The 56,694-nt window shown below is 64.4% G+C and carries 52 protein-coding genes (2 of these 52 cut by a window edge); 20 read left to right on the top strand and 32 right to left on the bottom strand.

What is annotated here, in order from left to right; translation table 11 throughout:
- Positions 1-636 carry the 3' end of a sigma-54-dependent Fis family transcriptional regulator gene (locus tag PTE30175_RS06785; RefSeq protein WP_420819611.1) on the top strand. The gene continues 1,380 nt to the left of window position 1, outside the view, so the window shows 636 of its 2,016 coding nt (coding positions 1,381-2,016); its start codon lies beyond the left edge, outside the window; it ends in the stop codon at positions 634-636.
- On the opposite strand, the gene PTE30175_RS06790 is transcribed toward PTE30175_RS06785, so the two are convergent.
- Positions 588-1,574 carry an alpha/beta fold hydrolase gene (locus PTE30175_RS06790; protein WP_224788628.1) on the bottom strand — a complete coding sequence of 329 codons (987 nt, stop codon included), beginning with the start codon at positions 1,572-1,574 and terminating at the stop codon, positions 588-590. The two genes, PTE30175_RS06785 and PTE30175_RS06790, sit on opposite strands and share 49 nt — an antisense overlap.
- Positions 1,575-1,671: 97 nt before the next feature.
- Between PTE30175_RS06790 and pqqA the strand changes: the two genes are divergently transcribed.
- The 5 genes from pqqA to pqqE all read left to right on the top strand — a co-directional run bounded on the left by pqqA (position 1,672) and on the right by pqqE (position 4,888).
- Complete coding sequence (pqqA, locus tag PTE30175_RS06795) at positions 1,672-1,746, top strand: pyrroloquinoline quinone precursor peptide PqqA (RefSeq protein ID WP_006410019.1); 75 nt, start codon at positions 1,672-1,674, stop codon at positions 1,744-1,746.
- Between the two features lie 67 nt (positions 1,747-1,813).
- Positions 1,814-2,734 (top strand): pyrroloquinoline quinone biosynthesis protein PqqB, encoded by a 921-nt coding sequence (pqqB, locus tag PTE30175_RS06800; protein WP_150696293.1) that lies wholly within the window; start codon positions 1,814-1,816, stop codon positions 2,732-2,734.
- A gap of 14 nt (positions 2,735-2,748) precedes the next feature.
- Complete coding sequence (gene pqqC, locus PTE30175_RS06805; RefSeq protein WP_191628876.1) at positions 2,749-3,468, top strand: pyrroloquinoline-quinone synthase PqqC; 720 nt, start codon at positions 2,749-2,751, stop codon at positions 3,466-3,468.
- Entirely contained in the window at positions 3,465-3,722 is a 258-nt protein-coding gene (pqqD, locus tag PTE30175_RS06810; RefSeq protein WP_150696295.1) for a pyrroloquinoline quinone biosynthesis peptide chaperone PqqD, read from the top strand. The genes pqqC and pqqD overlap by 4 nt, the downstream gene beginning before the upstream one ends.
- A complete protein-coding gene (pqqE, locus tag PTE30175_RS06815) occupies positions 3,722-4,888 on the top strand; it encodes a pyrroloquinoline quinone biosynthesis protein PqqE (protein WP_150696296.1) in 1,167 nt (388 codons plus the stop codon). The genes pqqD and pqqE overlap by 1 nt, the downstream gene beginning before the upstream one ends.
- A 121-nt stretch (positions 4,889-5,009) precedes the next feature.
- On the opposite strand, the gene PTE30175_RS06820 is transcribed toward pqqE, so the two are convergent.
- The 3 genes from PTE30175_RS06820 to PTE30175_RS06830 all read right to left on the bottom strand — a co-directional run bounded on the left by PTE30175_RS06820 (position 5,010) and on the right by PTE30175_RS06830 (position 8,719).
- Positions 5,010-5,450, bottom strand: coding sequence for a c-type cytochrome (locus PTE30175_RS06820; protein ID WP_150696297.1), 441 nt, complete (start codon positions 5,448-5,450; stop codon positions 5,010-5,012).
- Positions 5,451-5,535: 85 nt separating this feature from the next.
- Positions 5,536-7,263 (bottom strand): methanol/ethanol family PQQ-dependent dehydrogenase, encoded by a 1,728-nt coding sequence (locus PTE30175_RS06825; protein WP_150696298.1) that lies wholly within the window; start codon positions 7,261-7,263, stop codon positions 5,536-5,538.
- Positions 7,264-7,585: 322 nt separating this feature from the next.
- Positions 7,586-8,719: a porin gene (locus PTE30175_RS06830; protein ID WP_150696299.1), complete on the bottom strand. Its 1,134-nt coding sequence runs from the start codon at positions 8,717-8,719 to the stop codon at positions 7,586-7,588.
- Positions 8,720-8,984: 265 nt separating this feature from the next.
- Between PTE30175_RS06830 and PTE30175_RS06835 the strand changes: the two genes are divergently transcribed.
- A complete protein-coding gene (locus PTE30175_RS06835) occupies positions 8,985-11,255 on the top strand; it encodes a TonB-dependent receptor (RefSeq protein ID WP_224788629.1) in 2,271 nt (756 codons plus the stop codon).
- A 16-nt stretch (positions 11,256-11,271) separates the two neighbouring features.
- Here the strand turns inward: PTE30175_RS06835 and PTE30175_RS06840 are convergent, their stop codons facing one another.
- The 5 genes from PTE30175_RS06840 to PTE30175_RS06860 form a co-directional block, all read right to left on the bottom strand.
- The gene (locus PTE30175_RS06840) at positions 11,272-12,039 is read right to left on the bottom strand and encodes a fumarylacetoacetate hydrolase family protein (RefSeq protein WP_150696301.1); all 768 of its coding nucleotides are present in this window, start codon (positions 12,037-12,039) and stop codon (positions 11,272-11,274) included.
- Between the two features lie 129 nt (positions 12,040-12,168).
- Positions 12,169-13,608: an MFS transporter gene (locus tag PTE30175_RS06845; protein WP_150696302.1), complete on the bottom strand. Its 1,440-nt coding sequence runs from the start codon at positions 13,606-13,608 to the stop codon at positions 12,169-12,171.
- A gap of 111 nt (positions 13,609-13,719) precedes the next feature.
- Positions 13,720-15,207: an amidase family protein gene (locus tag PTE30175_RS06850; protein ID WP_150696303.1), complete on the bottom strand. Its 1,488-nt coding sequence runs from the start codon at positions 15,205-15,207 to the stop codon at positions 13,720-13,722.
- 107 nt (positions 15,208-15,314) lie between these two features.
- A complete protein-coding gene (locus tag PTE30175_RS06855) occupies positions 15,315-16,616 on the bottom strand; it encodes an MFS transporter (protein ID WP_150696304.1) in 1,302 nt (433 codons plus the stop codon).
- A 167-nt stretch (positions 16,617-16,783) separates the two neighbouring features.
- Positions 16,784-18,004 (bottom strand): pyridoxal-phosphate-dependent aminotransferase family protein, encoded by a 1,221-nt coding sequence (locus tag PTE30175_RS06860; protein WP_150696305.1) that lies wholly within the window; start codon positions 18,002-18,004, stop codon positions 16,784-16,786.
- A 144-nt stretch (positions 18,005-18,148) separates the two neighbouring features.
- On the opposite strand from PTE30175_RS06860, the gene PTE30175_RS06865 reads away from it, so the two are divergent.
- The 3 genes from PTE30175_RS06865 (at position 18,149) to PTE30175_RS06875 (ending at position 19,737) form a co-directional block, all read left to right on the top strand.
- Positions 18,149-18,880, top strand: coding sequence for a GntR family transcriptional regulator (locus PTE30175_RS06865; protein ID WP_150696306.1), 732 nt, complete (start codon positions 18,149-18,151; stop codon positions 18,878-18,880).
- 87 nt (positions 18,881-18,967) lie between these two features.
- Positions 18,968-19,432, top strand: coding sequence for a YaiI/YqxD family protein (locus PTE30175_RS06870; protein WP_150696307.1), 465 nt, complete (start codon positions 18,968-18,970; stop codon positions 19,430-19,432).
- A gap of 107 nt (positions 19,433-19,539) precedes the next feature.
- Complete coding sequence (locus PTE30175_RS06875; RefSeq protein ID WP_150696308.1) at positions 19,540-19,737, top strand: type II toxin-antitoxin system VapB family antitoxin; 198 nt, start codon at positions 19,540-19,542, stop codon at positions 19,735-19,737.
- Between the two features lie 56 nt (positions 19,738-19,793).
- On the opposite strand, the gene PTE30175_RS06880 is transcribed toward PTE30175_RS06875, so the two are convergent.
- The 11 genes from PTE30175_RS06880 to PTE30175_RS06930 form a co-directional block, all read right to left on the bottom strand.
- Positions 19,794-20,975, bottom strand: coding sequence for an alpha/beta hydrolase family protein (locus PTE30175_RS06880; RefSeq protein WP_191628878.1), 1,182 nt, complete (start codon positions 20,973-20,975; stop codon positions 19,794-19,796).
- A 237-nt stretch (positions 20,976-21,212) separates the two neighbouring features.
- Positions 21,213-22,664, bottom strand: a complete 1,452-nt coding sequence (gene gabD / locus PTE30175_RS06885; protein WP_150696310.1) for an NADP-dependent succinate-semialdehyde dehydrogenase — start codon at positions 22,662-22,664, stop codon at positions 21,213-21,215.
- 159 nt (positions 22,665-22,823) lie between these two features.
- Complete coding sequence (locus PTE30175_RS06890; RefSeq protein WP_224788630.1) at positions 22,824-24,269, bottom strand: aldehyde dehydrogenase family protein; 1,446 nt, start codon at positions 24,267-24,269, stop codon at positions 22,824-22,826.
- On the bottom strand, positions 24,263-25,885 hold the full coding sequence (locus tag PTE30175_RS06895; protein ID WP_150696365.1) for a 5-guanidino-2-oxopentanoate decarboxylase: 1,623 nt from the start codon (positions 25,883-25,885) through the stop codon (positions 24,263-24,265). The genes PTE30175_RS06890 and PTE30175_RS06895 overlap by 7 nt, the downstream gene beginning before the upstream one ends.
- A gap of 185 nt (positions 25,886-26,070) precedes the next feature.
- Positions 26,071-26,727, bottom strand: a complete 657-nt coding sequence (locus tag PTE30175_RS06900) for an amino acid ABC transporter permease (RefSeq protein ID WP_150696312.1) — start codon at positions 26,725-26,727, stop codon at positions 26,071-26,073.
- Positions 26,724-27,482, bottom strand: coding sequence for an amino acid ABC transporter permease (locus PTE30175_RS06905; RefSeq protein ID WP_150696313.1), 759 nt, complete (start codon positions 27,480-27,482; stop codon positions 26,724-26,726). Before PTE30175_RS06905 ends, PTE30175_RS06900 begins: the two co-directional genes overlap by 4 nt.
- 63 nt (positions 27,483-27,545) lie before the next feature.
- On the bottom strand, positions 27,546-28,367 hold the full coding sequence (locus tag PTE30175_RS06910) for a transporter substrate-binding domain-containing protein (RefSeq protein WP_150696314.1): 822 nt from the start codon (positions 28,365-28,367) through the stop codon (positions 27,546-27,548).
- Between the two features lie 50 nt (positions 28,368-28,417).
- Positions 28,418-29,491 carry an ABC transporter ATP-binding protein gene (locus PTE30175_RS06915; RefSeq protein WP_150696315.1) on the bottom strand — a complete coding sequence of 358 codons (1,074 nt, stop codon included), beginning with the start codon at positions 29,489-29,491 and terminating at the stop codon, positions 28,418-28,420.
- 35 nt (positions 29,492-29,526) lie between these two features.
- Positions 29,527-30,384 (bottom strand): ABC transporter permease, encoded by an 858-nt coding sequence (locus PTE30175_RS06920; protein WP_150696316.1) that lies wholly within the window; start codon positions 30,382-30,384, stop codon positions 29,527-29,529.
- The gene (locus PTE30175_RS06925; RefSeq protein WP_150696317.1) at positions 30,381-31,310 is read right to left on the bottom strand and encodes an ABC transporter permease; all 930 of its coding nucleotides are present in this window, start codon (positions 31,308-31,310) and stop codon (positions 30,381-30,383) included. Before PTE30175_RS06925 ends, PTE30175_RS06920 begins: the two co-directional genes overlap by 4 nt.
- Positions 31,307-32,401: an ABC transporter substrate-binding protein gene (locus PTE30175_RS06930; protein WP_150696318.1), complete on the bottom strand. Its 1,095-nt coding sequence runs from the start codon at positions 32,399-32,401 to the stop codon at positions 31,307-31,309. Before PTE30175_RS06930 ends, PTE30175_RS06925 begins: the two co-directional genes overlap by 4 nt.
- Positions 32,402-32,830: 429 nt before the next feature.
- On the opposite strand from PTE30175_RS06930, the gene PTE30175_RS06935 reads away from it, so the two are divergent.
- From PTE30175_RS06935 to PTE30175_RS06945, 3 genes are all read left to right on the top strand, one after another.
- Positions 32,831-33,742: a LysR substrate-binding domain-containing protein gene (locus tag PTE30175_RS06935; RefSeq protein WP_150696319.1), complete on the top strand. Its 912-nt coding sequence runs from the start codon at positions 32,831-32,833 to the stop codon at positions 33,740-33,742.
- Between the two features lie 233 nt (positions 33,743-33,975).
- The gene (locus tag PTE30175_RS06940; protein WP_150696320.1) at positions 33,976-34,803 is read left to right on the top strand and encodes an ABC transporter substrate-binding protein; all 828 of its coding nucleotides are present in this window, start codon (positions 33,976-33,978) and stop codon (positions 34,801-34,803) included.
- Positions 34,804-34,849: 46 nt separating this feature from the next.
- Entirely contained in the window at positions 34,850-36,406 is a 1,557-nt protein-coding gene (locus PTE30175_RS06945) for an amino acid ABC transporter permease/ATP-binding protein (protein ID WP_150696321.1), read from the top strand.
- A gap of 19 nt (positions 36,407-36,425) precedes the next feature.
- Here the strand turns inward: PTE30175_RS06945 and PTE30175_RS06950 are convergent, their stop codons facing one another.
- Positions 36,426-37,316, bottom strand: coding sequence for a LysR family transcriptional regulator (locus PTE30175_RS06950; RefSeq protein ID WP_150696322.1), 891 nt, complete (start codon positions 37,314-37,316; stop codon positions 36,426-36,428).
- 182 nt (positions 37,317-37,498) lie between these two features.
- Between PTE30175_RS06950 and speB the strand changes: the two genes are divergently transcribed.
- Positions 37,499-38,449, top strand: a complete 951-nt coding sequence (gene speB, locus PTE30175_RS06955; protein ID WP_150696323.1) for an agmatinase — start codon at positions 37,499-37,501, stop codon at positions 38,447-38,449.
- Between the two features lie 107 nt (positions 38,450-38,556).
- On the opposite strand, the gene gabT is transcribed toward speB, so the two are convergent.
- Entirely contained in the window at positions 38,557-39,819 is a 1,263-nt protein-coding gene (gene gabT, locus PTE30175_RS06960) for a 4-aminobutyrate--2-oxoglutarate transaminase (RefSeq protein WP_150696324.1), read from the bottom strand.
- A 140-nt stretch (positions 39,820-39,959) separates the two neighbouring features.
- Here gabT and pdxR point away from each other — a divergent pair, with 140 nt between their 5' ends.
- Positions 39,960-41,489: a MocR-like pyridoxine biosynthesis transcription factor PdxR gene (pdxR, locus tag PTE30175_RS06965; protein ID WP_150696325.1), complete on the top strand. Its 1,530-nt coding sequence runs from the start codon at positions 39,960-39,962 to the stop codon at positions 41,487-41,489.
- 7 nt (positions 41,490-41,496) lie between these two features.
- On the opposite strand, the gene PTE30175_RS06970 is transcribed toward pdxR, so the two are convergent.
- The 4 genes from PTE30175_RS06970 to PTE30175_RS06985 form a co-directional block, all read right to left on the bottom strand.
- The gene (locus PTE30175_RS06970; RefSeq protein WP_275938951.1) at positions 41,497-42,300 is read right to left on the bottom strand and encodes an amino acid ABC transporter ATP-binding protein; all 804 of its coding nucleotides are present in this window, start codon (positions 42,298-42,300) and stop codon (positions 41,497-41,499) included.
- Entirely contained in the window at positions 42,297-43,022 is a 726-nt protein-coding gene (locus PTE30175_RS06975) for an amino acid ABC transporter permease (RefSeq protein WP_150696326.1), read from the bottom strand. Before PTE30175_RS06975 ends, PTE30175_RS06970 begins: the two co-directional genes overlap by 4 nt.
- 110 nt (positions 43,023-43,132) lie before the next feature.
- Positions 43,133-43,990: a substrate-binding periplasmic protein gene (locus tag PTE30175_RS06980; protein WP_150696327.1), complete on the bottom strand. Its 858-nt coding sequence runs from the start codon at positions 43,988-43,990 to the stop codon at positions 43,133-43,135.
- Positions 43,991-44,039: 49 nt separating this feature from the next.
- Positions 44,040-44,861, bottom strand: a complete 822-nt coding sequence (locus tag PTE30175_RS06985) for a phytanoyl-CoA dioxygenase family protein (protein ID WP_150696328.1) — start codon at positions 44,859-44,861, stop codon at positions 44,040-44,042.
- 401 nt (positions 44,862-45,262) lie between these two features.
- Here PTE30175_RS06985 and hutC point away from each other — a divergent pair, with 401 nt between their 5' ends.
- The 3 genes from hutC (at position 45,263) to PTE30175_RS07000 (ending at position 47,291) form a co-directional block, all read left to right on the top strand.
- Positions 45,263-46,048 (top strand): histidine utilization repressor, encoded by a 786-nt coding sequence (gene hutC, locus PTE30175_RS06990; protein WP_150696329.1) that lies wholly within the window; start codon positions 45,263-45,265, stop codon positions 46,046-46,048.
- Positions 46,049-46,110: 62 nt separating this feature from the next.
- Complete coding sequence (locus PTE30175_RS06995) at positions 46,111-46,575, top strand: CreA family protein (RefSeq protein ID WP_150696330.1); 465 nt, start codon at positions 46,111-46,113, stop codon at positions 46,573-46,575.
- Between the two features lie 101 nt (positions 46,576-46,676).
- Entirely contained in the window at positions 46,677-47,291 is a 615-nt protein-coding gene (locus PTE30175_RS07000; protein WP_150696331.1) for an HAD family hydrolase, read from the top strand.
- Positions 47,292-47,320: 29 nt separating this feature from the next.
- On the opposite strand, the gene yfiB is transcribed toward PTE30175_RS07000, so the two are convergent.
- From yfiB to yfiR, 3 genes are all read right to left on the bottom strand, one after another.
- Positions 47,321-47,830 (bottom strand): outer membrane lipoprotein YfiB, encoded by a 510-nt coding sequence (yfiB, locus tag PTE30175_RS07005; RefSeq protein ID WP_150696367.1) that lies wholly within the window; start codon positions 47,828-47,830, stop codon positions 47,321-47,323.
- A 99-nt stretch (positions 47,831-47,929) separates the two neighbouring features.
- Entirely contained in the window at positions 47,930-49,198 is a 1,269-nt protein-coding gene (gene dgcN, locus PTE30175_RS07010) for a diguanylate cyclase DgcN/YfiN (RefSeq protein ID WP_150696332.1), read from the bottom strand.
- The gene (gene yfiR / locus PTE30175_RS07015; protein WP_150696333.1) at positions 49,195-49,899 is read right to left on the bottom strand and encodes a regulatory sequestration protein YfiR; all 705 of its coding nucleotides are present in this window, start codon (positions 49,897-49,899) and stop codon (positions 49,195-49,197) included. The genes dgcN and yfiR overlap by 4 nt, the downstream gene beginning before the upstream one ends.
- Before the next feature lie 279 nt (positions 49,900-50,178).
- Here yfiR and PTE30175_RS07020 point away from each other — a divergent pair, with 279 nt between their 5' ends.
- The gene (locus tag PTE30175_RS07020; protein ID WP_150696334.1) at positions 50,179-50,982 is read left to right on the top strand and encodes a hypothetical protein; all 804 of its coding nucleotides are present in this window, start codon (positions 50,179-50,181) and stop codon (positions 50,980-50,982) included.
- Positions 50,983-51,041: 59 nt separating this feature from the next.
- On the opposite strand, the gene PTE30175_RS07025 is transcribed toward PTE30175_RS07020, so the two are convergent.
- Positions 51,042-54,458 (bottom strand): adenylate/guanylate cyclase domain-containing protein, encoded by a 3,417-nt coding sequence (locus PTE30175_RS07025; protein WP_150696335.1) that lies wholly within the window; start codon positions 54,456-54,458, stop codon positions 51,042-51,044.
- A 220-nt stretch (positions 54,459-54,678) separates the two neighbouring features.
- On the opposite strand from PTE30175_RS07025, the gene PTE30175_RS07030 reads away from it, so the two are divergent.
- Positions 54,679-55,728: a patatin-like phospholipase family protein gene (locus PTE30175_RS07030; protein ID WP_150696336.1), complete on the top strand. Its 1,050-nt coding sequence runs from the start codon at positions 54,679-54,681 to the stop codon at positions 55,726-55,728.
- Between the two features lie 37 nt (positions 55,729-55,765).
- On the opposite strand, the gene PTE30175_RS07035 is transcribed toward PTE30175_RS07030, so the two are convergent.
- Together PTE30175_RS07035 and PTE30175_RS07040 are read right to left on the bottom strand one after the other, a co-directional pair.
- Complete coding sequence (locus PTE30175_RS07035; RefSeq protein WP_150696337.1) at positions 55,766-56,422, bottom strand: HD domain-containing protein; 657 nt, start codon at positions 56,420-56,422, stop codon at positions 55,766-55,768.
- Positions 56,419-56,694: part of an ATP-binding protein coding region (locus tag PTE30175_RS07040; RefSeq protein WP_476703887.1), annotated on the bottom strand (this coding region is incomplete at its 5' end). Its footprint extends 1,054 nt past the window's final position; the window shows 276 of its 1,330 annotated nt. The genes PTE30175_RS07040 and PTE30175_RS07035, both read right to left, overlap by 4 nt.

Below are 56,694 nucleotides of genomic sequence, written 5' to 3' on the forward strand. Positions count from 1 at the left end.
CGCGTGCTGCAGGAGCGCGTGGTCACGCCGTTGGGCAGTACTCGCTCGATTCCGGTCAACGTCGCCATCATCTGCGCAACCAACCGCAACTTGCGCGAAATGATCGCCGCCAGCGCCTTCCGCGAAGACCTCTACTACAGGCTCAACGGCCTCGTGGTCAAGCTGCCGCCGCTGCGCGAGCGCACCGACCTGGAGATCGTCATCGGCAAGATCCTGCATGACGATCTCGCCACCGAAGGGAACCTGAGTGTCGATCCCGCGGTGATGGCGCTGTTTCGACGCTACCGCTGGCCCGGCAATTTCCGCCAGCTGAGCAACGTGCTGCGCACCGCCGCCGCGATGGTCGACGAAGACGGCGTGATCCGCTCGGAGCACGTGCCCGAGGAGTTTTTCGACGCGCCGGCGGATACGCCCTGCGCGGCCCCCTGCGCTGTGCCGCCGCCGATACCGCTGACATCGCCGACGTCGCCAGAGTGCGGCACGCGCCTCGAGGACGTCGCGGTGTCGGCGATTGCCGCCGCGCTGCGGCAACATCAGGGCAACGTCTCGGCCGCCGCACGCGCGCTGGGAGTGTCGCGCAATACCATCTATCGCAAGATGCCGTTGCTCTCGCCACAAGCCAAAAGCGACGAGTGACACGCGCCCTGCACCGCGCCGGCTGCGATCGCAGCCTCGATGGCGCCGCGCAGCGCCTCGCGCATCGCGGGCTCGTCCGCGCGATGGCCCGCCGCCACCCACCTGACCGACAGCGCCGGCCAGTCCGCCTGTAGCCGGCGCAGCCCGGCCGGCGGGCAGACCCGGTCAGCGCGTCCGTGCACGGCGATGGCAGGCCCTTGCCAGCGCCGCAGACGCGGCAGCAACGCCTTCACGCCACGCGGACCGAAGCCGCCGTATCGGGCCAGCAAATGGGTCTGGATGCGGTACTTGTGCCGCAGCGGCGCAAGCCGGTGCACGGCGCGGGCCGGCACCGGCGGCAGCCCGAGCAGCGCACGTTCGCGCGCCTGCCAGGCGCGCAGCCGCGGCACTGTTGCCCCCGGTGTTCCAGATCGGAACACCCTTGTCCAACGATGCAACACCCGTGACACCGATATATCGCCGAAGACACACGTCGTCGGCACGGATCGGCTCTTCACGCGGCGGCGCGGCGAGAAAAATTGCCGCAACGCCGAGCGCGTTGCCGTGAACGTTCCGCGCAGCACGAGCGCTCGCACGGCGTGCGGGCAATACGCCGCGTAGGCCAGCGCAAGCGCGGCGCCCCACGAGCCGCCGACCACCATCCACGGCGCCGCGCCCAACGCGGCGCGAATACGCTCCAGGTCCGCCACCAATTGCGGCAGTCCATTGCGCCGCGTGCTCCCGCGGGGACGCGAGCGCCCGGCACCGCGCTGGTCGGGCAGTACCAGCCGCACGCGCTCCAGGTCGAACCCTTGCGCCAGCGCGGGCGAAGCGCCGCTGCCCGGGCCGCCATGCAGCACGAGGACGGGCACGCCGTCCGGCGAACCCAGGGTACGCACGAACAGGCGATGTCCGTCGGGCGTGCGCACGATCCGGTGAGAAGCGAAAGCGTTCGGCATGGATTTTGCTCGATCAAATGTGACTGACGGTTCAGCAGGACCGTCAGTCGCAAGTGAAACACATTTCATGCCAAGAGACATTCACAGGAGGAACATCATGCAGTGGACCACGCCGGCGTACACGGATCTTCGTTTCGGGTTCGAGATCACGATGTACATCGCCAATCGTTAATTACCAATCATTAACCAAGGGGAAATTGGCCGCGCCGGCAAGTTGCGCCGCGCGGCCAGCCACGCTCATGCACATTTTGGTCCTGGGTTCCTCGGCCGGCGGCGGCCTGCCGCAGTGGAACTGTCATTGCGCCAACTGCCGGGCCGTGCGCGAGGGCGACCCTGCCGTGTCGGCGCGCACGCAATCGTCGATCGCCGTGAGCGAGAACGGCACCGACTGGGTACTCGTCAACGCCTCGCCCGACATCCTGCAGCAAGTGCGCGGCGCGCCGGAACTGCGTGGGGCGCGCGCGCCGCGCGACAGCGGCATCGCCTGCGTCGTGCTCATCGACGCGCAGATCGACCATTGCGCCGGCCTGCTGCTGTTGCGCGAACGCGATACACCCTTGCCCGTACACGCCACCGAGCCGGTCTGGCAGGATCTGTGCACCGGCTTTCCCGTGGGGCCGATGCTCGCGCACTATTGCGGCGTAACGCATCACCCGATCCCGATTGACGGGTCGTCGTTTCGCATCGACGGCCTCGATCACACGCGCTTCACAGCGATACCGCTGGACAGCGCCGCCCCGCCTTATTCGCCGCACCGGCAAGCCCCCGTGGCGGGCGACAACATCGGCTTGTTGATCCGCAACGAACGCACGGCGCGCCAGTGCTTCTACGCACCGGGCCTGGGCCGCGTCGATGCACGCGTGCGCGAGGCGATGCAGGCGGCAGATTTGCTGCTCGTCGACGGCACCTTCTGGCGCGACGACGAAATGCAGCGGCTCGGCCTGTCGCGCAAGCGGGCCGCCGACATGGGACACCTCGCGCAAAGCGGCTCGCACGGCATGATCGCCGAACTCGATGCGCTGCCGTCGTTCGGCGCGCGCAAGGTACTGATCCACATCAACAACACCAATCCCATCCTGCGCGAGGACGGTCCCGAGCGCGCCGAACTGGCGCGCCGCGGCATCGAAGTCGCTCACGACGGAATGCATTTCACGCTATGACGCATGCCATCGACATGAAAGACACGACGCACGAGGCCAGGCCGTGGAGCCGCGCCGAATTCGAGGCGCGCTTGCGCGCCAAGGGCGCCCGGTATCACATCCATCATCCGTTCAACGTGCGCCTCAATAGCGGCCGCTGCACGCGCGAGCAGGTTCGCTGCTGGATCGCCAACCGCTTTTATTATCAGATCAGCATTCCGCAGAAGGACGCCGCGATCCTGTCGAACTGTCCCGATCGCGAAGTGCGCCGCCGGTGGATGCTTCGCCTGCTCGATCACGACGGCTGGCAGGACAACGAAGGCGGCATCGAAGCGTGGGCCCGCTTGGGCGAAGCGGCCGGGCTCGACCGCGAGACGCTGTGGTCACAGGAATTGCTCGTGCCGGGCGTGCGCTTCGCGGTCGATGCGTATGTCAATTTCGCGCGACGGGCGCCGTGGCAGGAAGCGGTCTGCTCGTCGCTGACCGAAATGTTCGCACCGCAGATCCATCTGGACCGCCTCGCCGGCTGGCCCCGCTTCTATCCGTGGATAGGGGCCGACGGCCTGGCGTACTTCCGCTCGCGCGTGCCGCTGGCGCAACGCGATGTCGAGCACGGCCTGCAAGTCACGCTCGATCACTTCACGACGGCGGCGCAGCAGCAGCGCGCGCTCGACATCCTGCAATTCAAGCTCGACATCCTGTGGAGCATGCTCGACGCGATCGAGCGCGCCGTCCCCGAAGGAAATCCGATATGAGTCTCGACACGCCTCGCCTCGACCGCCGCTTTCGCCTGCAATGGGAGGAGGCACAGCAGCGCTATGTGTTGCTCTACCCGGAAGGCATGGTGCGCCTGAACGACAGCGCCGCCCAGATCCTGACGCGCTGCGACGGGCTGCACTCGTGCGCGCAGATCATCGACGAATTGCGCGTGCTGTTCGGCGGGCACTGCGTGGACGAAGACGTGCGAACCTTCATCAACCATGCCGCGAAGCGCGGCTGGGTGTGCTGATGGACGATCTTCCCGTCGAGGCCACCCCACGCGAGGCTGCGCGGCCGCTATGGCTGCTCGCGGAACTGACCTACCGCTGTCCGCTGCATTGCCCGTTCTGCTATAACCCGACCGATCACACGCGTTATCGCGACGAACTCGACACCGGGCAATGGCTCGAGGTACTGCGCCAGGCGCGCGCGCTCGGCGCGGCGCAGCTCGGCCTGTCGGGCGGCGAACCCCTGCTGCGCGACGATCTCGAAACACTGGTCGGCGAAGCGCGGCGGCTCGGCTTCTATACCAACCTGATCACGTCCGGCGTCGGGCTCACCGATGCGCGCCTCGGCGCGCTCAAGCGCGCCGGGCTCGACCACATCCAGTTGTCGTTCCAGGACGCGACGCGCGAACTCAACGATTTCCTCAGCAGCACCCGGACCTTCGACGTGAAGAAAAAGGTCGCGCGCCTGATCAAGGCCCATGACTATCCGATGGTGCTCAATTGCGTCCTGCACCGTCACAACCTGCCCCACGTGGCGCAGATCATCGAGATGGCGCTCGAGATGGGAGCCGAATATCTCGAACTGGCCAACACGCAGTATTACGGCTGGGCCCTGCTCAATCGTGCGCATTTGATGCCCGACGCGGCACAATTGCGCGAGGCGGAAGCGATCGTAGACGACTACCGGGCGCGCATCGGCGAGCGCTGCCGCATTCTGTTTGTCGTGCCGGATTATTTCGAACGGCGGCCGAAACCGTGCATGAGCGGCTGGGGCAATGTGTTCCTCGCCGTCGCGCCCGACGGCACGGCCCTGCCCTGTCACGCGGCCCGCATCATTCCGGACCTGTCGTTTCCCAACGTGAAGTCGACGTCGCTGGCCGACATCTGGTATCGCAGCGACGCCTTCAACGCGTTTCGCGGCGAGGACTGGATGAAGGAGCCTTGTCGCAGTTGCGACGAACGCGCGCACGATCACGGCGGCTGCCGTTGCCAGGCCTTGCAGCTGACTGGCGATGCGCGCGCGGCCGATCCCGTGTGCGACAAATCACCTCGGCACGAGGTCGTGACGCAAGCGGTACGCTTCGCCCCGCTGCTGCGCCGCGAGTCGGCACCGTTGCTGTTCCGCAGCGACGCAAACTCGGTGCGACTGCATCCTCGCGAATCTGACTCGGGCGCCAGCGGCGAATAGGCGTCCACTGCGCGGCGCGAACGTTTGACAGCCGGCACAAAAAAGCCGATCCCACGGTCAAGGGATCGGCAAACCGCACACCACAGGGTCGATTCTTGCGATTTTTGTTTTGCGTCGGCAACTACCGGACAGGACGCGACATCGCAAAGGACGTGTCGTTCTGCGCTTTGTCTGCCGTCAGCGCCGCCTGCGATGGCTTGTACCCATTCTTGAGCAACAGGAAGGCCATCACGTCGGCGTATTCCTCGGGCTTCATCTGGCCGGGCCGGTCAGCCGGCATGTTCGTTCGCATATAGGTAAATATGCCGCCAACGGTCAGCGACGTATTGTGTGGCGGCGCGAATGCCGCCCCCTGCAGCGCAGGCGCGTTCATGCCCTGCAACTTGTCGCCGTGGCACTTGGCGCAGTTTTCCGTGTAGAGGGTCTGCCCGTGCAGTGCCTGCTCCTTGTTGAAGGCGGGCCCCGCGCCCTTGGCGCCGGCGGAATTCGCGGTGCCGGCGGCGCCTGCCGTCAACGCGCAGACGAGCAGGCACGCTGCCCGATGCAAAAGAGATGTCTTCATGGCTATCACTTCCCGTTTCAAAGTCTCGGTGGTGCGGCGTTCAGGGGGCCGCCGGACGGCAGCCCCCGTGACGACGTCGTTCTTGTCAGTTTTGCGGCAACGCGAACACGTACAGGGTGCCGCCGCGCGGCACGTTCTCCGCAGCCTTGGCCATCGGGCCGCCCCAGATCGGGTTGGCGCCGCCGTAGCCCGCCAGAATAGCTACGTATTCCTTACCGTCTACCTCGAACACCGACGGCTGGGCGATCACGCCGCTTGCCAGCTGCGGGCTTTCCCACAACACCTTGCCGGTCTTCTGGTCAAAGGCGTAGAGGTGTCCGTCGAGCGAGCCGCTGAACGCCAGGCCGCCGGCCGTGCTGGCGACGCCGCCGTTCCATGGCAACTTGCTCCAGTGGCTCCACACCTTCTCGCCGGTGTCGACGTTGATGGCCTGCAGTTCGCCAAAGCCCTGGCTGCCGGGCTCAGGCTGGATCTCGAAACCTTCGCCGAGATACGGCAGGCCCTGCATGTAGCTGACCGTCTTGCCGGACAAGCTCATGCAGGCATGCAGCGCCGGCACGAAGGCCAGACGCGTCTGCGGGTCGTAGGACATCGACCACCAGTTCTTGCCCCCCAGGAAACTCGGGCACGTTTGAATCGTCGTGCCGGTCTTCGGGTACTTGCTGGCGTCCTGGATCGGTGCGCCATCGGCGTCGTAACCGGTGACCGAGGTCGCCTTGACGAACGGCTTGGCGTAGATCAGCTTGCCGGTGTTGCGCTCGATTGCGATGAAGTAGCCATTGCGATCGGCGTGAATGACGGCTTCGTAATCCTTGCCCTCGTACTTGACGTTAGCCACCACCGCCGTATTGACGCCGTCATAGTCCCAGGTGTCATTCGTGGTGTATTGGTAGTGCCACTTGAGATCGCCGTTGCGCGGATCGAGCGCGAGCAGCGAATCCGAGTACAGGTTCTTGCCCGGCCGCGCGTCGGCCAGCCACGGACCGGGATTACCCACGCCCCAGAACAGCGTGTTGGTCTTGACGTCGAACGTGCCGGTCAGCCACGCCGGCGCCCCCGCGTGTTTGTACATTCCGTCTGGCCAGGTATCGCCGCCCTTTTCCGTCGGCGCCGGCACGGTCCAGCGTTTCCACAACTGCTTGCCGTCGGCCGGGCTCAATGCCGCGATGAAGCCGCGTCCGCCAAACTCGCCGCCCGCGCTGCCCACCACGAGCGCATCCTTCAAGGCCAGCGGCGCCGACGAGAAGGCATTGCCCATGCCCGGCTCGAACATTCGCTTGCGCCACTGGATCTTGCCGGTCTTCGCATCGAGCGCGACCACTTGGCCGTCAAGCATGGCCACGTAGGCGCTCTTGCCATACAGCGCTACCCCGCGGTTGATCACGTCGCAACAGGCGGTCTTGAATGACACCGCGTCGAGCTTCGGGTCGAAGTTCCAGAGCGCCTTGCCGGTTTTCACGTCGAAGGCGTAGACGCGGTCCTTGGGGGTCGTCACGAACATATAGTTGCCGTTGACGATCGGCGTCGCTTCGAAACCCTGCTGCAGTTCGGCGGGAAACTTGTAGTGCCAGACCTCGGCGAGCTGCTTGACCGTGTCGGTATTGATCTGTTTGAGCGGCGAATGACTCTGGCCGCCGTATGAGCGGTAATAGGTCAGCCAGCCCGGATCGTCCTGGGCGGCGGTCAAGCGCTCGTAGGTGACCGGCGGATAATCGCGTTGCGCCGCAGTCGCGACGCCGGACATGCCGCCGCCGAGCAGGATGCCGCTCAGTATCAGCGTCGAGACGGTAGACCGACTTCGAATTTGTTTCATGAATGTCTCCTGGTTTTCATCGAATGGCACGGGTTTCCGTGCTTGGGCTCAACTAGGCAAATCTCATGCCACTATCTGTGCCGCCGCCATGCACGTGTCACGGAGCGAGTCACGCTGATGAGGTGCGCGACTGCGTTCGCGATGCCGAGGACTTTGGCGCGCGACTGACACAGCCGCTGTTCCGTCATGGCGCAACGCGCGTTTGGATCTGTTTCGCAACGGAGCAATCCGGGACGACCGGAATTACGGGCGGTGGTGGTAGCTCACACGTTTCATGCACTCGGCGTGCTGCCGCGAAGGCATCGCCGTACTGCCGTGCGGCTCAGAAGAACAGAAATGCGCCGACCGACGCGCCGTTCATCCGGGCCGAATTGCCGGCGACGTCGACCGAGCGCGTCTGGCCCAACTCGCCGACCAGCGTGACGCTTTTGGTCAGCGCGTAATAGGCGCCCAGCGTGACGTTGCTGTTGTAGCGGATCAGCCCGGGCATGTCGGTACGATTACGGCTCGCGCCGTAATTCAGGCCAAGCTTGAGCTTGTCCGAGGCCTGGTAGCTCGCCTGCAGCAGATAGTTGATGCCGGTGACGTTGCCTTGGTCGCCGTCCGACAGGATGCCCAGGCCGCGCCCCGTCTGCACGTTGGCGAGCAACCCCAACGGCCCGAGCGCCACCGAGCCGCCGAGTTCAACTGCCGTCTCGGTGAAGCTCTCGCCGCTCGCGTCGGCATAGAATTTCTGCGTTTTTCCGCCCAGCCAGCCCTTCCAGGTGCCTTGGCGATACGCCACTTGTGCCTGCACCTGCGGCGCGCTCCTGGAACTGAAGCCGGTGCCGTTGTCGACCGGGCTGACCAGTGCGAACTGTCCCTGGAAACCATTGGCGCTCGGCGACGTGTAGGCGAATTGACCGTAGGTGCCCAGATACGTGTAGCCGGCGCCGATGTGGCCCAGCGTCACGCGTCCGCGCTGCGTCGCCTGCACGGGAGCGCCCGCGCCGAGCAGCGTCATGTCGCCCAGAATCGCGTTCGCCCCAAAAATGCCGTAATCGCGGCCGAGCTTGAAGGTGCCAATGTCGGCATTGCCGATCGACAGGAAGCCTTGCCGCACGTCGACCGTGCTATTGGGCGCGATCGCGCTGCCGGTGGCGACGGCCGCCATCAAGCCGATGGTGCCCTGCACGTCATAGTCCCCCTGGCGCGACTTGACCGTGGTCACCAGCGCGTTGGGCAGCAGGCCGTTACCGATCGACGTGCGGCTGTTCTGGCCGCCGCATCCGAGGGCCTTGCCCGCGAGCGCAGTGCCGGCAACGCTCGCCCCCGAACACGCTACCGATGTGTAGTACGCGTTGACGTCGCCGCTGATCGCGACGTCCCAGTCTCCCGCGTGAATGTCAACCGCATGCGCGCTTTGCATGCCTTGCAGTGCGCACACCGCCATGGTTGCCTTAACGATACGTCTCATCGAAATCCCCTCCACGTTTTGATTGATTGACCGGTTTTTCCGGCGCAGGGGGATCGCAATAACCGTGCCGTGGCGCGCCTGCGCCAAAAGCCGCACCAACACTGGTTTTGCGGGACACGGGGAGCTTCGCTCGGAGGGATGGCGCCCGAGTCGTTGCGTTTCACCACAGACGGGCGTGCCGTTTCTGAGCAGGCGAAACAACATCGCCGTGGCACCGTTCTTGCGTGTTTGGCCGCGACACAAGATGTTGACCGCGAGGAGACACATGATGTACCGCCTGACACCGGCCGCCCGCGCCGCATTGACGTTTGTCGGCCTGCTGGCCGCGCTGCATGGCCGCGAAGCGCGCGCGCAGGACGCGGCGCCAGCCGTGGAACTGCCGGCTACGGTGGTGATCGGCACAACGCCGCTGCCCGGGCTGGGCACACCGCTCGAGAACGTGCCCGCCAACGTGCAATGGATCCGCGGCAAGACGATTGACGCGCAACATCCGCTCAACCTCACCGACTATTTCGAAGCCAACCTGGACAGCGTCAGTCTCAATTCGAGTCAGGGCAACCCTTACCAACCCGACGTCAACTACCGCGGCTTCACCGCGTCACCGCTGCTCGGCACGCCGCAGGGCTTGTCGGTATTCCAGGATGGCGTGCGTATCAACGAGTCGTTCGGGGATGTCGTCAACTGGGACCTGCTGCCGCCCTCGGCCATTCGCAGCGTTCTGGTCGTGCCCGGCTCGAATCCGTTGTTCGGCCTCAACACGCTCGGCGGCGCGCTAGCCATCACCACACGCAGCGGGCGCGACAGCCCCGGTGGCTCGGTCGCCGTGTCAGGCGGCTCGTTCGGGCGCCGCACGCTCGAGTTCACGCAAGGCGGCCGGCTCGACAAGGTCGACTATTTCGTGACCCTCAACGACACGGCGGACAACGGCTGGGCCGACCATAACGCCAGCCGTGTCAAGCAGGCGTTCGGCAAGCTCGGCTATGCGGATGCCGACACCACGGCGAATCTTTCAGTGACTGCGGCGGACAACGCCTTGCACGGCGCGCAGACGATCCCGCGCTCGTTCCTGGACAACTTCCGCCAGGCCTATACCTTCCCGGACAGGAACCTGAATCGCGCGACGTTCTTCAATCTGAACGGCAGTCACTTCTTCAACGAGCAAGTCGAGTTGTCGGTCAACGCGTATTACCGCAAGTTCTTCAACGAGAACGTCAGCAGCAACGTCAACGGCGAGTTTGGCAGCGTCGATCCGGATACCGGTTCGGTCAACCAGGTCCAGGCCAACAACGCACGCTCGATCGTCGAGCAGGACAGCTATGGCCTCGGTCTGCAATTGACGCTGCTTGGACATGTGGCCAGCATGGACAATCAATTCGTGGTCGGCGCGAGCGGCGATTTCGCTAATGCCCGCTTCTCGCAGTACGGGCAGGATGCCCTGTTCACGCCGCAGCGCGATGCCGTTGGCCTGGGCGGCTTTGCCCTGCGCACCGATGCGAAGACGCACAACAGCAATGCCGGCGTATTCGTGACAGACACGCTGTCGCTGACCGACCAGCTCGCCGTCACGGCATCGGCACGCTATCACCACGCGCAAACCACGCTTGCGGACCAGACCGGCAATCAACCGCTGCTCAACGGCTCGCACACGTTCTCGCGACTCAATCCCGCGCTCGGCATCACCTACAACCCGTCGCCCGGAGTGACCGCGTACGCCAACTACAGCGAAGGCATGCGCGCCCCGACCGCGATCGAGCTGGCTTGCGCGGACCCGGCCGCACCGTGCTCGCTGCCCAACGATTTCATCGCCGATCCGGCGCTGCGGCCCGTGCTCTCGAAAACGGTCGAGGCCGGTGTGCGCGGCCAGTTCGGCACGGCGTCGAGCTGGCGCGCAGCCGTTTTCCGCACGGATCTCGACAACGATATCGCCTTCATCAGCAGCAACACCGCGACGGCCGCGACCGGCTTTTTCCAGAATGTCGGCAAGACACGCCGGCAAGGGATCGAGCTCAGTCTCGCGACCCACGCCGGGCCGGTGGGCGTAACGGCGAGCTACAGCTATATCGATGCGACCTACCGGACGAGCTTCATCGAAAGCAGCCGGAGCAACTCGAGCGCGGATGCCAACGGCAACATCACCGTACGCCCGGGCAACCGTATCCCCGGCGTTGCGCGCCATACCGTCAAAATGCGCCTCGACTACAACGTCACGCCCCAATGGGAAATCGGCACCAATCTCGTGTATCACAGCGCCGTTTTCGCGCGCGGCGACGAGAACAACCAGGATGCCCACGGCCAGATCGGCGCCTACGCGATGCTGGACGTCGACACGACCTGGCATGTGACGAAACGGCTGGACGTATTCGCACGCGTGAACAATGTGTTCGACCGGCGCTACGCCAACTTCGGCACGCTCGCGCGAAACGTCTTCACCGGACCGGGCCATACCTTCGGCGGCGGCAATGCCGTAAGCGAGCAGTTCGTCGGCGTCGGCGCGCCGCGCGGGATTTGGGTGGGCTTACGCTACGCGTGGCGCTGACGGCGGGTCATCGTCACTACAGTTGCACCGAGGCCCGCCCGATGCCCTCGAAATCCACCGTGACAAGTTCGCCGGCGGCCGCGTCGAGGATACCCGCCCACGTTCCCGTCGTCACCACGCTGCCTGCCGGCACGACACGGCCATCGCGTGTCGCGTGGCGCAGCCAGGCCGTCAGGCAGAACGCCGGATCGCCGAGGGGATGCGTGCCTCGGCGTTCCGTCACCGTTTCGCCGATTTGCACCCGGCATGTCTGTGCAGCCCAATCCCGCCGCTCGAACGGACGCCATTCCCCCAGCACAAGCGCGCCATGCGACTGCAGGTCCGCAAGCTTCAACCGCGCCGGTGCATCGAGGTATTGATCCCACCGGGAATCCACAATCTCGATGGAAACCGCCATCGCATCGACCAGTGCCGTCGCCGCATTGCCGACGAGCGCCGCCGCCATGACGGCATCGACGTCCCGACCGATTCGCAGTGCGATCTCGGCCTCAATGCCCCGATGCGTAAAATGCCAGTCGCCCGCATTCGCCGGGCTCTGCCACACGCCAACCGCAGGCAATTCCGCTTGAGTCAGTACCGAGTCCCGCGTCGGCCCACCGGATTTCCAATACTGGCCGGCGCGCCCCGATTCCCAGCCCATCAGTCGCGCGACCTCGGCCTGCACGGCGTAGGCTTCGGCCTCGCTTTCGAGCGCCGCTGCGAAATGGGACGTGTCAAGCGTTCGGCGCTCTCGCCGGGCCACCGCCAGTGCTGCGGCCACGGTGGAAATATTTGCTGCGTTCATGATTTGCAAGTGCTGTAGAAACTACGAAAGGGTTAAATTCGCCGCTCACCGAGCGCCGCCGTCATCCGCATGGTGACCACGGACGACTCGGAATCGTTGAGCGGCATTCACTTCATTCACTGATCACGCTTAGCTCGCCGTCGCCGCTTGTGCCGTCGCGGCGCGCTCCGCATCGTCATCCGCAGATTCGCCCATCGGCCGACCAAACGTTTCCGGCGCAAACTGCACAGCCAGCGCGAACACCCCGTACATCGCGGCCAGCATGGAGAACATGCCGCCCACACCGAACTCCTGGAACACGCGCCCGCTCAGCAGTGGCGTCAACGCACCGGCCAACGTGCCCAGCGCGAGAATCACCGAAGTGCCGAAGGCGCGCACACGCGTCGGATATTGCTCCGGCGCGAAGATCCAGATTGAGGTATTGAGAAGCACCACGCAGAACGTGAACGAGGCGCCAAACAGCAACACCAGCGGGATGTTGAAGGTCAAGAACCCGAAGCACAGGCCCGCCGTGCAGGCCAATCCAGCCCCGATAGTCAGGACCCGCTTACGCGGAAAATGATAACCGCAGAACGACGCCGCAAGCGCGCCGAACAAACTGCCGCTTTGCATCACCATCGTGAACAACAGGCTCTTGGAGATGGTGTAGCCCTGCGAGGTCAGGATCGTCGGCATGAGCGTGAGCACCGAAATCTGCGCCCCGTACGTCATCGACACCGCGATACCCAGCGCAATCGTGCGACGTGCCAGCTTGCCCGAGAAGATTTCGCCAAGACGCACTTTCTCACGCGGCGCGTCGCTATGCGGCTCTGCATGGACGTACGCTTTCGGCTTACCCACAAGCTTGCCGAGACGTCCGGATGCCAGAATCGACAGCACGCGGTTGGCTTCCTCCACACGCCCCTTGGACAGCAGGAAGCGCGGCGTCTCCGGAATGAAGCGGCGATAGAAGATCACGAAAAACGCCGGCACGACCAAACAGCCGAACAGCCAACGCCAGGCATCCGCGCCCGGAAACATGGCGAACACCGCCAAGCCGAAGGCTGGCGCCAGCATATTGCCGAAGCCGCCGCTGCCCACGCTGACAAGACCCACCGCCGTGCCGCGAAAACGCGTCGAGCACAGTTCGGCCAGCATCGTCACGGCAATCGAAATCTCACCGCCCAAGCCGATGCCCACGACGAAACGCCCCGCCGCCAGCACGCCATAGTTCGGCGCCAATGCGCAGATGATCGCGCCCAACGTAAACAGCAACAGATTGGCGCTCAGCATCGTGCGGCGGCCGTAGCGGTCCGCGATGATGCCCGAGCCGATGCGGCCGAGCGCGGCAGCACTGAACGTCAGGGTATTGAGCAAGGCGATCTGCGGCACCGAAATGCCCCATTGCTCGCGCAGCATGGGGCCGATAAGGCCCACAGCGTTCTGTTCGAAGACGTCGAACATCACGCCCAACATGATCATGAAGATGATTTTCTTGTGTGACGCGGTAACACCAATATCGTCCATCGCCCGATCCAGCGCTTGCTGCTGGGGGGAGTTGGACGTCTGAACCGTGACTTCTGCACCCATGGTTGTCTCCTCCATCTCTGACGTCTGCCGCGGTGGTCCGCGGACTCTGCGCCACCGGAATCGGTGGAAATGTTGCGTCTTGCGGGGGTGAAATCTCCTTGCTTGTTGTTCTTACAGGGGTGGTGTGGCCTCCGGAGCGCGGCGCGCCTTCAATGTCTGTTCGGCCGCATACGCCAGACGAATCAACAGCGCCTCGGCGAACGGGCGGCCAAAGAGCTCCATGCCGACGGGCACGCCGAGCGGCGCACTGGCCGTCGGCGCGGAAAAGCCTGCCGGGATCGCGATCGACGGGAAACCGGTCGCAGAGGCCAGCACGCCATTTCGCTCCACCTGCGTCTGACCGATCGGTACAACCAGCCGACGCTGATGCGGAAACGCCAGCACGTCGAGTGCATGCTTGCCCATCAAGTCGAGCAACCGCTGCCGCAGCGCCGCCTGGCAATCCAGGTGTTCGTGATATTCGTCAGTCCGGGTGGCCATCGTCATGGCTGTGGCAAGCGTGCCCTGAACGCTCCGGTGAACTTGCCCCGAGGCCGCGAGGTCGGCGAGCGTTGACACGCCGAATCCGGGCGGCAGCCTGGTCAGATAAGCATCGAGGTCCCGCACCATCTCGTAGTGGTGCACCATCGCTGTCGACAGCAGCGTGTCGGGGTCGATGTGGTCATTGACGACAACCAGCGTTGCGCCCCGCTGCGCCATCGCCTCGAGCGCCCACTCGATCACGGCGTTCACCTCCTGATGCTCGGCTTCCCGGCCGAAGAACGATTTCAGCACGCCGATGCGCGCCCCTTGCAATCCGTCCGGATCGAGGAAGGCCGTGTAGGTCGGGGGCTGATGAGCGCCGGCCACGTGCGTGGACGGATCATCGGGATCGGCGCCGGCAATGACGTCGAGCACGATCGCGGCATCGGTCACGGTACGCGTGATCGGACCGAGCATGTCCTGGCTCAAACCGCTGGGAATGAGCCCCGTGCGGCTGACCAGCCCCAGTGTCGGACGCAAGCCGACGAGATTGTTGGCCGAAGCAGGCGAACGGATCGAGTTGACGCCGTCGGTGCCGATGCCGACGAGACCGAAGTTCGCCGCGATACCCGCCGCGGTGCCGCCCGACGACCCGCCCGGCGTGCGGTTCAGATCATAGGGATTGCGCGTCTGGCCGAGCAGCGTGCTGACGGTTTCGCCGCCGGAGGCCAATTCATGCAAATTGGTTTTGGCGAGCACGATCGCGCCGGCTTCGCGCAGCTTGCGCACGATGAACGCGTCGTCACGCGGGACATGGTCCTTGAGCAACGTCGATCCGGCGGTCGTGGGCAGCCCGTGTGTCTCGATGTTGTCCTTGATCAGCACCGGCACGCCGTGCAACGGTCCTCGCTTGTCCGGCGCCGCATCGGCAAGATCGGCTTCGGCCAGCGCCGCCGGATTGATTTCGAGAATGCTGTTGATGCACGGCCCTTGCCGGTCATAAGCCTCGATGCGATCCAGATAACCCTGCACGAGCTGGCGTGCCGTCAACACGCGCTCACGCATCGCGGCGTGAACGTCCGCAATGGTGGCCTCCTCCAGCGCGAACGGCGTCTGCATCTCCTGCGACATCTTCATAACGTCTTCCCATGGCTGCAAATCGAAAGCGGAAAGCATAATGCGTCGGCCGTGCCTGTCATCCGGCCGCTGGCTGGCGAGACCCTGCGGCATCGCCAGCCGGGGACTCATTTATTGACCAGTTTGGCCGGAATGGTCCAGATGGCGAACGCGCCAAGCATGAGCATGCCCGCGATCATGAAGTACGCGCTGTTGCCGCTTTGGGTGAGATCGCGCAAGTACCCGATCATGTAGCCGCTGGTGAAGCCAGCCAGGTTGCCGATCGAATTGCTCATGGCGATTGCCGTGGCCGCCGCCGCGCCGCTCAGGAATGCCGTCGGCAGTGACCAGAACAACGGCGTGCAGGTCAGGATGCCGGCTGCCGCGATCGACAGGAACACCAGCGACAGGGACGTGCTGTGAATCACCCAGGGCAGCGCGAGGAAGCCGACGGCGCCCATCATGCACGGAATGATCAAATGCCAGCGGCGCTCGCGGTGCTTGTCTGCGCTGCGTCCAAACGCATACATGGTAAAGATCGCCGCGATGTACGGAATGGCGCTCAGCAGGCCGATATGCAACGGGCTGGTCACACCGGTGGACTTGATGAAGGTCGGCATCCACAGCGTGATGCCGTACTGGCCCGTCACATAGCAGAAACAGATCAGGCTGATCAGCCACACGCGCGGATCGGTAAACACCTTGCCGGCACGCACTTCCGGTCCCGCGGCCTTGGCTTCCTCGCGCTTGGCCGTCTGCAGTACGCGCTTCTCGTCGCTGCTGAGCCACTTGGCCTTGTCGATCGAACTGTCCAGGTAGAAGAAGCAGAACAGGCCGAGCAGGATCGCCGGCACAGCCTCGATCAGGAACATCCACTGCCAGCCCGACCAGCCCGCGACGCCCGCCATGCCGCCCATCAGGAAACCGGACAGCGGGTTGCCGATGATGCCCGACAGAGGCGAACCCATGCAGTAAATCGCCATGATCTTGGCGCGGCGGTGCGCCGGATACCAGCACGTCAGGTAGTACACGATCCCCGGTGTGAACCCGGCTTCGGCCAAGCCGAGCAGGAACCGCAGGGTATAGAACATGGTGGGCGTCTTGACGAACACGAAGCACGCCGAGATGATGCCCCAGGTGATCATGATCCGGCCGATCCAGAGCTTCGCGCCGAAGCGGTGAAGCGCAAGATTGCTTGGGACTTCGAATAGGAAATAGCCGATGAAGAAGATGCCGGCGCCGAGGCCGTAAATGGTTTCGCTAAAGCCCAACTCCTGCGACATCTGCAGTTTGGCGAAACCGACGTTGACACGATCGAGGTAGGCGATCAGGAAGCAGACCATCAAAAATGGCACCAGACGCCAGCTTACCTTTCGGTAGACCGCGTCCTCAAAGCTCCTGACCGCTCCCGTCTGCAGGGTAGATTCCAAGGCGTCTCCTGTTTCTATTGTGTTTTCAATGCATCAGTCATGCTGCACGGAACCTGCTGCCTTCCGGCCGGTACGCGGTGGCTCTGGCGGCCGCCGGCGCACCCTCCGGTCGGGTCCGGCCCGGTGCAATGCCCTCCACTGCATTGCGGGCCGGTTTGCCACGCCGATCAGGCGGCGGCTTTGACGGGCACAGGCACCGTGTGCGACGCGAGATAGTCCATCGCCGCTGTCACGCCGCTCGCCGCCACCGGCACACCCGCAAGCTTCAAGCCCATTTCACAGCCGGCGAGCGTGCCCATCAGGGTCAGGTCGTTGCAGTCGCCAAGGTGACCGATACGGAACATGCGGCCCTTGAGCTTGCCGAGTCCGGCGCCCAGCGACATGTTGAAGCGCTCGTAGATAGTCTTGCGCACCGCATCGGCATCGATACCGTCGGGCATCATCACGCCCGTCAGCACGGGGCTGTAGACGGCCGCGTCGGCGCACTGGATCTCAAGGCCCCATGCGCGCACGGCACGGCGGCAGGCTTCGGCCAAACGCCGATGGCGCGCGAACACGTTGTCCAGGCCCTCTTCGAACAGCATGTCCAGCGCCTCGGACAGGCCATAAAGCAGGTTGGTGTTGGGCGTGTACGGCCAGTAGCCCGTTTTGTTCATCTCGATGATTTCCGTCCAGCCCCAGAAGCTGCGCGGCAATTTGGCAGAGCGGCTGGCTTCGATCGCCTTGGGCGACAGGGCGTTGAAGCTGATGCCCGGCGGCAGCATCAAGCCTTTCTGGGAGCCCGAGACGGTGACGTCCACGCCCCATTCATCGTGACGGTAGTCTGCCGAGGCGAGACCGGAAATGGTGTCGACAAGCAGCAGCGCCGGATGGCCCGCCGCATCGATCGCGCGGCGCACCGCAGCGATGTTCGAGGTCACGCCGGTCGACGTCTCGTTGTGAACGACGCAGACCGCCTTGATCACATGGCCGGTGTCAGCGCGCAGGCGCGCTTCGATCATGTCGGCCTGCACACCGCGGCGCCAGCCTTCAACGCCGGGCAGCCCGAGAAACTCCGGTTTGAGCCCGAGGCTCTCGGCCATCTTTTTCCAGAGCGTGGAGAAATGCCCGGTTTCGAACATCAGCACGGTGTCGCCGGGGCTCATCGTGTTCGACAGCGCCGCCTCCCAAGCCCCGGTCCCGGACGCCGGGTAGATGATCACCGGGTGCTCGGTCTTGAAAATCTGCTGGATACCCGCGAGAACTTTCCGGCCCAGCGCACCGAATTCCGGTCCGCGGTGGTCGATGGTCGGATAGCTCACAGCGCGCAAGATGCGGTCCGGCACCGGGCTCGGCCCCGGAATCGACAAAAAGTGACGCCCCGACGGGTGGAAATCAAGCTGCAGCATTCTTTCGGCTCCTTTTGAATTTTGGATGCAAAATTATATTACCAGCGCAGACGGAAATACCCACATCGGCGTTTACCCTTTCATTTCGCGTATCTACGGGAGTTTGGTAGAATGCTATCCATCCCCATCCGTTGATTTTTTTGTATGCAAAATACGGAAACATCAGTTGCACCGCCAGCTTCGCCGTCCTTTCCGAAGATCGGACGGCAGCGGCTTCACGACGCTGTTGTCGAGCACATGCGGGCCCTCATCATCGAAGGCGTGCTTGCGCCGGGCGTGAAGCTCAATGAGCGCATGTTGTGTGAAACGCTTGGCGTTTCGCGTACGCCGCTGCGCGAGGCCTTCAAGGTGCTGTGCGCGGAAGGGCTCATCGACATTGCGCCCAACCGGGGGGCCACGGTCACGCGGATGTCCGAGACGGAGATCCGGGAGACGTTCGAGTTGATGGGGGGTTTGGAGGCGCTGTCCGGCGAGTTGGCTTGTGAGCGCATCACATCGGCCGAGGTGGCGGAGATCAAGGCGATTCACTACGCCATGGTGGCATGCCGCCTGCGCAACGATTTGCCGGGTTACTACGCCCACAACCGTGAGATCCATGACCGCATCAGCCTGGCGGCGCGCAATTCGGCGTTGCGGGAAATGTATGTGCTGGTGAATCGGCGGCTTCAGGCACTGCGGTTCCGGTCGAATCACCGGAAACAGAAATGGGATACGGCCCTCGCCGATCACGAGGAAATGATCAAGGCCCTGGAGTTGCGCGATGGCGCAATGATGGGGGCGATCCTGCGTAAACATTTGCTCGACAAGCGCGATGCCGTCATGGCGATCTTGCAAGCCGAGGCCGCGGCTTCCGATGTTTCGATGGCTTCGGAATAGGGTGCTGTTTTACGGCCTGAGGGGAAATGGGTGAGTGGGCGTGGGTCGGCGTATGATGCGAGCCAACGTTAAAGCAAACCAATCGCCATGCAAATCTGGGTCGACGCCGACGCTTGCCCCGCTGTCATCAAGGACATCCTGTTTCGCGCAGCCGAGCGCGCGCAGGTCACAGTTACACTGGTTGCCAACCAATACCTGCGCACGCCGCCGTCGCGCTTCATCAAGTCCCTACAAGTCCCCTCCGGCGCGGACGTGGCCGATGCACGCATCATCGAGCTGGCCGAAGCCGGCGATGTGGTGATCACGGCCGATATTCCGTTGGCGGCGGGTGTGCTCAAGAAGGGCGCATTTGCGCTGGACCCGCGCGGCGGATGGTTCTCCGAGGGAACGATCGAAGAGCGCCTGTCGATGCGCGCCATGCTCGATCAGCTTCGCGGCAGCGGCGTCGAAACCGGCGGCCCCGCGCCGTTCAGTCCGCGCGATGGCAAGGCGTTTGCCGGCGAGCTCGACCGGATGCTGGCACGGCATCGCAGCGGGTTGAGCGCGCGTTAGTTCGCGAGTCTGAACGCCGTAGACATTCGCTCCTGCCGCAGGTCCGAGATTCGAAGCACTGCGGCAACCTTTGGCAACCACAATCCAACTTTGTGGAGGTCTCAAAAATGCGCACTACATTAGCTCTTGATGACGACCTTCTCGTGAAGGCACAGGCACTCACCGGTCTGCATGACAAATCGGCTTTGGTACGAGAAGCGCTCAAGGCTTTGATCGAGCGGGAGAGCGCTCGTCGCTTGGCTCGTTTGGGCGGTACAGAGCGTAATCTGGTGAATATTTCGCGACATCAGACCAAGTCAGCATGATCCTGCACTAGTCTATCGAAAACCTTATTGATGCCCCTCGTGCAGGGGCGTCCAAGTCACGTGGGGCAGTTATTCGCAGGTGCCTGCGTGCGTCCCGGCCGCAGCAACTTGTCGAGATAATCGGCAACGTCCTGCTCGGCAGCCTTGAGCACACCGCGATGATCGGTGCCGGGGTACCGGCGATAGTTCACCGGCACCTTCTTTTGACGACACGTCATCTCGACGATCTTGTCTGTGTTCGCGAGCGGCACCAGCGCATCGGTCTCGCCTTGCGCGAACATGACCGGCACGACGGGCCGGGTATTGACGATGTCCTGTGTCTGCAAATAGGTCTTCAACGCGGTGACATCGGCATTGACGAAGATCTGCGAACCCTCCATCGACGATGCAACCTCTCGCAGGTCGGACAGGCATTGCACGCGGCCGGCGTTGATCAACCTGGTGCCGGCAGGGGTGAGCATCGATTCGATATTTAGGCTCGGCTCCGCCGCCTGAGCCCCAAGCAGGATGACCGGCAGGAACGCGATCGCCGCCTTGTCTTCCGGATGCGCCACGATATATTCCATCGTTTGCGCCAGGCCGTACCCGCCCGGCGCCATGGCCACTGCGGCGACCAGTTTCAACTTGGACGTCCTGCGCCCGGCCTGCGTCGCCGTGAACAGCGCCGCCGCGCCGCCCTGGCTGTGGCCGACCACCGCCCAGCGCGTACCAATGTCATGGTTCCACTGCCGAGCCGCCGTCACGATGTCCTCGACGGTATTCGCTTCGCTGCGGCCGTTCATATAGGGGTGGATACCCGGCGTTCCGAGACCTTCATAGTCGGTCGCGGCAATGGCGTAACCTCGCGCGACCCAAGAATCGAGCATCGCCGAAGCCAGATCGACATAGTCGGACACCGGACCGCCGGGAAAACTGGCAGAAGGCGCGCACGCATCCGCCACGCCAGTCGTGCCATGCGCCCAGCTGATTACCGGCCAGCCGCCGGCGGGCGCCGTTCCCTTCGGTACCGAGACGGTCCCGGAAACAACGATTTTGCGTCCGTGGGCATCTTCGGACAGATAGGTGATCAGCGACGTACGCGCCGCGTGGGGGAGTTCGAGAACACGATTGACAGGCGCTACGGTCAGTAACGTACCGGCGCGCTCACCCGCGCCGCTGGCCGAGTGCGCCCCGGCAGCGAGCGCTGCGCCGGCTAACATGCCGGCGGCAATACCAATCGACGCCAACACTCCAGGCACTCGCTGCTTCCTCGTTTGACACGTGTTCGTCGACAAAATGATCCCCCGTTGAACCCATTGATAGTGAATGATGACCGCAGTCAAGCGGCGCTGCGACATCCTTTTACGATGGGGACGCGCACTCACATACCCCTATTCGGACGATTCGTCTCTTCGCGCAGGCAAGTTTTACCGGCCCTGAAACGCAAAACGCCCGACAAACTCGCCGGGCGTTCTGACACAACGACAGCAAAGACCTCAAATGCCCATGCAAAGGTATTTGATCACAAGGTAGTCGTCGATGCCGTAGTGCGACCCCTCGCGGCCCAAGCCCGATTGCTTGACGCCGCCGAACGGCGCCACTTCGTTCGAGATGATCCCGGTGTTGATGCCGACGATGCCGTATTCGAGCCCCTCGGCCACGCGCCAGATGCGTCCGATGTCGCGGCTGTAGAAGTAGCTCGCCAGACCGAACTCGGTGTCGTTGGCCATCGCCACCACCTCGTCGTCCGTCTTGAACCGGAACAGCGGCGCGAGCGGTCCGAACGTCTCTTCGCGCGCGACCTTCATGTCGCTGGTCGCGCCCGTTAGCACCGTCGGCTCGAAGAAGGTGTGTCCAAGCGCGTGCCGTTTGCCGCCGGTCACGACCTTGCCACCCTTCGCCACTGCGTCGGCGATATGCGCCTCGACCTTCTCGACAGCGGCCATGTCAATCAACGGCCCTTGCTCGACCCCTGGTTCGATGCCGTTGCCGACCTTGAGCCCGCGCGCGGCGGCGGCGAGCTTCTCGGCGAATGCGTCATACACGCCGTCCTGCACGTACAAGCGATTCGCGCACACGCAGGTCTGGCCGGCGTTGCGGTATTTCGACGCCATCGCACCGGCGACCGCGGCGTCGAGATCGGCATCGTCGAATACGATGAACGGCGCGTTCCCGCCCAACTCGAGCGACAACTTCTTGATCGTCGGCGCGCACTGTTGCATGAGCAAACGGCCCACTTCAGTGGAGCCGGTGAACGTCAGCTTGCGCACGATCGGGTTGCCAGTCATCTCGCCGCCAATGGCGCGCGCGTCGCCCGTCACCACGCTGAACACACCCGCTGGCACACCTGCGCGCTCCGCCAGCACGGCCAGCGCCAGCGCAGAGAACGGCGTGCTTTCCGCTGGCTTGAGCACCATCGGGCACCCTGCCGCCAGCGCGGGCCCCACCTTGCGCGTGATCATCGCAGCCGGGAAGTTCCACGGTGTGATCGCGGCGCAAACGCCAATCGGCTCCTTCACGACCAGCAGACGCTTGTCGGCGAGCGGCGTTTGCAGCGTGTCGCCAGCCACGCGCTTGCCCTCTTCCGCGAACCACTCGATGAACGACGCCGCGTACCCGATTTCGCCCTTCGCCTCGGCCAGCGGCTTACCCTGTTCGAGCGTCATGATCGTCGCGAGATCGTCGGCATTGGCGAGCATCAGCTCGTACCAGCGACGCAGGATGGCGCTTCGCTCCTTGGCGGTCTTGCGACGCCAGGCGCCCCATGCGGCATTGGCCGCCTCGATGGCGCGGCGTGTCTCGGCCGCCCCCATCTCGGGCACTCGCCCCAGCACCTCGCCGGTCGCGGGGTTGCGCACCTCAAACGTCGCGCCGTTGTCGGCGTCGCACCATCGTCCGGCGACGAACGCCTGCTGGCGCAGCAAATCGGTATCTTTCAAAGAAAACATAATCGCTCCTTCAGGGGATGGCGGGCCCGGGTGTCACGGTTGCCCGGCGGGCGCGTCGCAATAACGGACTATAACGATCATTGGATCCACCTTGTAGAGCCATTTCATTAAAATTCATGGGACCACTTTGACCATCATCGTCCAATCCGCCTTGACGCCCTAACCGCGCGCCGACACCACGCTCTTGATCTCCTGGAACGCATGCATGCCCCAGGGTCCAAGCTCCCGCCCCAGACTGCTTTGTTTGAAACCGCCCCACGATGTTTGCGGGAAAATCACCTGCGGCGCATTCACCCACACCACGCCCGCATCGAGGCGTTGCGCGACGCGCCGCGCCCGTTGCGTGTCCGATGTCACCACCGTGGCAGCCAGTCCGTAGGGACTGTCGTTGGCCAGTTCGATGGCATCGGCCTCGGTGTCGAAGGCCCGCACGCACAGCACCGGCCCGAAGATTTCCTCGCGCCACAACGCGCTGTTCGCCGGCACATCGGTGAATATCGTCGGTGAGATATAGTACCCCTGCGGGCCACATCGTTCCGGTCTCGCGCCGCCGGCCAACAGGCGTGCGCCGTCCTCGACGCCCTGACGTACATAGCGCAGCACGCGCTCATACTGCGCACGATTGATGAGCGGCCCCATCTGCACGTCTTGCGCAAACGGATCGCCGACAACGATGCGGTGCGCCCGATCGACCAGCCGGTCCAGCAACGCCCGCTCGAGTTCGCGCGCGACCAGCAGGCGCGACGTCGCGGAGCACATTTGCCCCGCGTTGAAAAAGATGCCTCCGGTGACCAGGTCGACCGCCTGATCGATGTCGGCGTCTTCGAACACGAGGATCGCGGATTTGCCGCCAAGCTCCAGGCTCACGCCCTTGACGGTTTCCGCCGCCGCCTTCATGACGATGCGTCCGACGGCGTTGCTGCCGGTGAACGAGACTTTCGAAACGCCGGGATGCGTCGTCAGCACGCCGCCGATTTCCGCGCCCGGTCCGTTGACGACATTGACCACCCCGGCCGGAAGCCCGACGTCGGCGATGATGCCCATTAGCGCCAACTCGGGCAGCGGCGTAACCTCGGACGGCTTGAGCACCACCGTGCATCCCGCCGCCAGCGCCGGCGCGAGCTTCCAGGCCGTCGTCACCATCGGAAAATTCCACGGCACGATCAACGCGGCGACACCCGCCGGCTCGCGCCGTACCCGGGCGTCGAAGTCCTGCACGGGCAAATCCACCGCTTGCTCGGACGATTCATCCAGCCCCTCAGCAAGCGTCGCGTAGTACGCAAACGTACTCGCCACGTCAGCGACGTCGATGCGCGCTTCCGCCAGCGGTTTGCCGTTGTTGAGCGACTGCAGGCGCGCCAGCGCTTCGGCTTGCGCTTCGACGGCCTTTGCAACGGCGCGCAAGTAGCGCCCGCGATCGGCGCCGGAGGTATGACGCCACGTCTTGAAGGCACGCGCGGCGGCATCGACTGCGCGCTCGACGTCGTCGGCATCCGCCACGGCGACGTGCGCCAACACCGCCTCGTTCGCCGGATTGTGGACCGGCATCGTGCGGCCACGTGCGCCGTCTTGCCAGACGCCGTCGATGTACAGTCGGGTCAGCATGCGCGGACCTCCTCGAACCATTGCGATTCATCGATCTCGATGAGCGTCGGCACGCGTTGCGTCATGGCTTCGCGCAGCGCGTCAGCCAGCGCGGCAGGATTGTTGATGCGGCGCGCCTCGCAACCGAAGCCTCGGGCGATGGTCACGAAGTCGGGCGTGTAAATGTCGACGCCGACCGGCGTGATGTCGCGCTCGACCATGTACTTCTTGATTTCGGCGTAGCCTCGGTTATTCCAGACCACGACGGCAACCGGCACGCCTGCTTCCACCGCGGCGCCGAGTTCCGGCAGCGTGAATTGCAAGCCGCCGTCGCCGATCAGACAGACCACGGGACGCTGCGGCGCACCGATCCGGGCGCCGATCGCCGCCGGCAAGCCATAGCCGAGCGTGCCATAGCCCGTTGACGCGTTGAACCACGAGCGCGGCTGCGCGGCGTCGTAGACGACATTGCCGGTGTAGACCGGCTGTGTCGAATCGCCGACCATGATGACGTCGGGCAGCGTCGCCGCCGCCGTCTCGATCAAACGCTGATGCGCCAGTGCGGCAGCATCGAACGTTTGACTCACGGCATGGCGCGTCTGCACCACGCGTGCCGCGCCCCAGTCTGCCGCCGGCAACGCTACGTCTTTGCGGACCAGCGCCGCCACCAGCGCGTGCAGGGCCTGTTGGGCATCTGCATGGATCGCGATGTCCGCCGGGAAATTACGCGTCAGTTGCGCGCGGTCGATATCGATGCGAATCAACGTGCCATCAATCGCAAAGCCGCCGTCGAACACCACGTCGTAGTCCGTTTCGCCCAATTCCGTGCCGACGGCAAGCACGACGTCCGCTTCGCGCACGAGTTCGCGCGTCGGGCGGGTCGATTGGGTCGAGCCGAGCAACAGCGGATGATCAGGCGGCAGCACGCCCTTCGCGTTGATCGTCAGCGCGACCGGTGCTTGCAGCCGCGCCGCCAAGGCGCGCACCTCGTCAGTCGCGGCGAGCGCGCCGCCGCCGACAAGCAGCAGCGGCCGGCGCGCTTGCGCGAGACGTTCGGCTGTTTGCTCGATGGCGTTCGCAGCAGCTTTGGGCTTGGCCGGCATCGGCACACGCGCCAACGACAGATGCCCTGCCGGCGCCGTGATCACATCGAGCGGCAGTTCAATGTGCACCGGGCGCGGACGCGCGCTTTCGAACACCGCGAACGCCCGGGCCAGTACGTCGGGCAATTCGTCAGGCGACATCAGCGTGTGCGAGAACGCGGTGAAGCCGGCAACAGTGTCGCGCTGCGACGGCAGTTCGTGCAGGTGCCCATTGCCGTTGCCCAGTTGATGGCGCGCGTTGACGCTGGAAATGACCAGCATGGGGATGGAATCGGCGTAGGCCTGTGCCATCGCCGTCGCAATGTTGGTCATGCCGGGGCCGGTGATGATGAAGCACACGCCCGGCTTGCCGGTCACGCGCGCGTAGCCGTCGGCCATGAAGCCCGCACCCTGCTCGTGCCGCGGCGTGACATGCCGCAGCCGCGCGTCGGCAAGCCCCCGGTACAGCTCGATCGTGTGCGCGCCCGGAATGCCGAAGATCCATTCCACGCCGTAGCCTTCAAGCAGTTTGACCAGCATCTCGCCGCAGGTCATCTCGGGCGCCGGTGCGCTCCGCACTTGCGGCGCCTGGGCCGATACGACGGACAAGCGGTCCGTATCCGAAAATTTCATCGCTGCCTCATTCATTTTTCTACCAATTGTCTGGATCAGACGGAAACGGGAATCTGGGGCCGATGCCTTTGCATCGGCCGGGGGGTTTGATGCGGCCAACGCGCCTGTCATCGATGCATGCCGGCGCGCTGCCGCTTCTCCAGCCGGCGTGCGTACCATGTCAGCGGGAAACACATCGCGAAATAGATCAGTGCGACGAGGCCGTAGATCACGAACGGCCGAAACGCCGCGTTGGTGATCACCGTGCCGACCTTGGTCAACTCGCTCAAGCCGATGATCGACACGAGCGCCGTGCTCTTGACCACCTGCACCAGAAAACCGACGGTCGGGGCGAGCGCGATCTTGCGCGCCTGGGGCCACACGATGAACCGTAGTTGCTGAACGAACGTCATACCGAGACTGGCGCCGGCGGCCCACTGTCCGCGCGGCACTGCCTCGACGCAGCCGCGCCAGATATCGAGCAAATAGGCGCTGGCATACAACGTCAGCGTGACGGACGCCGCAACCCAGGGCGAGACCTCCACGCCCAGCAACGGCAGGCCGAAGAAGGTCAGGAACAACTGCAACAGCAACGGCGTTCCCTGGAAGAGTTCAACGTACAGCGAGGTCACGCGGCGCATCCAGGGCACCTGTGACACGCGCATCGCCAACAGCGGCAGGCCTAGCAGGCCGCCGCCCGCGAAAGCGATCAGCGACAGCACCACAGTCCAGCGGGCAGCCAGCAGCAGATTGGCTGCGATATCCCATACCGAGAATTCGATCATCGCGATGACTCCACAGGCAGCGCGGGCGCGGCATTGCCATCGCGTGCAGCGAAGCGTCCGCGCCATCCGCCCGGCGCGCCGGCGCCTCGGGCGGCTCGGCCGGAGAAAAGGCCGCGGCTTAGCCGGTTGAGCAATTGCCGAAGCGCGATCGACATCAGCAGGTAAATGACCGTAATGATCAGATAGCTCTCGAACGCGCGGAAGTTGCGTGACTGGATGTAATTCGCCACGTAGGTCAGGTCGGCCACGGAGATCTGAGAGACGACCGCTGAGCCGAGCATTACGATCAGCACCTGCCCGAGCAGCGCGGGAAACACGTTGGCGATCGCCTGCGGGAGAACGATGTAGCGGAATGCCTGATGGATCGGCAAGCCCAGCGCCTGCGCAGCCTGCATCTGGCCGCGCGGGATCGAGTCGATGCCGGCACGCACGATCTCGGTGGCGTAGGCGCCGAGATTGATGGTCATTGCCAAGACCGCCGCCTGCATTTCGTCGATATGCAGCCCGAGGCTCGGCAAGCCGAAGAACACAAAAAACAATTGCACGAGGAACGGCGTGTTGCGTATCAATTCGACATACGCGACCACCAGGGCGCGGGCGGCGCGCGGGCCCGCCGCACAGACCACCGCGCCGGCAATGCCAACCAGCCCGCCCAACAGCGTGGAGACGACGGTGAGCCCGAGCGTGACGCCGAGTCCCTGCGCCAGCATGCCCACATAGGGTTCGAAGCCACTGAAATCGAATACGTAACTCATCGCCACTTCCTTATCGTCCGTCCGTGCGGCCGGCCGCCGCCGTCCTCATCGCCCTTGGCAACATCACAGTTCGGCCGGCAGCGGCGCGTGCAGCCACTTCAGCGAAATCACGTTCATCGTGCCGTCCTTGCGGGCGCGTGCGATGACCTCGTCGACCTTCTGCAGCAGGCGCGGCTCGTTCTTGTTCACGCCGACGTGATCGGGGGAACTGAACAGGGCGAACTTCTGCTCGGGATTGTTCGCCGGACGACGCGCGAGAATGGTCGCGCCGACGTCGTTGCCGACCACCATCAGCTGCACCTGGCCGGCCAGGAAAGCGGTGATGGCGCCGTTCGGATCGTCGAACCGCTTGATGACCGCGGACTTGGGCGCGGCCTTGGTGACGCTGAGGTCTTCGAGCGTGCCGCGCGCCACGGAGATCGTCTTGCCTGCCAGGTCGTCGGCGTTCTTCACGGTGAGGGCCTTGGGACCGAACACGGCCAGTTCGTACGGTGCGTACGGCTTCGAGAAGTCGATCACCTTGGCGCGTTCCGGCGTGTGGCCGACCGACAGCAGCATGTCGGTCTTGCGATTGACGAGGTACGCCATGCGGTTGTCACCGGTGACCTGCACCAGCTCGACCTTGACGTTGAGCCCCTTGGCGATCAGGTTCGCAACGTCGATGTCGTAGCCTTGCGGCTTCATGTCGGGGCCGATCGAGCCGAACGGCGGATAGTCCTCGAACACGCCGATGCGGACCACGCCCGCCTTGGCGATCGAATCGAGAACGTCGGCGTGCGCTTGCGGGGCGAACGCGCTGAACGCGGCGGCGCCGGTCAGCGAGAGAACAACGGCCGTGGCCGAGAACAGACGGCGGGCACGCGGTGCGAGTCGGGAAAGCGTCATGATCTGGACTCCTGTTGAACTGTTGAAACGGTAACGGTGGAAGGAACGCGTCAGTGCGCCGCACGCGCGGCAATCAGCTTGCAAGCCTGGGCAGGCAATTCCGCCAAAACCGGCATGCCGAGCGCGAGCCCTGGCGTCTCGCGCGGCGTCGTCGCGGCGGTGAGCGTGAAGCCGGCGCAATCGATCGTGGCCTCCAGCGTCGCGCCCACGTCGCGGATGAACGTAATCTTGCCGGCCAGGCGATTGGGGCCGACGCCGTCGGCGAAGGTCTTTAGGTGAATGTCCTCAGGACGGATCAGCAGACGGATATCGCCGGATTGACTGCCCGTGCTCGCTGCATTCGCCACGGCGACTCGCTGCCCGCCGGGCAGCGTCACCTGCCCCTGTCCGTCGTGACTGACCGGCAGGATGTTGCCCAAGCCGATGAAGTCGGCGACGAACTCGCTGACCGGGTCGCGATAGATGTCGAGCGGCTTGCCGACCTGCGCGATGCGGCCCTTCTCCATGACGACGATTTCATCGGCCATCGTCATCGCCTCGCGCTGATCGTGGGTGACCATGATGGTCGTGATGCCGAGGCGCTGTTGCAGCAGGCGAATCTCGACCTGCATCGCCTCGCGCAGCTTCGCGTCGAGCGCGGAAAGGGGCTCGTCGAGCAACAGCAGCTTGGGCGACGAGGCAATCGCCCGCGCGATCGCAACACGCTGCCGCTGGCCGCCCGACAACTGGGTGACAGGCCGGTCGCGCATGTACGGCAGCTGGATCATCTCAAGCAGTTCGGTGACGCGGCGCGCTTGCTCGGCCGCGCCCGTCTTGCGCAAGCGCAGCGGGTACGCGATGTTTTGCGCGACGGTCATGTGCGGGAACAGCGCGAGCGCCTGGAACACCATGCCGAAATCGCGCCGGTTGGCCGGCGTGTGCGTGATGTCGCGACCGCCGAACGTGATGTTGCCGGCGCTCGGCATTTCCAGGCCGGCGATCATGCGCAACAACGTGGTCTTGCCGCAGCCGGAGGGGCCGAGGAAGCAAACCAGCTTGCCGTCGGGCACGCTCAGGTCGACATGGTCGACGGCGCAAGCCGCGTTGAAGCGCTTGGTGACGGCCTTCAGGGTTAATGGATTCATGAGGGATACCTGCCGGATTCGGGTGCGGTGAGAGATCAGAGCGCAACGCCCTTGTCGCCGACCAGCTTTTCCAGCAGCCAGATCAGCGCGAAGTCGATTGCGACGATGAAAACGGCGAACGAGAACACGGTCGGATCGAGCGACGAGACGGTGCGGCTGTAAAGCCATACCGGCAAGGTCATCGTGTCGATGCCGTAGAGGAAGAACGTCACCGTGAATTCATTGAACGAGATGATGAACGCGAACAGCATGCCGGCCAGGATGCCGGGGCGCATCAGCGGCAGGACGACATCGATCATCGCGCGGCGCGGGCTCGCGCCCATCACCCAGGCGGCCTCCTCGAACTCCGGACCGATCGACGCGACCGATGCCGCGCAGTTTTTCACGGTAAACGGCAGCACCAGGATCACGTGCGCGATGATGAGCCGGAACACGCCGAGTTCGACCGGCAACGCGTTGAAGACCAGCAGCAGCGACAGGCCGAGCATGACCAGCGGATACACGAGCGGCAGCGCCACCAGTTGCTCAACCGCCGGCTTGCCGCGAAACCGGCAACGGCTCAGCGCGTAGGCCGCCGGCGCCGACACGGCGGTGGCGATCAGCATCGTCGATATCGCGACGAGGAGGCTCGTGCGCAGCGCGTCGCCGATCGACATCGCGTCGCCGGCCGCCGGCGCGACGAACGTGTGCCACGCGGCGCGATACCACTGCAGGCTGTATTCGTGCGGCGGAAACTGGAGCGTGCCCGTGGCACCGAACGACATGACGATCATCGTCAGGATCGGCAGCGCCGCGAGAAACAGCACAATCCCCGCGAGCAGCGCGGTGGGCACGCCGAGGCGGCCCGGCATGGCAGCGGGCCAAAGCCGCAGGGTTGACGTAGACGGGCTCATGCGTCGGACTCCTTGAGACGTTGCGTGCGTTGCGCAAGACGCTGGGACAACGTCATCACGAGGAGGGTCGCAGCCATCAGCACGACGCCCGAAGCGGATGCGGCGGGCCAGTTCAGCAACGGCGCGACCTGATCGTGGACGAGCACGGCGAGCATCGGCACACGGCGGCCGCCGAGCAGCAGCGGCACGGCGAAGGCGCTCGCGTTGTAGGCGAACACGAGCAGCGCACCGGAGACAATCCCCGGCATGGCAAGCGGCAACACCACGTGGCGCAGCGTTTGCCAACGCGTGGCGCCGAGCGTGGCGGCAGCCTCTTCGTACGACGCCGAGACGGCGCGCATTGCGCTCGACATCGGCAGCACGGCGAGCGGGAACGCTGTCTGGATCAGGCCCAGCAGCACGCCATGTTCGCGATACAGCCACATCAACGGGCGTTCGATCGCGCCGCTTGCGATGAGCGCGTGATTGAGCAGGCCTGCCGGGCCGAGGATGACCAGCCAGCCGTAGCCCTGCAAAAGCAGGTTGACCAGCAGCGGCAACAGCACGCCGGCGAGCAGCAACCGGCGGGCAAGCCGCGATTCGGTGCGCGTCATCGCGAGCGCGACCGGGATCGCGAGCACTACGGCGCAGACCATGCTCTGCGCGGCGAGCCGCAAGGTCAGCCAGAGCGATTTCAGGAAATAGCTGTCCGCCAGTTCCACGTAGTTCTGCAGCGTGAAACTGCGCCATTCGTTGCCCGACTCGGCGAAACTCATGCGCAGCACGACGAGCGAGGCGGCGGTGAGCACTGCCAGGAACACCAGGATCGGCGCGAGCAGCAGCCACGGCCGCGCGTGCGGCGGGAGCGCGCCCGGCGCCGTGGCACCCTGTCCCCGCGGATCGCCCGCGCGGACGTGTTGCGTCGGAGTAGCGGACATCATGGTCATGCCGAGAAGATCTGCGTATAGCGCTTGATCCAGGCCGCCTGCACCTGGGAGAGCGCCTTGTCGTCATGCAGTACGGCCTTTTCCGCGATTTGCTGCGGGCTCGGCACGAAGGCGCGGCTCTCGGCCGGAATCACGGCGCGGCCGTTGACCGGACCGTTGAGCACGTCGGCGGCCATGCGGCCTTGCACGCCGGCATCGAGCGAGTGGTTGATGAACGCGTGGATCAGGTCGCTGTCGCCGGGATGCGCCTTCGGGATCACCGTGAACATCAATTGCGTGGCGAAGCCCTCCTTCATGCCGTAGGTCACGCCCATCTTGTATTCGGGCTTGCGGATCTGCTCAGGGAAGAAGGCCGGCGAGTAGATGCCGCCGAGGTCGAGCGAGCCGGTGCGGAACAGGTCGGCAATCTGGTTCGGGTTCTCGCCCAGCGTCATGACGCGATCCTTCAACAGCGCCAGTTTCTTGAAGCCCGGTTCGATGTTCTGCTGCGAGCCGCCCGACAGTTTTGCGGCGATGATCGCCAGATCGACTGCCTCGGCCCATTCGGGCGGCGGCAGGAACAGCTTGCCCGCATATTTCGGGTCCCACAGCGCCTCGTACGAGGTCGGCGGCGTCTTGACCGTTGCCGTGTTGTAGATGAGGCCGTCGGACCACAGCAGATAGCCGATGCCGAAGCCGTTGGCGCCGGTCCGGTACTGGGGGGCGACTTCCTTCAGGTTCGGGAGCTTGTCGAGGTCGGGCTTGGTCAGCAGGCCGGCATCGCCGAGCCCTGCGGCGCCGACACCCGCGAGCGTGATCACGTCGTAGGTCGGGCGATCGCCCGCAGCCTTGACCTTGGCAACCATGCCGGAGGTGCCGTCGGCGCGGTCGGCGATGACTTTCGCGCCGGTCTTGGCGCTGAAGGTCGCGGCAATGTTTCGCAACGCGGCGGCGCCGGTGTCGTCGGACCACGTCAGCAGACGCAGCGTCTTGCCTGCAAAATTGCGGTCCTGCGCGCGGGCCTGGATGAACGGCGTCGGTAGCGCGGACGCCGCCAGCGCCGCACCGATGGTCTTGATTGCCTGCCTTCTGCCCAATTTGATGTCGTGCATGGTTCTCTCCGGTGATCGACGAGGCAGCGGTCCGCCGGTTGGGGAGGGAGCGAACGCGTTGCCGATGAACGGACTCTAGGAAAGACAAAATCGCGCAACAAACGAAATCTTTGCATGCTCGTCATGTCTTTTTCTCATGACGGCGCGCTATCGCTTGGCTGGCTTGAGGGTGCCCACACAGCCCGCCGAGTGGCGCCGGCAGGGGTATTCGGGTTTACATCCATGCCGAAAACGTGCGAAAAGCGGCCTAATGTGACGCCAAAGCCATCGATCGGCATGTGTCGCCCCTATTTCAACGGGGCGACGCGTCCACCGCAAAATCGGTCAAGACCGCATGAGCCGCACGCATGAGACCGGCAGCGACGATCGATGTGCCGAACGACCCCGTGTGCGAGCACGATGACGCCCCTGGAATGCCGGACAACCGCAATGCGACTGCTTCCCCCCTTGAATGCCTTGCAGGTCTTTGAAATCGTTGCGCGCTACCGCAGCTTCACGCGCGCGGCCGAGCATTTGTGCCTCACGCAGGGCGCCGTCAGCCGGCAAATTCTGTCGCTCGAGAACTACTACCAGTTGCCGCTGTTCGAACGGCGCGCCAAAGGGCTCACGCTGACGCCCGAAGGCGAGCGCCTGTTGCCCGCGGTCAAGGAGGGGCTCGCGTGCATCGAGGAGGCGTCGATCCGTCTGAAGCGGCAAACGCCGGATCTCGCGCTGAAAGTCCCGACCTGCGCGATGCACTGGATGTTGCCCAAGATCATGCGCTTCCAGAAGGAGCATCCGGGCCTGCAGATGCAGATCACGACGTCCTGGCAGCACACGGTCGATTTCGAGAGCGAGCCGTACGATGCGGCCATCGTGTATGGCTCATCGCCCGGCCGCAACGTCCACTCGATCCGGCTGTTCGACGAGGTGTTGACGCCGGTATGCTCGCCCGAGCTGGCCAACGGCGGAGCGATCGCCACCGAGGCGGACCTGACGCGGTACACGCTGCTGCACCCGACGCGCGACCATCGCGACTGGAAGCGCTGGCTCGATCACGTCGGCATGAAAAGCATCGACGTGTCGGGCGGGCTGAATTTCGAAACGCTCGACATGGCAACGAGCGCGGCAGTGCAAGGGCTGGGCGTGGCGATCGGCGACTGCACGCTGGTCAAGGAGGACATCGAGGCCGGCCGCCTGGTCATGCCGTTTGAAATGACGGTGACGACGGGCGCGAGCTATTACTTTGTCCACCCCGACAACGTCACCACCCAGGACAAGGTCAACCGGTTCAGCGAATGGATCGCGACCCAGCCGCTGTGGGCGACGGACGCCGAGCACGCGCCGGCCCGGTCCCGCTGACGCCAGATGGGCTCGCGCGGCCTGCACACATGGGTTTGCAGGCCGACGATTACTTCAGAAATCCCGAAACTGATTGTTTAATTTTCCCGGATTGTTCGCGACGGGGCGGGCATGCACCATTGGCCTTCATCGGCGCGGTATGCCTGACGGCCCCGCGTCCGCCAAGCCCCGTTCGGCGCGGCTTTCGCCATTTGGCCTGCCGCAGTGCCAACGATAAAGATCGGAGACATACGATGCTTCTCAAACGTCACACGGCTCGCCTCCTCCTCGCAGTCGCAACCGGTGCCGCCTGCGCCTTCGCCCACGTGAGCGCGTTCGCACAGAATACAGCCGTCACATTGGCTCCCGGACAACTCAAGGTCGGCATGGAAATCACCTATCCGCCGTTCGAATCCTTCGAGGGCGACAAGGTGGTCGGCTCCGATCCGGAACTGGCACACGCACTCGCCAAGCAACTGAACGCCAGCGCAAGCTTCATCGACACACGCTTTACCGGCCTGATCCTCGGGCTCAACGCGCGACGCTATGACGCAGTCATCTCCGGCATGTACGTGACGCCCGAGCGGGTCGCCCAGGCTCGCGTGATTCCCTACGCACAAGCGGGCGCGGCCATCATTGTGCCGGCGGCAGGATCGCTCAAGCCCAAGCGCCCCGAGGATCTGTGCGGCCTGCGCGTGGGCCTGGAACAGGGCACCACCTGGGTTGCCCAGCTTCGCTCCCTGTCGCAAACTTATTGCAAGGCGAACGGCAAGGGCGACATCACCGTCAGCGAGTTCCCGTCGGCGCCCGAGGCAATGCAGGCCTTGCTGGCGAACAATGTTCAGGCGCAGATGGAAATCGCAGGCGCAGCGACTGCGCTGGCCGCAAAGTCGTCGGGGCGCGTGGTGGTCTCGTCGACCGACCTGATCTATCCGCAAACGCTCGGCATCTATGTCAAGAAGGACAACGCAGCGTTGCATGACGCCCTGACGCGTGCCCTCGAGCAAGTGAAGAAGACCGGCGAGTACGACGCGATTCTCAAGAAATACAAGCTGCTGCCGCCGCCCCCCAACGCTTCCTGAGCCGGCCACCGCCTGTTCACGCAATTGCTCTGAGTAAGAGGTTCCCATGCATTTCGATTTTGCTTATCTTCTGTCGCTGTTCACGCTGCCCGCCTTATGGCAGGCCTGCGTGACCGTGGTGGAACTCAGCGCTTTGTCGTGGACGCTCGGCCTGCTCCTGGGCTTCCCGCTCGCAGCGGCAAAGCTGTACGGCCCGCGCTGGCTCGCGGTGCCTGCGTCGCTGTATATCTGGTTCTTCCGCAGCGTGCCGTTGCTGGTGGTGATGGTCTTTGTCTTCAATCTGCCGCAACTGTTTCCCGCCTCTGGCGCGATGCTGTCCAATCCGTTCATCGCGGGGTTCATCGCGCTGGTCGTGACGGAGGCTGCCTATATGGCGGAGATCCATCGCGGCGGGCTGCTGTCGGTCGCGAAGGGCCAGTACGAGGCAGGCGCGGCGCTGGGCATCCGTGCGTTCGGCCTGCAACGGCTCGTGGTGATCCCGCAGGCGTTCCGCATCGCGCTGCCGACAATGGTCAACGAGTTCATCACCTGCGTTAAGCTCACCTCGCTCGCATCGGTGATTTCACTCACGGAACTGCTGATGGTCGGGCAGCGCCTGTACTCGCAGAATTTTCTGGTGCTGGAGACGCTTAGCGCGATCGCGATTTTCTACGTGATGATCGTCACGGTGTTTGGCTGGGTCCTGTCCTACGTCGAGCGCCGCCTCGATCTCGCACGACGCCGTCCCGAAACGCTGCGCGATGCGGCGCTCGAGGCGCTGCGCCACGACGCCGCCCCGCTGCCGCCGGCCGCCGCAACGCGCAACGGCGGAGGCGCGCCGCTGGCACTGCAGATCAAGCATCTGCACAAGCGCTATGGCGACCATGAAGTCCTCACCGGCGTCGACCTCGACGTCGGCACGGGCGAGGTCATTTCGATCATCGGCCCGTCGGGCTCGGGCAAGACCTCGCTGATTCGCACGATCAACGCGCTCGAGCGGATCGACAAGGGGGAGATCACGCTGTTCGGCGAGCGATTCATCGCGGCGGGCGACCGGCCCGGCAATCGGCGTGTGAACGACGGCCTCCGCCATATCGGCATGGTGTTCCAGGGTTTCCATCTGTTCCCGCACCGCACGATTCTCGACAATGTCGTCATGGCGCCACGCTATCACGGCCGCGGCACGCGCGAAACCACCACCCGCCAGGCGCTGGCGCTGCTCGACAAGGTGGGTCTGCTGGCGCACGCGTACAAGTATCCGCATCAGCTCTCGGGCGGGCAGCAGCAACGCGTGGCGATCGCGCGGGCGCTGGCGATGGCGCCGGACATCATGCTGTTCGACGAGCCGACCTCGGCGCTCGATCCGGAGCTGGTCGGCGAGGTCCTCAAGGTGATCGGCGATCTCGCGAAGGAAGGCATGACGATGATCATCGTGACGCATGAAATGGACTTTGCGATGTCGATTTCAGACCGCGTGGTGTTCATGGAGCGCGGCGTGGTGCAATGCGCCGCCTCGCCCGACACGATCCGGTGCGACCCCGCCGCCGAGCGCGTCCGCCGGTTCATCGGCATCGAATCGGCTTCCGGCGCAGCCGTCAATTTCACGGAATCCGTGCCGGCCTGAGCGTCGTGTCAGCGATACCTCAGGCGTCGAGCTGGCGCTTGAGCATCTCGCGGAATTTCTGTACCAGCGGGTCCTTGGCGCGCCCGCGCCGCAGCGCAAGCGAGAACGGCGCCTGATAGCCATACGTCGCGGGAATGAGCGCCCGCAGCCGCCCCTGCTCGACCCACGGCTGCGCGAAATGCTCGGGCAGGAAGCCGATATAGGCGCCGGACAGGATCAGGATCAGCTGGCCCTCCATGTTGTCGACCGTCGCCTCGGTGCGTTTAAAGCCGTGCCGCACGAGTTCCACCTGGTTCCAGTACGCCCGCCCCACCATCCGTTGCAGGCTGATCTCTTCCTGTGAAATTTGCTGCGCCTCGAACAACGGATGCGCATTACTGCAATACAGCCAGTGTTGTTCGCGATACAGCGGTTGGTAAAGCAGTCCGTTCATACGCAATTGGAATGCGCCGATCGCCAGGTCGAGACGATTGCTCAACACGCTCAGCTGCAGCTCGTAAGGGCTTTGCACGTGCAGATGCAGGTGAACGGCCGGATGTTCGCGCGCAAATGCACCGATCACGTCGGACAGCGGCAGCGATTTGTCGGTAACGGTGGCGTCGAGCACGCCGAGCTTGAGACTGCCGCGCAACTCGCCCCGCAGCCCCGCCGCATATCGCTCGAACCCCTCGACTTCCCCGAGCAGGCGCAATGCCTCGCGATGAAACTCTTCGCCTTTGACCGTCAGGCTGAAGCCGCCTCGCCCGCGATGGCACAGCACGACGCCGACCAGCGATTCCAGTTGACTCATGTAGGTGCTGATCGCCGACGTCGACAGGTTCAGCTCCTGCTGGGCGTTGGCAAATCCCTGATGACGCACCACACAAGTGAAGATGCGCAGCAGGCGAGCGTCTGGAATGACAGTAGACAAGCGAGGCTCCGTCTGGCGGAAAGTGGGCTGGAACGCGGCTTGGCCATGGCCTTCGATGCCGCAGCGCACCGCGATACTTTAGAAATACCTGAACTGAATATTTTGCGCCAGCCATTTTTCATGGTTTGCGGCCGCGCCATGATGCATCACGTAAGACATGTTGACGACAGGTGAACATCGCTATGGAAAAGACTCTCCACCAACCGCTCGGCGGTCATGAGATGCCGCGCTTCGGCGGCATCGCAACCATGCTCCGGCTGCCGCATCTGCCCTCGCCCGAGGGACTCGACGCCGCGTTTGTCGGCGTGCCGCTCGATATCGGTACGTCGCTGCGTGCCGGCACCCGCTTCGGGCCGCGCGGCATCCGCGCGGAATCGGTGATGATCCGCCCGTACAACATGGCGACGGGCGCCGCGCCGTTCGATTCGCTGTCGGTGGCGGACATCGGCGACGTGGCCATCAATACTTTCAATCTGCTTGATGCAGTACGCATCATCGAGCAGGCGTACGATCGCATTCTCGAACACGGCGTGGTGCCGCTCACCTTGGGTGGAGACCATACCATCACGCTGCCGATCCTGCGTGCGATCAAGCGCAAGTACGGCAAAGTCGGTCTCGTGCACGTCGACGCGCATGCCGACGTCAACGATCACATGTTCGGCGAGAAGATCGCGCACGGCACGACGTTCCGCCGCGCGGTTGAGGAAGGACTGCTCGATTGTGACCGCGTGGTGCAGATCGGGCTGCGCGCACAGGGTTACACGGCCGACGATTTCAACTGGAGCCGGCGTCAGGGCTTTCGCGTGGTCCAGGCCGAGGAGTGCTGGCACAAGTCGCTTGAACCGTTGATGGCCGAGGTAAGGGAGAAGGTCGACGGCGGGCCGGTGTACCTGAGCTTCGACATCGATGGCATCGATCCGGCCTGGGCGCCCGGCACAGGCACGCCCGAGGTCGGCGGGCTGACGACTATCCAGGCCATCGAAATCATTCGCGGGTGCCATGGGCTCAACCTGATCGGCTGCGACCTGGTCGAGGTATCGCCGCCGTACGATACGACGGGCAATACGTCGCTGCTCGGTGCAAACTTGCTCTACGAGATGCTGTGCGTTTTGCCGGGTGTCGTGCGCCGTTAGTTCACGCTGATTCGGGCTCGCAAACGTGCTCTGCCGGTCGGCTGGCAAGGTGCCAGACGACCGGCAGGGCGCGTTCCCTCGGGGTTGCCAACCCGAAGGGTCGTTCGTCAGTCCGCGAGCGCGTCGACGAGGATGTCGAGCGCCTCGTTCATGAGCGTGTCGGAAATCGTCAACGGGAACAGGAAGCGAATGACGTTGCCGTAGGTACCGCAGCTCAGCAGCAACAGCCCCTTCTCAAGCGCGCGCGCCTGCACCCGCCGGGTAAAGTCCGCGTCGGGGCGGCCGTCGCGCCCGTTGAACTCGACTGCGACCATCGCGCCCACGCCACGGATCTCGGCGATCTGCTGCACTTGCGGACGAACGCTTTCAAGCCGTGCCTTCAAACGTGCGCCCAATTCCGCGCCGCGTTCAATCAGGCGCTCTTCGTCCAGCACGTCGATCACGGCCAACGCGGCAGCCACCGCCACGGGATTGCCCGCGTAAGTCCCGCCGAGCCCGCCCGGCGCCGGCGCGTCCATGATCTCCGCACGGCCGCATACGGCCGACAGCGGCATGCCGCCTGCCAGGCTCTTGGCCATCGTCGTCAGGTCGGCGCACACGCTGTAATGCGACATGGCGAACAGCTTGCCGGTCCGGCCGAAACCGGTCTGCACCTCGTCCGCGATCAGCAGGATGCCATGCTCGTCGCAAATGGCGCGCAGTCCGGCGACGAAGGCGTCCGGCGCAATGACGAAGCCGCCCTCGCCCTGTACCGGTTCGAAAATGATCGCCGCCACCCGCTTCGGATCGACGTCCGACTTGAACAAGTGCTGCAGCGCAGTCAGCGATTGCTCGACGGACACGCCATGCAGTGCGTTCGGATACGGCACGTGGTACACGTCCGCGGGGAACGGGCCGAAGCCGAGCTTGTAGGGGGCGACCTTGCCGGTCAGCGCCATGCCCATCATCGTGCGGCCGTGAAAGCCGCCGCCGAAGGCGATAACGGCAGGCCGTCCGGTGAACGCGCGCGCGATCTTCACGGCGTTCTCGACAGCCTCGGCGCCCGTGGTGAACAGGGCCGTTTTCTTGGCGAAGTCGCCAGGCGTGCGCTGGTTGATCGTTTCGGCAAGTTGCACGTAGCCGGCGTATGGCACGATCTGATAGGCGGTATGCGTGAATCGTTCGAGCTGCGCCTGGATCGCAGCCATCACGCGCGGGTGGCGGTGGCCGGTATTGAGCACGGCGATGCCGGCGGCGAAATCGATATAGCGCTTGCCTTCGACGTCCCACAGCTCGGCGTCGAGCGCGCGATCGGCGTAAAAATTGCACATCACACCCACGCCGCGCGGCGTGGCGGCGTCCTTGCGGCGCAGCAGTTCAGCGTTCGTCATGTCTTCTCCAGTCAGTGATCGCCCCGGGCCGGGGCACCGGCCGCGCCGGCCGTTCAATGAACGTCAGCACACGTCTGGAAAATTAACCGACGATTGGTATCATTGATAGATCCAAATATATTCATCTTCATGGGGCCGCTTTGAAAGCCACGCTGTTATCCGAATTGCTGCTGGGTCGCCTGGAACATGCGTCGTCCCATGTCGCCGGCGCGCAGTCGCGGCATATGAATCGGCAGGTCTACGACATCATTCGGCAGGAAATCCTCGCGGGCACGTTACCGGCCGGCAGCAAGCTGCCCGCATCGCGCCAACTCGCGACCGAGGTCGGCATCTCGCGCAACACGGTACTGTTCGCGTACGAGCAATTGCTCGCGGAGGGATATGTGACCGCCGCGAGCGGCAGCGGCACTTTCGTCACGGATGTGTTTGCCGGCGAGGCCGGTGCGAGCTTGCGCCGCAAACGCGGCGACATGGGCTCGCCTGCACCGGCGCAAACGGCGCTTCCCTTGTCGCGACGCGGCGAGCAACTGGTCTCGAACGCCAGCGCGTCGATGCAGCAATGGGGCGCCTTCGTGCCGGGTGTGCCGGATGTGTCGCTGTTCCCCCATCACATCTGGGCCCGGCTGCTCAATCGCCATTGGCGCAACATGCCGCCCGCGCTGCTCACGTACGCGCCGCCCGGCGGCTATCTTCCCCTGCGCCGCGCCTTGAGCGAACATTTGCGCCTGGTGCGATCGGTGCGCTGCGAGCCCGAGCAGATCGTGCTGACGACCGGTATCCACCAGTCGCTGCATCTGATCGCCGCCCTGCTCGGAGACCGGGGCGATCAGGCGTGGATCGAAGACCCCGGCTATTGGGGCGCACGCGGCGTATTGCGCAGCGCCAGCATCGAGCCCGTGCCGATTCCCGTCGACGAGGAAGGCCTGGCGCCAAGCGCGAATCATTTTGCGCGAGCGCCCAAGTTCATCCTGGTTTCCCCCTCGCATCAGTACCCGCTCGGCATGGTGATGAGTCTGGCGCGCCGCCAGATGGTGCTCGAGTATGCGCGCGAGCGGGACGTGTGGATCATCGAGGACGACTACGACAGCGAATTCCGCTTCGAAGGCAGGCCGCTGGCATCGCTGCAGGGGCTGGACAGCCATGATCGCGTCATCTACACCGGCACATTCTCCAAGACACTGTTCCCCGGCTTGCGCATGGGCTTTATGGTGCTGCCGAAAGGGCTCGCCGAGCGCTTTGCCACCGGCCTGTCGGAACTGTATCGCGAAGGTCAGCCGCATCAGCAGGCGGTGTTGGCCGACTTCATTGAACAGGGACATTACGCGTCGCACGTGCGGCGCGTTCGGCAACGTTACGCCATCCGGCAGCGTCTGCTGCGCGAGGCCATTGCGCGGGAATTCGGCCCCGACTGGCCGACGTCGACACACGAGGCAGGGCTGCATCTCGTGCTGCACTTGCCGCCCGATTGCGACGACCAGGCGATCAGCGAAGCGGCCTTGCGCGAGGGGCTCGTCGCGCGTGCGCTGTCGCGCTACTACCATTCGCCAGAACGGGCGAGCCGCGGGCTGTTGCTCGGCTATGCCTGCGTACCGGACGACGCCATCGCGCCCGCGTTCGCACACCTGGCGGCAGTCATCCGGCCGGCGATCGCGTCTTGCGCGCGGCCGTGACGACGCCTCAATGCAAAATGCTACGGATGAAATCCGCGATGCGGCTGTCGCCCGGCGATGACAGCAACGTTTCCGGACAGCCGGATTCGATGATGCGTCCGTCCGCGACGAAATGAATCGTATCGGCGAGCTTGCGCGCGAATGCCATTTCGTGGGTCACGATGACGAGCGTCATGCCGGCCGCAGCGAGCCGGCGGATCGACTCGAGGATCTCGGCGACGAGTTCGGGATCGAGCGCCGACGTCGGCTCGTCGAACAGGATCAACTCGGGCTTCATCGCCATGGCGCGCGCGATCGCCACGCGCTGGCGCTGGCCGCCCGACAGGTGCTCGGGGTAGTAGTCGAGCCGCGCGCCAAGGCCGATCTCGGTCAGGATCACGCGCGCTTCCTCGATCGCCTGTTCGCGCGGCCGCCCCTGCACATGGATCGGCCCTTCAATGACGTTCTCGAGCACCGTGCGGTGGTTGAACAGGTTGAACTGCTGGAACACCATCGGCATGCGGCTGCGGGCCGCGCGCAGGCGCCGCTCAGGTGCGATGCGAAAACGGGCGCCATCGTGATGGCAAAGTTGTTCGCCGGCGAATTGGATGGCGCCGGCCGATGGCGCTTCGAGGAAGTTCAGACAGCGCAGCAGTGTCGACTTGCCGCCGCCGCTTGGCCCGATCAGAAACGTGACCTCGCCGCGGCGGATGCGCAGATCGACGTGGTGGAGCACGGCGTGTTCGCCGTAGGATTTCTGCAGTCCATCGACCTGCAGCACATAGTCATGCGCGACATTCGATGCACGCAAGTTGTTCGAAGCGGACATCATGAGCGAACCTCCACGTGGACGCCGGCGGCGCCGGGCAGCGATTGGGTACCCGACGAGGCGGGCCGTGTTGCCGGGGTCAGCCGCGCCTCCAGCCAGCGCACTGCGCGCGCGGCAAGGAAACTCATGAAGAAGTAGATCGCGGCGACCATGAAGTAGGTCTGCATGCTCAGGAAGGTCTCGGAGATGATCATCGTGCCGTGGCGCAGCAACTCGTTGACGGCGATGAACGAGACCAGCGACGAGTCCTTGAGAAGCGAGATGAAATACCCGCCAATCGTTGGCAGTGCGATGCGTAACGCTTGCGGCAGGATCACGCGGCGATAGACCATGGTGCGCGACATGCCGATCGACAGGCCGGCTTCACGCTGGCCGCGGTCGAGCGAGATGATCGCGGCGCGGAACACCTCCGACAGATACGCGCCGAGGTTCAACGACAGGCCGAGCACGCCGGCGGAAAAGCCTTCGAGGGTGAGCCCGAGCTGCGGCAAGGTGAAGTAGATCACGAGCAGTTGCACGACGAGGGGTACGTCGCGCCATATCTCGACGTATGCGCGCAGGGGCCAGTCGAGCCAGCGCCGGCCGGACAGGCGGCCGAGCGCGACGGCAAGGCCGATGACGAGGGCGCACGCCATGCTTGCGAACGACAGCTTGAGCGTCATCGCCGCGCCTTCGAGCAGGAAGGGCAGATAGCGCGGGAACAAGACAAAGAAGAATTCGTACAAGGCGGGCTCCTTGTGAGCGATGGCGGCGGGCGGGGCAACGGAGCAAGGGGACGATTGGCCGGACCGTGCGAGCGGTCCGGCGCTGGTCGCGCGACGTGTGTCGGCCGCGCTTACTGCTTGGTCAACTTCGTCTGCTCGGGTGACCAAACCCCGTATTTCGTGAGGATCCGCTGACGCGTGCCGTCGGCCTCCATCGTGTCGAGCGCGTGGTTGACGGCATTGAGCAAGTCGCTGCACTCGCTGCGCACGGCGATGGCCGTGGTGCCGAAGCGATAGCTGACCTTCGCCTCGGCAGCCGCCCATTCGGGCTTGGGCGCATAGAAGACCGGCTCACCGACGACACGCAGGTTCTTCATCTTTTCACGCTGGCCGTAGAGCGTGCCCTGATCAAGCAAGACGGCGTCGACCTGGCCGTTCTGCAGCGCCAGGAACGGTTCGCCAAACGTATTGAAGTCGAGCACGCGGCCAATCTTTCCGGCGTCGGCCATACGATGCGCGTTGAGCGAGTCGTTGGTGCCGAGCGTTGTGCCAACGGTCATCTTCTTCAATTGGTCGACGCTTCTGACAGCCGAGTCGTCCTTCACGATGAGCAGGTCGTACATCAGGAAATACGGCTTCGAGAACTGGATATTGGCGCTCTGCACGCGCTCCTGCGTGGCCGACATCGCCGACAGGATGATGTCCCAGCGGCGAGACTTGAGGCCCGGGATCAGCGTGGACCATTCGGTCACGACGTACTCGGTCTTGGGCACACCGATCCGTTGGCCGACCTCGCGCAGCAATTCGGCTTCGAAGCCGCCGTAGGTGCCGTCGGTATTGGTCCAGACGAACGGCTTCGTGCCCATGAGGCCATTGCCCGAGCGCAGCACACCGGCTGCCTTTACGTCATCGAGACAACCGGCGTGGGCGACGCCGGCGAGCAGGGAAGCGAGGAGCATCGACACACCGGCCAGCACACGTGTTTTCATGAGAGGACTCCAGGGACGGGATGGGGCCAAGCCAAGCGGGGTGCACGCATCACGCGCGGGCGCGATCGAGCACGACAGGGAAATCGGGGCCATCAAGGGGCTCGCCGTCTTTGAGCGTGAGGTGCGAGAGCGGCGGAGAACCTTTGCCATGGCGATCGATGAAGACCGCGTCGTCGCCGACCCAGCGCGCCGAGAACACGCGGCGGCGGTGGCCGCCGGCAAGGTTGGCCGCCGCACCGTGCACGGTGCGGAAATCGAACGCGACCGCATCGCCGGGCGCCATCGCCCACCGGCGGATCGTGTACTGGTCGCGTTGCCCTTCGATATCGGGCATCTCGGTCGCGTCATCGTTCTGATAGAGATCAGTGCCGTCGAAGCGCTTGGGCCGATGCAGCACATTCCAGCGATGCGAGCCCGCCACGCATTCGAGCGAGATTTCCTGTGCGACGGGATCGAGCGGAATCCACAAGCTCACGCTTTGCTCCCCGCCGACGCAGTAGTACGGCTTGTCGTGGTGCCACGGCGTGACAACCGACGTACCCGGCTCCTTGACGAGGACGTGGTCGTGGAAGAAGCGCGCAACGCGCGAGCGCATCAACTGTGCGGCGAGCGCCGCGGCAGGCGAGCCGAAGACGAACTCGCGGAACGCCGGGATCCGTTGCCAGTTGCAAAGGTCCTGGAAGAACGGCGCGGAGCCGTCGGCAGGGTGGTATGTCCGCTCGAGCGGGCTAGGATCGGCCATCAACGCCGCGACGCCTTCGCGCAGCGGTTCGATCCAGTCGGCAAACACGCCGCGCAACACGACCACGCCTTCCCGGTCGAACTGCTCGACGAGTGCCGGCGGCAATGCCTGGGTTTCCACGACTGACATGCTGAGCGCCTCCTTGTGTTGTTGGAATCGATGCGGCAAACCGCGCGGCCTTTTGGCCGTTCATCCGAGAACGACAAGCTTCGGTGGCGGTTTGTAATGATGGTATATACCATCAAAGAAATTACAAGAGCAGAAAAAATGGCGCGACGTAAAAAGGCGCGGTCAAACACTCGCAGATGCCCGCTTATAAAGGCATTGGCGGCCATTGCTAGGCAATACCCTAACTCGTCCGTCTTCCGGAAATTTGCATGCATTGGTCTATACTTTCGCGCAAAGGCAAACCGCCCTGCGCGAGCCGGTCGGCTTGTACGGACGGCCGGTTCGGTCTATATTGCGCAGCGCGGCCCGTGGGACGCGCGGTCCGGGGTGGCGCGCGGCGGGTCATGCCGGGAACAGACAAGATGAAACGCACGACCTCGAACCGGCCATCTTCGGCCGCCGATCGCGCCAAGGGCGCCGCTGCGCCGCAGCTCTCACGCTATGAACAGGTGAAGGCGCACATCCGTGCCCGCGTGGCCGACGGCACCTGGCAACCGGGCGACCGGATCCCGTCCGAGTTGGCCCTGGTCGACACGCTCGGCGTCTCGCGCATGACAGTCAACCGCGCCGTACGCGAACTTGCGGACGAGGGGCTGCTCACGCGCGTGCCGACGGTCGGCACATTCGTCGCCGAACCGAAGCCGCAGTCCACGTTGTTGATGATCGCGCACATCCGCGACGAGATTCGCGGCCGCGGCCATGAACACAGCTATACCATCCAGCGCGCCGAGCGCGTGATGGCGCCCGCAGCCGTCTCAAGTGGCCTGGGTCTGCCGCCTGGCGCCCCGGTGTTCCATCTCGTCTGCGTGCATCGCGAGAACGGCCTGCCGGTGCAACTCGAGGACCGCTATGTCAATCCGGCGATGGCGCCGCATTTTCTCGAGCAGGACTACGCGACCGTGTTACCTTCCGAATACCTGATGACGACGGGGCCGCTGCACAAGGTCGAGCACATCGTCGATGCCGGCATGCCATCGGCGCAGGAGGCCGCGCTGCTCGAGATCGCCCCGTCCGAGCCGTGCCTGATCCTGCATCGCCGCACCTGGACGCATGGCACGCTCGTCACGTTCGCGCGCTTCACCTATCCCGCCTCGCGCTACCGACTTGGTTGCGTCGTCGCGCCGGAGTATTTTTCGCAGCAACGTTAGCCGATGGATGATGGGCTTCGCCCCGTTCGAGATTTGACACTTTACCGAGATAGGGTTTTTGAATGAAACAAGTGGTAGCGCTGGCGCTTCTATTGACCGCAAGTTGGGCACATGCCGAAAAAATCGGCGACGTGAGCACCGCGTTCAAGCTGCTTGGCCCCGACCACAAGATTGTGGTGGACGCTTACGATGACCCGAAGGTCCACGGTGTGACGTGCTATGTGTCCCGCGCGAAAACCGGCGGACTCAAGGGCATGGTCGGTCTGGCAGAAGACAAGGCAGAGGCATCGATTGCCTGCCGGCAAGTCGGCCCGGTCTCGTTCACGAGCCCTCTGCCCGAAAAGGAGGAGGTGTTTTCGGAAAGTCTTTCGCCGCTGTTCAAGCGGCTTCGCATTGTGCGCATGGTCGACAAGACGAGGAACACCTTGGTGTACCTGACGTATTCCGACCGGCTTATCGAGGGTTCGCCGCAGAACAGCGTTACCGCCGTTCCTGTCGACCGGGCGACATCGATCCCGACGAAGTAAGTCTGCGGCGGGGGCATGCTTGCAGCCGCGGCCGCGAACCTGCGCTTCTGGCAAAATATCGGCGTGAGCGACTGCCCGATGTCCCCGACCGGAGCGAGTGCATGTATCCGACGATATCGCTTGTCCTTTTCGACCTTGACGGCGTGCTGTGCCGTTACGATCGCACGGCCCGGATCGAGCACATCGCGGCCGTCGTGGGTCAGTCGGCCGAAGCGGTCATTCGTGCCGTGTGGGATTCCGGCCTGGAAGGCCGCGCCGATGCAGGCGAGGTGAACGACGCGGAATACCTGGGCGAAATGGGCAAACGTCTCGGTTGTCCGATCACGCTCGCCGACTGGCTGGCGGCAAGGCGCGCTTCGATGACGCCGGATACCGATGTGCTTCGCGTAGCTAGGGACGTCGCCGCGCGCAAGCACGTGGCCGTCTTTACCAACAATTGCCATCTGATCGCGGAGCACATCGCTTATCTGTGCCCCGAAGTCGCCGAGGTCTTCGGGAACACCGTCCACACGACGGCAGAGGTGGGGGTGACCAAGCCGTCCCCGCAGGCATTCCGCGGTTGCCTGGCGCAAATCGGGGCGGCCGCGGCCGAAACCCTCTTTATCGACGATGGCGAGGCCAACGTCGCTGGCGCGATTCAAGCGGGACTTCATGCGCACAGGTTCGTCGGGGCCAACGATCTGCGGTTCGCGTTGGCATCTCACGGCGTGCTTTAGCTTTGGGGCGTAGGGCTCATGTTGCCACCTCAAGGCGGTGAGACGACGATCGCCGCACGGCGGTTCTGCGCCCGGCCGGCGGCCGTGCGGTTGTCGCCCACCGGGTCGCGCTTGCCTTTCCCGGTGGTGCCGACGTGGCTGGCAGCAAGGCCAGTGTCGACCAGTTCGATCGCCACGGTCTCGGCACGGCGCTTGGACAACCGGATGTTGTAGGCGTCCGTGCCCACCCCGTCGGCGTAGCCATAGACGTGCACGCTGTTGAGCCCCACCGATACGAGCGTGTGGCCGATGCGCTCGACGATCCGGCGGACGTCGGGCCTGAGGTCGTAACGGTCGAAGTCAAACAGGATCGGTCCGGTCGAGCCGAACTCGAAACCCTGCTCGGTCTCCTGGAATCCTTCCGACTTCAGCGCCTTGACCTGGGTCTGGGTCAGGCCGCGGTAAAGCGGCGGCGTCTGGCAGCCCCCGAGCAGCATGCACAGGAGCAATGCACTCCCGATGCACATCCGCCGAATGCTTGCGGGAAACAAGTGTCTCATCATCGCATCCTCCTCGAATGCTTGCGCTTTGCGCGCGGGCTGTTTCGAACCCTTGCGACGGCCCCGGCCGCGCCTCGGCGGCAGCGTCAGGCCATGGCGTCAAGCCGGTCCAACGACGCCTTCGGCAAACTGCCACGAGCCCGGCCGCGCGCGCTTGGCCCGGTACATCGCCGCATCTGCGGCGCGCAGCAAGCCGATCGCGTCACGCGCATGATCGGGATACAGCGCAACGCCGATGCTCATCATGGTGGCCACGGTGCGGCCATCCGGCAAGACGATCGTCGGCGCCATGCTCGCCAGTACGCCCTCGGCGATTCGGCCGGCGCTGGCCGCTTCGCGCATTGGCGCCAGCATCACGGCGAATTCGTCGCCGCCCAGGCGGGCGACCAGGTCGGCCTCGCGCACCTGCGTGCGCAGCCGCGCCGCAATGCCGATCAGCACCGCGTCGCCGGCTTCGTGGCCCAGGCAGTCGTTGATTTCCTTGAAACGGTCACAGTCGAGATACAGCACGGCGACCCGCTGGCCCATCACCGCGGCGTCGCAGAGCGCGCGCGCCAGGCGCGACTCGAACTGCACGCGGTTGGGCAGGCCCGTGAGGGCGTCGTGCTTGGCCTGGTGTTCGAGCGAGGCGTTTTCTTCGCGCAGGCTGTTTTGCCAGTCTTCGAGTTCGTCGAGCAAGGCGTTGAAGTCGTCTCCAAGCTGGTTCAGTTCGGCAATTGCCACGGGCTCGACCCGCTGCCCGAATGCACGCTCGCGCCGCACCGCGTGGGCGACGCGGGCCAGCGCGCGCAGCGGCGCGACGATGTTGCGCCGCAGGCGCTGCGCGCTGACGTAGGCGCCGAGCACGCTGACGGCGAGACAGGCCAGGATGCCGCCGACGCCGCCGAGCAGGAAGCCGAAGAACTGGTGCCCCTGGCCGCGCACTTCGACGTGACCGACGACGACGCCGTCATGCAGCACCACTGCGGTCGCGGGCCCGGGCAGCGCAATGTCGGCAACCTCCCGCTCGAGCCTGGCGATCGCACTGCCGGCGGGCAACTGCCACGCTGCGAACGGCAGGCCACGGCCATCTGTCACGACGACCTCGGCCACGTCCTCTTTGTTGGCGATCAGCCCGATCGCCTCGGCCGCCGCGATACGGTCGCCGAACACCAGTGCCGCTTCGACCGTGTAGCCGAGCGAACGGGCCATCAGATTCAGATTATTGCCGGCATAGGCACGTAGCGCGATCACGGCAACCACGATCAACGACACGGCGGCCATCGCGACGGCGACAAACGCCAGGCGCAGGTGCGCGCGGCGCAACACGCTTTGCAGCGTCGAGCGCGGCGTGCGCGCAGGGGAGGCGGGGGGGGCGCGCTGTCTCATGGCGTCACCTGCGGCCGGGCAAGCTTGAGCACATTCGGGTGAACCCGTACGCCGCTGCGCGCCACGGCGTCGAGATTGATGTCGAACGTTGTGCGTTCGTCACCGACATTGAGACAGAACATGCTGCCGGCGGTGCACGACGGATTGTGTTCCGAGATGGTCAAGACTGGATGGCCGGCCACGGCGGCCCTGACCCGCTGTCGCTCCTCGTCGCTCAGATCGCCGAAATAGACAACGTCGCAGGCTGCGCCGACGGCGGGATCATCAAAGCCGACGCGCTGCACGTCGAGCGGCGTCGAGCCCGCCTGGAGCGTGTCGACCAGGCCGTGCGCATAGTCGGGCCGGCCCGTCACGCACAGGCGCAGGCGGGGGGGCGGCGTCGGCCAGCGCGTGAAGCTGATAATGCCCAGCACGACCTGGCGCACGGCGGCGTCGCGCGGAGAAATGGCGGGATCGGTGCGGCTCGCGGCATTGACGGCGCGCGCGGCCTCAGGTGGACCGCCTGCATTGGCGGGTGTCTCGGCGAGCGCGGCCGGGGCCGGAACCGCGCCCAGCGCGCAAATCACGGCGAGCAAGGCGTGGCGAAGCGAGGCGGCCCAGCCGAGCGGACCGGGCGTCGTCTGCGCAGCGATCGCCGCCGCGCCCCTTGGCGTCATTGCGGCCGCATGACAGGCAGCCGCCGCGCACACCCTCGCATCCATGATGAAAACTTTCGTTCGCGTCGATTCCGGCGCTGCCCCCTGCGTCCCGCCAGTCGCGGGCCTGCACCGTATATCACGCGTACGGATCAGTTCATCTTATGCACAAAGTTACGCAATCAACCATGGGGGAAACACCCCCGAGTCCCTTGGGGAGAACACCCACCTGGCGGCGTGTCGGCAGGACCGTCGTAGAATGGATGGCACCCAGTCGCAGAACTTCGGCCCCTGTCGCCCGAAGTGCCGGATAGTTTGCCTCGACTGGGGCACTTGGAGATTTCAATGGCTGATCACGACAGGCTGCATCCGCTACGTCCGCTCCTGAAAAATTGGGTTTGGGAACATGGCCGAATAGGGACTCGCTATTTGGACTGCATCGACGGCGAAATCAAGTTTGACGAAGGCAAGAAGTCACGCTTTGCAGCCGAGGCCTACGTTTACGTGCCGCTCGACAAGGAGGTTGACGACGACGCGTCGGTGGAGGGTCCAGCGATCCAGGAGGCAGGACTTGCCCGTTTTTTGAAGGCCGCGCAGCTGGGAAAACCGGAAGAAGCGGGCTCGGTGGCGGACGTCCAGCGCGCAGTGGCGGACTGCTTGGAGCTCGGCCTGTTCAGCGCATATCAGATGGAAGCCCAGGCGGCCTTTGCACGCTATGCGCAGGAGCCCATGTTTGAGGATGAAATCCGCGCGGCGGTGGTCGACGATATCCGGCGCAGCTACGCGGGCGTGCGGGAGCAACTGGCGCTGTACGATTTAAGTGTGCTTTACGGCTTGCCCATACCGCTGCTCATCAGCGAGGCGCCCTTCATCGACTGGCGCGTGCGTGCCAGTCCGGCCCTTCCGTTCGTATCGCTTCCTCTTGGACCGTACTGCCTGCTGGTGGGCGCGCCGTCGGGCAGAAAAAGCCGAATTGGCCCGGTGGTCTGGAAGGCTGCTGCCGCCATGGGCCCGTTGAAGGACCACAACCGCCACATCGTGGAGCATGCACGTTTGTGGCTGGTAGCGACCACAGATGACCAACTCGTCGCGGCGCAAAGCCGCTTTGCTGCGCCCAAGGGCACCAAGCCGGAGGATGCACGGCCCTGACCGAAGCCGCCGGGAAACGCGCGGCCGCTTCCTCGATCACCAACAGGGGGGCCATCCTGTTATGTCGGCGCATCCAGCAGTGTCCTGGCCTGTTGCAAGTCTGCGGTATCGAAACCTTCAGTGAAGGCGCCGTGGACCTCGGCCAGCGTCTGCCGCGCGGCCTCGATGTTTCCCTGGCGTTGCCACAGGCGGACCAGACTCAAGGTCGCGCGCAACTCGAAGGACTTGGCGCTTTGCTGACGGGCGATCCCGATCGCCTGATGAAAACACGCTTGCGCCGGTTCGCGAGCCGTGGACTTGCGGGTCTGGGCGCTCGACAGTTCCAGCAGCAGTTCCCCCTTGAGCCGATGCAACTCCGCTTCGTAATATCGTTCGCCCGTATTGCCCGCCAAGGCAAGCGCTTCGGCCAGCACGCCCAGTCCTGCCCGGGCTTGCCCCGCCTTCCCATAGGTTTCGGCCAGCAGGGCCAGAAAATAAGGCCGAGCCAGCTCGGCGCCGGTGGCCTGGTAGGCGCTCAGGCCCTGTCGTATCTGAGCAGTGCCCTCCTCACTGTTTCCCTGCTGGGCCAGCGCCCACCCCCGCAGGATGGTTCCCCGCGCCAACCAGAAGGCAAACCCCCGTTCGGTGGACAGCGTAATGGCGGCTTCTGCGCATTCTCGGGTCAGTTGCGCGTCACGCCGGTATTGATGCAGCTCGGCCGCAAAAACCAGGCCGAGGGCCAGGCTCAGGGGGCGAGGTGACTTTCGTGCCTGCGTAAGCGCCTCCTGGCTTCGCGCGCGGGCCTGGTCCGGATAGCCCAGGTGCCACAAAACCCATGCCAAGGTACTCAGACCATGGACCGCGGGCTCCTGCCCATAAAGAGAGGCATGGGTGTGCTGTGGCTCATCCGCCCGCTGGAGGGCCAGCGCCTGCTCCAAGTGGGCGCGGGCCATACCAAGTTCGCCCAGACGATAAAAGGTGGCTCCCAACACACGATGCGCCTCCTCAAGGGGTCCCGGCTCTGATGCGTTCTGTGCCAGGGTAAGCAGCCGTTCCCCCAGCGCCTGCGCAGTCTTGTACTGCGCACGCCTTTGATAGAACCCCCACAGTCCCGCCTGTATTGCGAGGAGCTGCGGCGTTTCCCCACTCTGTTCGCACAACGCCAGCGCGCGGGTATAGGCCGTCTCCACCTCCGACGCGGCATAACCTCTCGCGGCAATCAAGGCCGGACCCAGCGTAACCTGCAACGTCAGTTCCTGGCGCGCGCGTTCGGGGGTATCGGGCAAGCGCTTGAGCAGTTCCAGGGCTGCACCGAGATGACGGATCGCGTCGAGATGGGCCGAGCGCTCCAGGGCTTGGCGCCCGGTGCAGTGCAGGTACTCAACCGCTTTCGGGATGTTGCCGCTCAGGCTGTAGTGGTGGGCCAGCTCGCTGCAATGGTCCTTCAGCTGACGATGGAAGAGCGCCTCAATGGCCCGCCCGGTGCGTTCATGCAGCACGCTGCGCTGTTCAGTAAGCAGCGAGTTGCCGGCCACTTCCTGAGTCAGTGCGTGCTTGAACGCATACTCCGCCTCAGGGAAGGCGGGCCGCTCGTAAATGAACTCTCCGGCCTGCAGGCCGGCCAGTAAATAGCGCAAGTCGTCTTCAGGCTGCCCGGCGACCTGCCTCACCAGACTCCAGGGAAACGCGTTGCCGATCACGGCCAGGGTCTGCAACAGGGCCTTTTCCGCGGGCACGAGCCGGTCCATGCGGGCCGCGAGCACGCCCTGGACGGTGGCCGGCATATGCAGCGCGGCCGGGGCGGTCTCGACGCGGCGCCGGCCGGGCTCGCCCAGCAGCGCCTTCTCTTCGACCAGGGTCTGGACCACCTCCTCCATGAAGAACGGGTTACCCTCCGTCTTCTTCAGGATGAGCAGTTTGAGGGACATGAGCGCGGGATCATCCCCCAGCAGGGCAGCGAGCAGCCCGTGGGCGTCGGCCTGGCCTAATGGATCCAACCGCAATTGGGTGTAGTCGCGCTTGTGGCCCCAGCCATGCTGATACTCCGGCCGGCAGTTCAGCAGGAGGAGAATCCGGGCGCTCGGGATGCGGTCGATGAGGACATCGAGGAAAGCCTCGGTTTCGCTGTCCAGCCACTGCAGGTCGTCGAACAAGAGTTCAAGGGGCTGATTGAGGCTTTCGCGCACCAGCAGTCGCGTGATCGCTTCGAAGGTACGTTCGCGCCGGATCTGGGGGGTCATATCGGGCAGGGCCGACCCCTGTTCGCTGATGCCCAGCAGATAGAGCACATAGGGCAAGCGGTCTTCCAGCGTGCGCTCCAGGGACAGGACCTTGCCGGTGACCTTTTCGCGGCACGTTCGCTCACTATCCTGAGCAGTAATCTGAAAGTAGTTCTTCAAGAGCTCGATTAACGGCAAGTAGGCAAAGGCTTTGCCGTGCGACACCGAGAACGTCTCCAATATCAGACAGCCGCGCTGGGAGCGGGCCTTGAACTCATGGAACAGCCGGGACTTGCCGACCCCGGCCTCGCCCACCACCCCGACGATTTGTCCCTGCCCCGCCTTGGCCTGTTCCAAGGCATTGTGCAATTGCTCCAGTTCGGCCTGGCGGCCCACGAACCGCGCCAAGCCGCGGTGCGCCGCCACTTGCAGGCGCGTGCGCAACGGCCCGACGCCGAAGACCTCGTACGCCGCGAGCGGATCCCGGAGACCTTTGACCTGAGTGGTCCCGAGGGCTTTGAACTCGAAATATCCTTCGGTCAGCTTATGGGTGGCCTCGCTCACGAGAATGGACGAGGGGGTGGCGATACTTTCCATGCGGGAGGCGATATGGATCGTGTGCCCCACCGGGTCGTAGTCGGTGTGCAGGTCTTCCTTGCGGATCGAGCGCACCACCACCTCGCCCGTGTGGATGCCTACCCGGATCTGCAACGGGATGCCCTGCTCCAGACGGATCCGGTCGCCGTGGCGGCGCATCGCCTCCTGCATGCGCAGCGCCGCATACAGCGCGCGCCGGGGATGGTCCTCATGTGCGATGGGCGCGCCGAACAAAGCCAGGATCCCGTCGCCCAGGGACTTGGCCACATAGCCCTCGTAGTGATGCACAGCCTCCATCATCAGCGCCACAACGGGGTCGATCAGGCGGCGCGCCTCCTCCGGGTCCAGGTCGTGGATCAACGCGGTCGAACCGGCCATGTCGGCGAACAGCGCCGTGATGGTCTTGCGTTCACCGCCGCCGGTTGTGTCGCTGCCCCGGGCTTCCAGAGCCGCCTGCTCCGCCAGGATGCGCTCGGCCAAGTGGGGCGGGGTGTATTGAATCGGTGCGGCGGGCGGCGCCTGTGGCGATTCGCCCACGGGCGCGCCGCACGCGCTGCAGAACCGCGCTGTGGGGCTCAGTTCGTGGCCACAGCTCGGGCAGGTCCATGCAAGCCTTGCCCCGCACTGTTCGCAGAAGTTGGCTCCGAAGGGGTTCTCGAACCCGCACTTTGTGCAGCGCATATAACCTCTTGACCTTTTCGGCCTCCCTCTTGGCCATTAGACGCCGAATCGACTTGCGCATCAAGGCAGACCGGGCGGACGTCGGCTGGCACCCGACTACGCAAGCGTCACATCTTTACTACACTTCAGGACAGCGGATCCCGTCATTCGACGCGCTGCGCCCCGCGCAAGCCGATATCGGGCGCGCATGCGCCCGTCCGCGCCACGAAGGAGCTTTGGGATGGCTGGGCAAATCCGCAAGCAGACCGGTAACGGTGCACAGAAGCCAATTGCACTCGCTTTGCAGGGTGGCGGGATGCACGGTGCATTCACGTGGGGCGTCCTGGACCGGTTGCTCGAGGATGGCAGACTTACCATCGAAGGCGTCAGTGCGACGAGTGCGGGCGCGATGAATGCCACCGTGCTCGCCTACGGTTTGCTGCAAGGCGGGCACGACCGCGCGCGCGAGGCGCTGCACGAATTCTGGCTCGCCATTGCGCAATCGGCGCTGAGGTACAGTCCGTTCCGTTGGATGCCGTGGCTCAAAGGGACACATAGTTTCGGGCTGGACCACTCTCCCTTGTATGCAATGGCGGACATCGTTCTTCGTATGCTGTCGCCCTACCAGTTCAATCCCAACAATATGAATCCGCTCCGGGACGTGCTGGCGCAGCAGATCGATTTTGAGGTGTTACGCCAGCAATGCCCGATACAACTTTATCTGTGTGCGACCAATGTTGAGACCGGCAGAATACGCATTTTCTCAAGCGAAGACATTTGCATTGAGGCCGTGCTGGCTTCAGCGTGTTTGCCAACCCTGTTTCAGGCGGTGTCAATCGATGGGGAGCACTTTTGGGATGGCGGCTATGTTGGAAACCCGGCAATTTATCCGCTGATCTATCACTGCAATACGCACGATGTCGTGATTGTTCATATCAATCCGATCGTACGTCATGGCGTGCCGACCACTTCCGCCGACATTCTCAACCGGGTCAATGAAGTGAGCTTCAACTCGTCGCTCATGCGAGAGATGCGCGCGATTGCCTTCGTGACTTCGCTCATCCAACAGGGCAAGGTCGATCGGGGCGAAATGAAGGAAATGCTGATCCACTCAATCAGGTCTGATGAGACGATGAGTGCCCTCAGTGTATCGAGCAAGTACAACGCCGACTGGGACTTCCTTTGCTTCCTGCGAGACCAGGGGAGGGTTCAGGCCGAGGCATGGATCGAGGAAAACTACGAGAACGTTGGCCAGCGCTCGAGCATTGACATCGGAAAGGAATTTCTTTGACGATCACGATTGGCCGCGGATGCATTCGCTGAATCATTCACGCGCCGGCAGGATCGTCATTGAGGGGCACAAGTCGGGACGAGTGCGGCACCGGCTGCGCCAACCGCCACGCCAGGTTGTGGCGTGCGCGGGCTTCAAAGCGAGCCTGGAACAGCTCGGTTTGGTAAACGGGAAGGCGAGCCAGCAGTTTGCTCAGGAAAGCGCGTTCGGCAGTGTCGTAGGTAGCGTCATCCAGGTCAAGGCGCTCCGCCCGCAGGTTCGCGGCGTCGCGGCGAAAGCTCCCACGCGCGCGCCCCAGGACCGCGAGGTCAATGTCGACGGTGAAGCGACCCGCCAGATCCGCCGGAACGCGAGTATGCGCTGTGTCCAGGATCATGACAGCAATGCGGTCCGATGCAACGATCCGGCCGCCGGCCCGGCGCTGGAACCATTCGGCGCTGCGTTGTTCATTGTCTGCTGCACCGGGAATATAGATCACGTCGTGGCACCAAAGCGCCAGCTCAACCGCGTCAGGATCGGGGATTTCCGTGCGCGCCCAGTCCAGATCGCGCAGGCAGCGGCGGATATGGTGCAAGGTATGGTAGTGCCGCGTCGGCTCCGCGTAGTGGCGAGCGAGGTCGGCATAGGCCTCTTCCGCCTGGACGCCGCCGGACCGCGACCACAGTGCCAGGAAGCGCGCTCGTGTCTGGTTCATGCCAGGTCATCCAGTAGTGCCTTGGCTTGTTGCCAGTCAGCGCAGTCGAAGCCCTCTGTGAATGTGCCATGGATCGTAGCCAGGGTCTGGCGCGCGGCGTCCCTCTTTCCCTGCCGTTGCCACAACCGGGCCAGGCTCAGCGCGGCCTTCAACTCCAGTGACCTGAGACCCTGATCACGGGCAACGGCGATCGCCTTGTGAAAGCAAGCCTCAGCTTCTTCGTCGCAGGTGAACGCGCGAGGTCCCACGCTTGGCTGCAGGAGTATCAGTTC

Source organism: Pandoraea terrae (assembly GCF_902459695.1).
In the GTDB taxonomy this organism is placed as follows: Bacteria; Pseudomonadota; Gammaproteobacteria; order Burkholderiales; family Burkholderiaceae; genus Pandoraea; species Pandoraea terrae.

Excerpts from the sequence above, each read along its gene's own strand:
- PTE30175_RS06790 (WP_224788628.1), bottom strand. The coding sequence starts at position 1,574 with ATGCCGAACGCTTTCGCTTCTCACCGGATCGTGCGCACGCCCGACGGA.
- pqqB (WP_150696293.1), top strand. The coding sequence starts at position 1,814 with ATGCACATTTTGGTCCTGGGTTCCTCGGCCGGCGGCGGCCTGCCGCAG.
- pqqC (WP_191628876.1), top strand. The coding sequence starts at position 2,749 with ATGAAAGACACGACGCACGAGGCCAGGCCGTGGAGCCGCGCCGAATTC.
- pqqD (WP_150696295.1), top strand. The coding sequence starts at position 3,465 with ATGAGTCTCGACACGCCTCGCCTCGACCGCCGCTTTCGCCTGCAATGG.
- pqqE (WP_150696296.1), top strand. The coding sequence starts at position 3,722 with ATGGACGATCTTCCCGTCGAGGCCACCCCACGCGAGGCTGCGCGGCCG.
- PTE30175_RS06820 (WP_150696297.1), bottom strand. The coding sequence starts at position 5,450 with ATGAAGACATCTCTTTTGCATCGGGCAGCGTGCCTGCTCGTCTGCGCG.
- PTE30175_RS06825 (WP_150696298.1), bottom strand. The coding sequence starts at position 7,263 with ATGAAACAAATTCGAAGTCGGTCTACCGTCTCGACGCTGATACTGAGC.
- PTE30175_RS06830 (WP_150696299.1), bottom strand. The coding sequence starts at position 8,719 with ATGAGACGTATCGTTAAGGCAACCATGGCGGTGTGCGCACTGCAAGGC.
- PTE30175_RS06835 (WP_224788629.1), top strand. The coding sequence starts at position 8,985 with ATGATGTACCGCCTGACACCGGCCGCCCGCGCCGCATTGACGTTTGTC.
- PTE30175_RS06840 (WP_150696301.1), bottom strand. The coding sequence starts at position 12,039 with ATGAACGCAGCAAATATTTCCACCGTGGCCGCAGCACTGGCGGTGGCC.
- PTE30175_RS06845 (WP_150696302.1), bottom strand. The coding sequence starts at position 13,608 with ATGGGTGCAGAAGTCACGGTTCAGACGTCCAACTCCCCCCAGCAGCAA.
- PTE30175_RS06850 (WP_150696303.1), bottom strand. The coding sequence starts at position 15,207 with ATGAAGATGTCGCAGGAGATGCAGACGCCGTTCGCGCTGGAGGAGGCC.
- PTE30175_RS06860 (WP_150696305.1), bottom strand. The coding sequence starts at position 18,004 with ATGCTGCAGCTTGATTTCCACCCGTCGGGGCGTCACTTTTTGTCGATT.
- PTE30175_RS06865 (WP_150696306.1), top strand. The coding sequence starts at position 18,149 with ATGCAAAATACGGAAACATCAGTTGCACCGCCAGCTTCGCCGTCCTTT.
- PTE30175_RS06870 (WP_150696307.1), top strand. The coding sequence starts at position 18,968 with ATGCAAATCTGGGTCGACGCCGACGCTTGCCCCGCTGTCATCAAGGAC.
- PTE30175_RS06875 (WP_150696308.1), top strand. The coding sequence starts at position 19,540 with ATGCGCACTACATTAGCTCTTGATGACGACCTTCTCGTGAAGGCACAG.
- gabD (WP_150696310.1), bottom strand. The coding sequence starts at position 22,664 with ATGTTTTCTTTGAAAGATACCGATTTGCTGCGCCAGCAGGCGTTCGTC.
- PTE30175_RS06890 (WP_224788630.1), bottom strand. The coding sequence starts at position 24,269 with ATGCTGACCCGACTGTACATCGACGGCGTCTGGCAAGACGGCGCACGT.
- PTE30175_RS06895 (WP_150696365.1), bottom strand. The coding sequence starts at position 25,885 with ATGACCTGCGGCGAGATGCTGGTCAAACTGCTTGAAGGCTACGGCGTG.
- PTE30175_RS06900 (WP_150696312.1), bottom strand. The coding sequence starts at position 26,727 with ATGATCGAATTCTCGGTATGGGATATCGCAGCCAATCTGCTGCTGGCT.
- PTE30175_RS06905 (WP_150696313.1), bottom strand. The coding sequence starts at position 27,482 with ATGAGTTACGTATTCGATTTCAGTGGCTTCGAACCCTATGTGGGCATG.
- PTE30175_RS06910 (WP_150696314.1), bottom strand. The coding sequence starts at position 28,367 with ATGACGCTTTCCCGACTCGCACCGCGTGCCCGCCGTCTGTTCTCGGCC.
- PTE30175_RS06915 (WP_150696315.1), bottom strand. The coding sequence starts at position 29,491 with ATGAATCCATTAACCCTGAAGGCCGTCACCAAGCGCTTCAACGCGGCT.
- PTE30175_RS06920 (WP_150696316.1), bottom strand. The coding sequence starts at position 30,384 with ATGAGCCCGTCTACGTCAACCCTGCGGCTTTGGCCCGCTGCCATGCCG.
- PTE30175_RS06925 (WP_150696317.1), bottom strand. The coding sequence starts at position 31,310 with ATGACCATGATGTCCGCTACTCCGACGCAACACGTCCGCGCGGGCGAT.
- PTE30175_RS06930 (WP_150696318.1), bottom strand. The coding sequence starts at position 32,401 with ATGCACGACATCAAATTGGGCAGAAGGCAGGCAATCAAGACCATCGGT.
- PTE30175_RS06935 (WP_150696319.1), top strand. The coding sequence starts at position 32,831 with ATGCGACTGCTTCCCCCCTTGAATGCCTTGCAGGTCTTTGAAATCGTT.
- PTE30175_RS06940 (WP_150696320.1), top strand. The coding sequence starts at position 33,976 with ATGCTTCTCAAACGTCACACGGCTCGCCTCCTCCTCGCAGTCGCAACC.
- PTE30175_RS06945 (WP_150696321.1), top strand. The coding sequence starts at position 34,850 with ATGCATTTCGATTTTGCTTATCTTCTGTCGCTGTTCACGCTGCCCGCC.
- speB (WP_150696323.1), top strand. The coding sequence starts at position 37,499 with ATGGAAAAGACTCTCCACCAACCGCTCGGCGGTCATGAGATGCCGCGC.
- gabT (WP_150696324.1), bottom strand. The coding sequence starts at position 39,819 with ATGACGAACGCTGAACTGCTGCGCCGCAAGGACGCCGCCACGCCGCGC.
- PTE30175_RS06970 (WP_275938951.1), bottom strand. The coding sequence starts at position 42,300 with ATGATGTCCGCTTCGAACAACTTGCGTGCATCGAATGTCGCGCATGAC.
- PTE30175_RS06980 (WP_150696327.1), bottom strand. The coding sequence starts at position 43,990 with ATGAAAACACGTGTGCTGGCCGGTGTGTCGATGCTCCTCGCTTCCCTG.
- PTE30175_RS06985 (WP_150696328.1), bottom strand. The coding sequence starts at position 44,861 with ATGTCAGTCGTGGAAACCCAGGCATTGCCGCCGGCACTCGTCGAGCAG.
- hutC (WP_150696329.1), top strand. The coding sequence starts at position 45,263 with ATGAAACGCACGACCTCGAACCGGCCATCTTCGGCCGCCGATCGCGCC.
- PTE30175_RS06995 (WP_150696330.1), top strand. The coding sequence starts at position 46,111 with ATGAAACAAGTGGTAGCGCTGGCGCTTCTATTGACCGCAAGTTGGGCA.
- PTE30175_RS07000 (WP_150696331.1), top strand. The coding sequence starts at position 46,677 with ATGTATCCGACGATATCGCTTGTCCTTTTCGACCTTGACGGCGTGCTG.
- yfiB (WP_150696367.1), bottom strand. The coding sequence starts at position 47,830 with ATGAGACACTTGTTTCCCGCAAGCATTCGGCGGATGTGCATCGGGAGT.
- dgcN (WP_150696332.1), bottom strand. The coding sequence starts at position 49,198 with ATGAGACAGCGCGCCCCCCCCGCCTCCCCTGCGCGCACGCCGCGCTCG.
- yfiR (WP_150696333.1), bottom strand. The coding sequence starts at position 49,899 with ATGGATGCGAGGGTGTGCGCGGCGGCTGCCTGTCATGCGGCCGCAATG.
- PTE30175_RS07020 (WP_150696334.1), top strand. The coding sequence starts at position 50,179 with ATGGCTGATCACGACAGGCTGCATCCGCTACGTCCGCTCCTGAAAAAT.
- PTE30175_RS07025 (WP_150696335.1), bottom strand. The coding sequence starts at position 54,458 with ATGCGCTGCACAAAGTGCGGGTTCGAGAACCCCTTCGGAGCCAACTTC.
- PTE30175_RS07030 (WP_150696336.1), top strand. The coding sequence starts at position 54,679 with ATGGCTGGGCAAATCCGCAAGCAGACCGGTAACGGTGCACAGAAGCCA.
- PTE30175_RS07035 (WP_150696337.1), bottom strand. The coding sequence starts at position 56,422 with ATGAACCAGACACGAGCGCGCTTCCTGGCACTGTGGTCGCGGTCCGGC.